The following is a 57,671-nucleotide window of genomic DNA, read 5'->3' as shown; positions in this document are numbered from 1 at the left end:
TCGAGAACTCGCTGCGTCGCCTACAGACCGACCACATCGACCTCTACCAGGTGCACAAGTTGGACCCAGACACGGACATCGAGGAAACGCTCTCCGCGCTCACCGACCTGATCCGCACCGGCAAGGTGCGGGCGATCGGATCGTCCAACACGCCGGCCATCGACATCGTCGATACCCAGTGGCTTTCCCAACGGCACGGGCTGGCACGCTTCCGCACCGAGCAGCTACCGTACTCGATCCTCAACCGCGGCATCGAGAACGACGTACTGCCGGCAGCGCAGCGCTACGGCCTCGGCACCCTGGTGTGGGGCCCGCTCGGGCAGGGGATGCTCACCGGCCGCGTCCGCAAAGGTCAGCAGAACGACCTGAGCCGCGCGCGCTACTTCCAACACCTCAGCGACGAGCGCCGCATCGACATCGTCGAACAACTCATCCCGCTCGCCGACGAGGCCGGCCTGCCGCTGACCCACCTCGCCATGGCCTTCACCATCGCGCACCCGGGCGTCACCAGCACACTGCTCGGCGCACGCACCATGGAACACCTCGATGACCTGCTCAGGGGCGTCGGCGTCGCGCTCACCGACGACATCCTCGACCGGATCGACGAGATCGTTCCGCCCGGCACCGACGTCACCCGCCTCGACCAGGCCTACGTGCCCCCGCCAGTCCTGGACCCGGCCCTACGTCGCCGACCGGCCGGCGAACGCAGCGCTGCCTGAAAAAGGGACACCACCGCTACCGCCGTGCAGGATCAGCACCGCCGTGCGGACCTTGGAGGCGTACGAGATCGGGCTGAGCCGGTCGTGGCGGTGTGGACCCGGTCCTTCCCAGCCGCTGCTACCGCCGAAGGCGGCCTCGAACGGCCCCTCTTCTCCAGTTGCGGCGAGCATTCCCCAGTCGCTGATTCCGGCTCCCATCACGGCGGCCTTGGCCGTGCCCTTTGCCGCCGCGCGGGTTCGGCAGAAACACGGCGTAGCCGGCGGTCGCCAGCCACTGGCCGGACGGGTCCCAGCCGAGCATGAGCCGGTCGGCGTGCCGGTCGTACGGGCCGCCGTGGGACCAGCGTCACCAGTGGAAAGGGCCCGTCCTTGTGGGACCGGCCGGGTCAGCCTCGTCAGCGGCCCGCTCGTGGGGCCGGCGTAGACGTTTCCGGGCTCGTAGGACGTGCTGACCACCGCCGCGACGGCGTCACCGTGCCGGTTTGTGGTCAACGACGCCGCGAGGCCGTCGACCCGGGACAGCTCGACCGGGAGGGCTGGGGCTGCTCTGTTCGGGTGCTGACACGTCAACCGGTTATAACCCTGGCGTCTGAGAGGCCCTGCGGCCACCCCGGCGGGCCGATGCTCGAGTGAGCGGCGCCCTGGATGGTGACCGTCGCACCCTCGTGAAGTTCTCGGCCGTCGGTCCGCCGAACCACTCAGGTCACTCGGAACACCGGCCACCCGATCTCGGTGCGCCACGCGGTCGGATCGCCTGCGTCCCGAGGTCCGACGAGGTAGACCTCCCGCACCGGCCCCGCCACCGACATCGCGTTGTTCACGACCCAGGTACCGAGCTCGCCGTAGGTGACCTCGATGCCATCGTGCTCGCCGACGTGGGTGGCCACTGCCAGTTCCGCGGCGGGCAGGGTCGCGGCGTGCACCCGCCCGGTACGAGGTGGAGCCGCCGTCGGCAGGTAGACCAACACGTGACCGCGGCCCAGCTCGAACAGGGAGTTGTCGTAGGTGCCACCCGGTGGACCGGTCACCGCGTCGCCAACGGCCACCTCCAACTCGGCCATTGCGCCGGCGAACCAGGCTTCGACCTCGCCCTCGTCGACCACGGCCGCCACCGCCGCGACCGTGCGGGCGGGCTCGGCACGGAGCTCCACCTTGATCGGCGCGGGGTCGGGCCGGAGCAGGCGGCGCAGCGACGCGACGGCGGCTCGGGTGCGGTCGAGTTCGGCCTCCAGGCGTTGGAGGTGGTCGGCGATCAGGGTCGCGCGGACACCGGGGTCCGGGGACCGCAGGATCCGCTGGACGTCGCCCAGGGGGACGTCGAGTTCGCGGAGCCGGTTGATGACCTGGGCGGTCGGGATCTGCTCGATGGCGTAGTAGCGGTAGCCGGAGGTCTCGTCCACGACGGCGGGTTCCAGTAGGTCGCTCTCGTGGTACCGACGCAGGGTCCGCACGCTCAGGTGGGTCAGGCGCGAGAACTCCCCGATCGTCAGCACCACCGCAGTATGAAGCCTCCCCCGGGGGGAGAGTCCAGCGCTTGACCCTCCTGCACCGCGAGGCCGCACGGTGGGCTCATGACACAGCACAACGGCCTCCGGTCCGACCCACTCCCAGCCATCGTCCGCGGCTTCCTCGCCGCTCACTTCGTCCGCGACGCCGACGCGGCATCGCCGTTCTTCGCCGAGGACGCGGTGGCCGTCGATCAGGGCGAGTCCTTCCGCGGCCGAGAGCAGATTCACGCGTTCCTGCGGGACGCCGGCTCCGAGTTCGAGTACACGACCGAGCAGATCGGTGCTGCTCGCATCGACGACAGCCACTGGGTGGTGACCCTGCGGCTCGAGGGAACCTTCCCAGGCGGCGTCGCCGAGCTCGACTACCGGTTCACGATCCGTCAGGACGCCGTCACCGAACTCGTCATCGCCAACCACGGATCCTGACAAGACCCGCACCGCGTTCATCTTCAGAGGAGAAAGAATGCCTACTTCAGATCGCGATCGTCTCGATGGACGTCGTGCGCTGGTCACGGGCGGATCGAAGGGCTCAGGCAAGGCCGTCGTCGAGAGACTGCGGGAGATGGGCGCCGACGTCCACGTGACGGCCCGGACGATGCCCGAGGGGTACGAGTACCCCGACCGGTTCATCGAGGCCGACACCTCGACGGTCGAGGGCGCGAAGGCGGTGGCCGACCGGATCGCCGAGACCGGCGGCGCACTGGACATCCTGGTGCACGTCGTCGGAGGTGCCTCGACGCCGTCCGGTGGGTTCGCCGTCATCACCGACGAGCAGTGGATGATCGAGCTGAACTTGAACCTCCTCGGAGCGGTGCGGCTCGATCGAGCTCTCCTCCCGGCGATGATCGAGTCCGGGTCGGCGGTCGTGCTGCACTTCACCTCGATCCAGCGTGAACTTCCTCAGTACGACGCGTCCCTGGCCTACGCGGCAGCGAAGGCCGCGTTGCGCACCTACAGCAAGGGGCTCGCCAACGAGCTCGCCCCGCGCGGCGTCCGCGTCAACGCGATCAGCCCCGGCGGGATCGAGACGGAGGCCTACGAGAGGTTCGTGGACCGAATCGCCGAGGGCAACGGGATCAGTCGAGAACAAGCCAAGCAGAGCATCTACGACTCCCTCGGAGGCGTACCCCTGGGACGGTTTGCCAACACCGAGGAGATCGCCGACCTGGTCGGGTTCCTGGTCTCGGACCGCGCCTCGGCCATCGTGGGCGCCGAGTACGTGATCGATGGCGGAACAGTCCCGACCGTCTGAGCCGGAGATCAGGGCCTCGAAGCCGGTCGGGCACCGTTGTCAGTCGAGGAACGTCGCCGAGCGCCCTTCGTCGACCCCGTACGAGCCTGCGGAGATCACGCCGAGGCTCGTGGGGTTGAGGGTCAGCGAGACGACGCCGCCGGGCAGTACGCGCGAGCTCTCTTCGACGGTTGCGAACGTCGCGGGCGTCGATCCGCCCGGGAACAGGCGCTTTCCCGTGCCGACGACGACCGGGTGCTGGAGTAGCCGGTAGACATCGACGAGTCCTGCCTGGTGCAGCGTCTGCACGAGTTTCCAGCTTCCGTGAACCTGGAGTTCCTTGCCGGGAAGCTCCTTGAGGCGGCGTACCTCGTCGACCGGGTCGCCGCGTAGGACCGTCGTCGGGTTCCAATCGGCTTCATCGTCGGTCAGGGTGGAGCTGACGACATACTTTGGCAGCGTGTTGAGCTTGGTGGCGATCAGGTTGTTCGGTTCGGTGACCTTCGGCCAGTACCCGCCGAGCAGGCCGAAGCTGGTGCGGCCGAAGAGGAACGCGTCGGCCTCACGGAACCAGCTCTCGACGACGTCGTTTGTGTGCTTCGAGGCGTGCGGAACGAGCCACCCGCCGCGGTCGAAGCCGCCGGAGCGGTCCTCGTCGGGATTTCCGGGTCCCTGCATGACGCCGTCGAGACTGACGAAGATGTTGACGCTGAGCAGCACGGTTTTCCTTCAGGTTCTGGTGGCGGACAGCCGGCCAGGGCTGGCTGGCAGACGGACGCTAGCTGCCGGGCCCAGGGTGGGTCTTGTACAGGAACGACATCGCGGCGAAGTGGCCCGCCTGAAGCTCGCGTGCGGTGCACCCGACGTAGCGACGCAGCGCGTGCGCGAGATGGGCTTGGTCGAAGTACCCCAACGTCTCGACGACTGTGCGCCAGTCAAGGCCGTCGTGCAGCATCGTGGCTGCGGCGTTCGCGCGGTCGATCTGCCGCACGGCGGTTTGCGACAGTCCGATGATCGCTCGGTAGCGACGCTGCAGGGTTCGCTCGGTCGGGCTGGCCTCGGGATGCTCGGCGGTCCGCTCCTCGTCCCCGAGATGCGATCGCACCAGCAGACCCGCGTCCTGCAGTCGCCGGACGAAGTGCTCGACGTTCTCGAACGTCGGCGCCTCCCAGCTCTCGCCGCCGATGACGATCCTGCCCGATTCCGTCACTGGGAACGGCACCCACCCATCGACGATCGAGGCTGCGGGATGCGGCCGAAGAACCGCGCCGAATGCGAACCGGATCCCGAGGAACTCGGTGCCCGGCGGGACCGGTGCCGTAGTCGCCCTCGTTTCCGGCCCGCGCAGGCTGGCGAGTAGGCGTCCCTGCGCCCGCGAGAGGATCAGATGCCAGCAGGTGCGTGCTGCGGACGTCATCGTCTCCTCCGCGTCAGAGCGGGTGCGCCACACGCGGTCGACGAGGCTCACGTCGATCTCGGTGTCGCGATGCTCGAACCGCAACGCCACGGCCTCCTCCGTCGTCGATCTGCCGAGGTTCCCTGATGAGGCTAGCGACGTCGACAGTCAGGACCGACAACTTCCAGAAGCGCAAGAAGTACGCCCGGACTTCCATGAGGGAGCCGGTCCCGAATCGTCGAGGAGGCGGGAAGCCGGTCGCGCCAATCGCCCGTTGCTGTAGGGAGTCACATGTCCATCGACTACCGACTGACCCTCGCTGGTCAGGTCTGTTTGCCCGACCTCGCCGCCCGCGCCTTTCCCGACCCAGCGGACGTGGCGAGGTTCGAGCCGTACCTGGCAACGCTCGGCGCGGAGATGTCGGAGCAGCGCGGCTTCGATGTCACGCTGCTCACCGGCCGAAACGGCTACCTGGACGCCGACGGCGACGACGGTCCGTGGGAGTGGGAGCCGGAGCACTACACGGACCTGAGCTTCCGGATGGACAAGTTCGGCCCGCCGGACCGGGGTGCCCGGAACATGGTGGTGGCCGTGGACAGGGTGCTCCGCTCCGGTGTCGAGGACGCCGCGTTGGTGCTCAACGGTGAGGTGCTGGTGCTGACCCGGTTCGGCGGGCAGCTGCGGAAACAGAACAGGGAACGCTGGTGGCGCTACTACCCTGGCGCGGAGTCGTTGATCCCCGGCTGAGCGGACGGCAGTCGTCGAAGACCACCACCTGCGCTCGGAGTGGACCTGCCCGCTCGGGCCAGGCAGGGCTTAGAGCTTTCCGCGTGGTCGGACGGTCCGGTGGCCCAGCCGGTTGGACACGGCGGCGGCGAAGCAGGGTCGAGCATGGGCCAGTTCCAGAACTCGAACACTGACTGCCCCGTGACCACGCGGAATCCGTTGGTAGCAGCCGGCTCCAGCCTGGGTTGGTGGGAGCCGTGGGCGGGAGCCACCGGGGCGGGCGGGTGCGGACAAGACCGGGCCGTCCCGGTTGTCGCACGGTGAGAGTTAGTTCACAGCGGCACGATGGGACATCCATTGTGGTCGCTGTGTGGTCGACCTAGGATCCGATCACGGATCGCGGCGGGTCAATCAGTCGTTGCCTTGGAACTGTATCCCCGCGAACGTCGAGGTGCCGGACATCGGGGGAAGGCTCGGCGAATGATGCGATACTCGCACTTGACTGCTCGAATGGGCCTGCGCAAGGACGGCCTTGCGGGCCGCATTCCGGGGAGCGCCGAGATGGCGGCCCGATGTAATCCGCCCGGCACGACTGATCGCGGACCACGGCATTGAACCGGTTACTCGGACTCGATCTGCATCTGCTCCGCCGGCTGTCTCACAGCAGAGCCGCCCGGGCCTTCCTGCTGGCGGTCTTCATCGACGCGGCGGGCCGGGGGATCTTCCTCACCGGGTCGGTCCTCTTCTACACGCAGGTGATCGGGCTGACCAGCACGCAGGTGGGTGCCGGGCTGTCGATCGCGGCGCTCTGCGGGCTGGTCTGCGTCGTACCCATCAGCCGGCTCGCTGATCGGGTCGGAGCGCCCCGGATGCTCATCGCGCTCCAGTTGTGGCGCGCGGCCGGCTTCTTGGCCTATCCACTGGTCGACGATTTCAGCGGATTCCTGATAGCGGCGTGTTTCATCGGCATGGCCGAGAACGCGGCCACCCCCCTACTGCAATCAATTGCTGGTTCGATCGCCGAGGACGATACGCCGGTCGGTACGATGGCGGCGGTTTCGGTGGTGCGCAACACGGCGTACTCCCTGGCTACGCTGGCAGCCACACTCTTCATCACCCTGGCCGACGCGTCGGCGTACATCGGGTTTGTATTGGTCAATGCGGTGGCTTTTTTGATCACCGCAGTTTTGCTGCTGCGGGTGCGCGGAGAGCTACCACGGGGTGTCGCGGTACGGCCGCGCGGCGCCAGTGTGGGGGCACTCCCCTGGCGGGACCTGCGTTTCGTGTCGCTGGCCCTGCTCAACGGCATCCTGTTCCTGCACGTTGCGATCCTGGGTGTGGCACTGCCGCTGTGGATCGTGACGCAGACGTCGGCACCCAAGCCGGTCGTCGGAGTCGTGTTGCTCATCAACACCGTCCTCGCCGTGGCGCTGCAGGTCCGATTCAGCCGTGGTGGTGACGATCTCGCTCATGCCGGTCGGCTCCAGCGCCGCGCGGGTGTGGCTCTCGCGGTGTTCTGCGTCCTGGCCGCGGTGTCGGCCGGGTTGGGTCCGGTGGCCACGACGGCTGTGCTCCTCCTCGCCGCGGTGGCGTTGACATTCGGGGAGCTGTGGCAGTCGGCCGGGGGATGGGGGGTGTCCTTCGGGCTGTCCCCGGTGGATCGACGCAATTTCTATCTGGGTCTCTACAACCTCGGGGCGGGTGGCTTCGCGGTCATCGGCCCAGGGCTGCTCACCGTGGCCGTCGTCGGTCCCGGGCCGGTCGGTTGGCTGGTCCTGGGAGCCGTTCTCCTCGTCACCGGGGTGGTCACCTCGTTGCTCACCCAGCGTTCGGCGCGTTCCCGGGAACCCGGTGACGCCGCGGTGCCCAGCCGGGCCGCAGAGGCCTGACCCGATCGTGGCGTAGCCCGCAAAGGAAGGAAGTGCCATGCCGCCTGTGCAGTTCGGCGTCGTCTCGTTGGGTGCCGCGTTGGGGGAACCTCAGGATGTCGCTGAGGTGGCACCGAGCTACGTGAAGGATCCCGAGCGGGTGATGGCGTGGGGTTATCGCACGTTCCATCGGGTCGTCGACGGAACCACGTCGGCGCATCTCGGCGCCCGAGCGGCCACCCGGGCGTTGGAGCGGGCGCGGATCGAGGTCGGCGAGATCGACCTGCTCGTGGTGGCCGCCAGCGATGTCCCGGACTACCTGCAGTGGGACGTCTCCTCGGCGGTGGCCCGCGAGCTGGGGATGATCGGGACGCCGACGCTGCTGCTCACCCAGGCCTGCGCCGCCACGGTGACGGCGTTCCAGCAGATCGCCGGGACCTTCGCCGTCCGTGACGACGTGCGGACCGTCCTCCTCGTCGCGATCAACCAGGTCAGCGAGGGACACGCCAACCGGATGAACACCAACACGTGTGTCTCCAGCGACGGGGCCGCCGCCGCCGTGTTGAGGCGGGACCACGCAACGTTGCGGTGGCTGGCGACCGACCAGTTCACCGATCCCGAGTGCGTCGACTTCTTCCGGGTGGAGTACGGCGGAGCCGCGGCACCGATCGCCCCCGATGGCCTCGGCAACCTCGAATTTGACCGGCTCGCCGCCGTCTACCGGCAGTTCCGCCGTGACCCCGACCACTTCACCCGGTTCACCCGCGAGCTGAACCAACGGGTCGCCCTGGTCGTGGACAACGCCTTTGCGCGCTCCGGTACCGACCGGGCCCGGCTGACCCGGCTGATCTACCTCAACGACAACCACAAGGCGATGGTCGACGTGGCAGAGGCGGTCGGGTTGCCGCTCGATCGGACCAACTTCGAGCTGGGGGCGTCGATCGGCCACTGCGGTGCCGCGGACCAGCTGATCTGCCTGGACACCTATGTCGAGCGCGGCGATCTGCGGAAGGGTGACGTGGTGGCACTGGCCGGTATCGGGTACGGCATGCACTGGTTCTGCACACTCCTGGAGGTCTGACCGCCTCCGCTCATCGCGGCTGGGAGGCCGCGACCAGGTGCATCTCCTTCTCCGACTCCAGGTACTCGGCCCGAATCTCGATGGAACGCAGCTGCCCGAGGCTGCTGACATGTGTGCCGCCACACGGCATCGTCGCCACGGGCGAGATCTCACAGCGCCAGACCCGCTCCGCGGTGAAACTGTCCGACGATCCGGTGAGATGAACCGGGGCGTCGGCGGCGACCCAGGAGGCCAGCAGATCATTGGCGCGAGCGAGGTACGTGTCGAGACCGGCGAGCATCCGGGCGTGGTCGAAACCCTTGCGTCGCAACGACTTGCCCAGGCGATACCGGTCCACGCTGCTGCCGAGGTCGTGCCGGCTGTCGATCAGCGCGGCGGCGTCGAAGTTGCGGCTTCCCCGTGAGTCCCGGGGCGCGTCCTTGCTCCACAGTTCGTCCGTGGCCTCGTTGAACGCGTACGCCACCAGGTGACACCCGGTGTGGGCGGCGCTCAACCATCGCCGCCGGTGATCGTCCACCGTCAGTTGGGCGGTCCGACCGACCCAGGACTCATCCGGCTGCTTGACGATGAGGTGAGCGACCGCGAACACGTGCTCGGTGTCGCCACGGCGTGCGGTCACCTCGGGTCCGATGGACACCGCGCCGTCGGCCGGCCGGAAGGTGACGATCTGGGTGTCGACGACCGGGATGACCTGATCGCCCACGGTCAGGTTGCCGTGATCACCCGGTTGGTCCGGCCAGGCGGCGTCGACCGGGTGGAACGGGGTCGCGTCGGTGACGACGGCCCAGCGCCCGGAGCCGGCCGGCAGGACGGCCTCGATCCGCGCCTCCGCGGCAGTCTCACCCCGGTGATAGGAGATACGGGTCTCGGTGATCTCGTGCAAAGCGTCTCCATCGAGCAACAGGTGTGCGCAGTGCCTTCGACAGTAGGGCGTTCAGCCGGCGTCGGTGTGGTCGGCGGCCGCACGCACGGCATCAGCCGCCCCATGTCAGCTGGTCGCCGCGCTCTTCAGATCGGCAGCACGGTCGGTGCTCTCCCACGTCAGGTCCGGCAGCTCACGGCCGAAGTGGCCGTACGCGGCGGTCTGCTGGTAGATCGGACGCAGCAGGTCCAGATCACGGATGATCGCGGCCGGCCGCAGGTCGAACAGCTCCTTGATCGCCTTCTCGATCCGCTCGACCGGCACGTTCTCGGTTCCGAACGTCTCGACGAACAAGCTCACCGGGTGGGCCTTGCCGATCGCGTAGGCCACCTGCACCTCACACCGCTCGGCCAGGCCGGCCGCCACCACGTTCTTGGCGACCCAGCGCGTCGCGTACGCCGCCGAGCGATCCACCTTCGACGGGTCCTTACCGGAGAACGCGCCACCACCGTGGCGGGCGTAACCCCCGTACGTGTCCACGATGATCTTGCGGCCGGTCAGGCCCGCGTCACCCATCGGACCACCGATCTCGAACCGGCCCGTCGGGTTGACCAGCAGCCGGTAACCCTCGAAGTCCAGGCCGAGCGTCTCCAGCTCGGGAGCGATGACGTGGTCGCGGACGTCCGGCGTCAGCAGTGACTCCAACGAGATGTCGGCGGCGTGCTGCGAGGACACCACGACCGTGTCCAGACGCACCGGACGCAGACCGTCGTACTCGACGGTGACCTGCGTCTTGCCGTCCGGACGCAGGTAGGGGATCGTGCCGTCCTTACGGGCGGCCGACAGCCGGCGGGCCAGGCGGTGTGCCAGCGCGATCGGCACCGGCATCAGCTCGGGCGTCTCCGAGCAGGCGAACCCGAACATCATGCCCTGGTCCCCGGCGCCCTGGCTGTCCAGCGAGTCGCCGGCCCCACCCTCGCGCGCCTCGATGGCGGCGTCGACACCCTGCGCGATGTCGGGCGACTGTGAGCCGATGGAGACGCTCACGCCGCAGGAGGCGCCGTCGAAGCCCTTCTTCGACGAGTCGTAACCGATCCGCAGGATCGTGTCGCGAACGATGCTGGGAATGTCGGCGTAGGCCTGCGTGGTGACCTCGCCCGCCACGTGCACCTGGCCCGTGGTGATCAGGGTCTCCACCGCGACGCGGCTCCGCGGGTCCTGGGCGAGCAGGGCGTCGAGAATCCCGTCGCTGATCTGGTCAGCGATCTTGTCCGGGTGGCCTTCGGTGACCGACTCGGAGGTGAAAAGGCGGCGTGCCACGACGTTTCCTTTCGATATCGGCGCGTTCCCGTATCAGGCGCGCCGGCGGGCGGGCGGAGGTTGTCAGTGGATCGGGCGCTGCGTGGCGGTGCCGGCGAGTGCTGCCTGCCACGCCTCCACCGGCGGCGGATTGTCCATGTGCTCGGGGACCCGGACGTGGATGACCGACGGACCACCTCCGGTGGCCGCCTCCTTGATCATCACGCTGAGTTGTTCCATGTCGAACGCTCGTGCCGCGGGCAGTCCCATGCCGTTGGCGAGCAGGACGGGGTCGATCCGCCCGGGGTCGACCGCGAAGTAGCGCCCGCCGGCGTAGAGATGCTGGATCATCTTGATCCAGCCGAGCGAGGTGTTGTCCAGGACCACGTAGGTGATCGGCAGCCCGAGCCGGCCGGCCGTCTCCCAGTCGCCGAGACCCATCGCCACGCTGCCCTCGGTGGTGAGGCAGAGGATCCGCTCGCCGGGGTGCGCCACGGCGACGCCGATCGCGGCCGAGATGGCGAAGCCCAGTGGTCCGTGACCGCGCGGAATGACGACTCGCCACCCGGCACCGGACGACTCCCAGAAGGAGGCGAGGAACGGCGTGGGGGTGCCGGCGTCCGCCACGACCCAGGTGGACCCGCCGAATTGGGCGTGCAGCGCACGAACCACGTCCCGCGGCTGAAGCCGCTGGTCACCGGGGTCCGGCAGTGGTGACGAGTTCGCCGTGACCCACAGTTGCCGGGCGGCGGCGAGAGCCCGGATCCGACCGTCGCGCGTCTGCTCGTCGGCGGCGGGTAGTGCCTGGCGGAGCTGGTCGAGAGCCGCCCCGGCGTCCGCGACCAGGGGCGTGCTTCCGGGATAGTTGCGTCCGGCCCGCTCCGGGGAGAGGTCGATGTGCGCGATCCGGGTGCCCGAGCGTGGCGGTGCGGTGAAACTGGCCGTGTCGGTGGCGTTCGCGCGGGTTCCCACGAAGAGGACGAAGTCGGAGTTGCGCAGGTAGTCGTTGGCGTACTCCCGGGCGCCGTTGGCACCGACGACGCCGAGGGCGAGCGGGTGGTCCTCGGGGAGAGTGCCCTTGCCGTGGATGGAGGTGCCGACCGGAATGGCCGCGTGCTCCGCGAGGTCGGTGAGGGCGCGCCAGGCACCGGACAGGTGTACGCCGCCGCCGACGACGATCGCGGGGCGTGCGGCCTGCGCGATCTGTTCGGCCACCGTGTTCACGGCCTCGGTCGGGGCAAGCGGGCGTGCGGCGGGAACCGTGCTGCTGCCGGTGCCGACGGGCAGGTCGGCGGTCTCTTCCAGAACGTTCTCCGGGATGATCAGCACGACCGGGCCGGGCCGGCCGCTCGTCGCGGCGGTGATCGCCTCCGCGACCGCGCCGGGCAGGTCGGCCGTCCGGTCCACCGTTCGCCGCCACTTCGTCACGCCGCTGAACAGAGCCATCTGGTCGATCTCGCTGATGGCGCTGGTGCCCCGGCTGCGATGCGGGTTGTCGGTGGCGATCGCCAGGATCGGGATGCCGGAGGCGAATGCCTCGCCCAGACCGCTGGCCAGATAGACGGCGCCCGCGCCGCTCGGCGCTTCGCAGACCCCGAGGCGGCGGAGGGTACGTGCGTAACCGTCGGCCATGTACGCCGCGTGGCGTTCGTCGCGGGCGAGCACGTGCCGGACGTCCTGCGGGCGCCTCGCGATGACGTCGTAGAAGTGGATGCTGGTGTCTCCGGGGAACCCGAAGATCGTGTCGACACCGTGCCGCACCAGCGCTTCGACCAGAAGTTCCGCGCCGGCGCGCGCCGCACCCTCAGCTGCGCTCATTGGTTTCTCCCTGGGAGTCGCTAGGCGAATGGGACGAAGAAGAAGGTCCGGCGGTACGAGAACAGGCCGGATCGGGAGACGGTGAAGAAGTCGGCAAAGCCGATTGTGGAGTGCTGTCCGCCCAGGGTGATCCGGTCGGCAGAGCCGTGCACTGCCACCTCCGACCCTTCGACGATCAAGGATGAAAGGTTGTGCCGGCGGCTGCGAATGGGTGGCTGAGAACGGTAGAACGCTTCGATGGCCGATCGCCCGACAATGGATTCTTGACCTGGCCGGTCGTATATGGAGTCCGCTTCGAAGAGAAGCATCATTCCCTCGATGTCATCGGCGTCGACCCGGTGGTAGTAGGTGCGCACCACGTCGTCGAGGTGAGTCCGATCCATCATGTGCGACACGTGTGTCTCCGGCAATGATTCGCGGCTCACCACCGAGCGGCTCCGGTCGTGGTGATCGCCGGTCAGGCGGGGTGAAGTGCAGGCTCGCTACTGGACGAAAGGCATGATCCGACATCATCCCCACATTATTCGCCTCGCTCTGTGTGGCCCTCATCACACAGGGTGCCCGTCAGGTGACGGCGGTGGCGCGGGCGAGGTTGGGCGGTGTCGCCACTGGCATCGATGCCAGTGATCACCAAAGGTGGTGCTTCCTGTGCTGGGACAACATGTCTATACGGCGGGCCAAGGGGCTGCAAGTTTGCGGGGATGTCGCGTACCGGACCTTCGGCACGGTAGCTCATCGCGAGTCCGGTGTGGGGGTGCGCACCGCATTCTCCAAAGCCGGTGATCGACATTTCGCCTGGGTTTCGAGCCGCGTTCCCACATCTTAGGAAGGCATGCTTGCACAGCCAGGGGTCCATGTGCTTGCATCGATATCTGTCGGACCGTGGTCCGAATTGGCGAGAGTGGCCTGGTGCTTCTGGTCGTCTCGTTACCTGGGGGAATTCCGACTAATCACTTGAATCACCAAGGCGATGCAGCGCGCCGCTGGGTGCCATTGGCTAACGCGATCGTCTCGCCACGTGATTTGGTGAATGACCGGCAAATAGCGGGGGAAAACTGTGAGCACAGAAAGTCGACAGAAGACGGAACTTCTGGATTTCTATCGTCCGCAGGGCGACGGAGAGCCGAACCTCTTCGAGATCTGGGAGAAGGGCGGGGCCCGTGGCGACTCGGTGACGCCGTCGACCTACTCCACCGAGTACCGCGGCTGGATGACGGACATCCTGGTGAACCGGTTGGAGACCAACAGGGCCACCGGCCTGCTCAGCCTCGGCTGCGGCAACGCCGTGGTGGAGGCGGACACGGCCAAGGCCGGCTACCGCGTGCTTGCGGTGGACGCGCTGGAGGAGGCGGTCGATCTCGCCCGGGCCAAGGGTCTGGAGGCGGTGCAGGCGGACCTGAACACCTGGACGCCCGAAGAGAAGTGGTCGGTCGTCTACATGGACGGCGTGCTCGGGCATCTGTACGACCCCGAGAACGGACTCCAGTCGATCCTGAAGCGCATCCTCACCTGGCTCGAACCGGGACCTGCCGGCGTGGCGTCGTTCGTGGCGTCCAACGACGACACCCGGAACGGCTCCTGGGCGCAGGCGGCCTCGAACGTCACGGGCTTCTACTGGCTGTCCGCCGGCTACCTCGGCGAGCAGGCGCTCGCTGCGGGCTTCGACCGAGTCGAGATCCAACACTTCCACTACCGGCGCCCGCAGTCGGGTCCCCGCCGGCGGTCCGTGGTCGTAGCACAGCTGCACGCGTGACCGGGAGCCTGCGATGAGCGTTCGTGAGCTGTGGTTACGCGAAGAGATCAACCCGGACGAGCACCGTACCGTTCTGACTCCCGATGACGCCCGGGTGCTGATCGCCGATGGCGTGCGGCTGACCGTCGAGGAGTCGGCGCACCGGATCTTCGACACCGGGGAGTACGCGGCGGCCGGTGCCCGGATCGTCACGGCCGGCACCTGGCCGGAGGCGTCGGCCGAGACCGTCGTCGTGGGGCTCAAGGCCCCCGCCGACGAGCCGGAACCGCTGCACCATCGACACATCTTCTTCGGACACGCCTACAAGGGTCAGCGCGACGGGGCGGCGCTGCTGCGCCGCTTCCGGGCCGGTGGCACTCTGCTGGACCTGGAATACCTGACCGACGACACGGGCCGCCGGGTCGCCGCGTTCGGCTACTGGGCCGGTTACGTCGGCGCGGCGTTGGCGCTCCTGCATTTCCGGGGCCGGCTCGTTCCGCCCCTGCGCGCGATGACCCGCCCGGAACTGGACGAGGCTCTTGCCGCGTCCGGCAACAGCCGGGTACGGGCACTGGTGATCGGCGCGCTGGGCCGGTGCGGTCGGGGCGCGCGAGACGCGCTGTCCGTTGGCGGAGTGGAGCCCACGGCGTGGGACCTTGCCGAGACCCGTGATCTCGACCGCCGAGCGATCCTCGACCACGACGTGCTGGTCAACACCGTGCTGTCGAACGAACTCGCGCCTCCGTTCGTACGCCCGGAGGATCTCGACGACCCGGCTCGCACGTTGTCCGTGATCAGCGATGTGACCTGCGACGTGACGTCCGAGTTCAACCTGCTGCCGATCTACCGGACCCCGACCGACTGGGCCCGGCCGGTGCACCACCTGCGTGCCGAGCCCGCGCTCGACCTGCTCGCCATCGACAACCTGCCCTCGTTGCTGCCGCGGGAGGCGAGTGTGGCCTTCTCCGCCGACCTGCTGCCGCACCTGCGCACCCTGCGGGACGACACGCCGGTCTGGCGACGGGCGTACGACCGGTTCACCACCGCGACATCTGAACTCGACCTGATGGGAAGCCCGTCGTGACATCCACCCTCATCCAGCCGACCGGACGGGTTCACTGGCTCGGCACCGGCCTGTCGACCGGGAGCGGGCTCGCCCTGGTCTGCGCCACCGCGACCGGGACCACGGTCTGGGGACGCACCCGCGAGAAGGCACAGGCCTGTCTCGAGCGGCTCGGGCTCGGCGGCCAGGCCGACGCGCGGGAACTCGGCTGGGACGCCCTCGCCGAGGGTGTCCGCCCAGGTGACCTCGTCGTCTCCATGCTGCCGGCCGCCGAGCACCCGGCCGTGCTCCGGCTCTGCCTGCGCCAGTCGGCGCACTTCGCCAGTTCCAGCTACGTCTCCGCGGAGGTCGCCGAGCTGGCCGCCGATGCGCGACGGGCCGGGCTCGTGGTGCTGACCGACGCGGGACTCGACCCCGGCATCGATCACCTGCTGGCCCACCGGCTCGTCCAGGCCGCGGAGAAGGCCCTCGGCGATACGCCGGCAACGGTGTCGTTCACGTCGTACTGCGGGAGCTTCCCGGCGGTGCCGAACGACTTCCGATACCGGTTCAGCTGGGCTCCGCGGGGTGTCCTGACCGCACTCGGCACTCCCGCCCGCTTCGTGGAGGGTGGCCGCGAGCGGACCGTCGACCGGCCGTACCGCGCCGCGGAAAAGATCACCCTCGGTGGCGAACCGTTCGAGGTCTACGCCAACCGGGACAGCATCCCGTACATCACCACGTATCAGTTCCCGAAGTTCTGGGAGGTGGACACCTTCGTTCGCGGCACCGTCCGGCTCGACGGATGGACCGACGCCTGGCAGCCGGTCTTCACTCAGCTGGAGAACGGCACCGCCGACGAGATCACCGCCCTGGCCGCGCGGCTGGCCGAGCAGTATCCGGCCACCAGCGAGGACCACGACCGCGTGGTCATGTTCGTACGGCTGGAGGCGGTGACCGGCGACGGAGCGCGCTGGACCGGTGAGTACACCATGGACGTCCAGGGGGATGCCACCGAGAACGCGACACCTCGCCTGGTCTCGGTGGCCCTCGCCGGCGGGCTCGCCGAGTTGCTGGCCGGCCGGCTGTCCGCCGGTCTGCACCAGGCGACCTCCGACCCCGATTCGATCGACAGATGGTTGGACTTCCTGTCCGCCAACGGAGTCGTCTGTCAGGAATATCTGCCATAGGTCGATGATCTAGTACATGGTTGGAATTCGGTCGCCTTATAACGTACCGAGGTAAGTACACTTCGGTCGGTCTGGCGCGGTTCACAGCCAGTTACGGGGAGGCCAGGATATGGCGCAACAGTCGGGGACCAGGCAATCGGCGACGATTCGGCGCGGCATTGTGCCGCTACTGATCTTCGCCGCATTGACCGCCGCGATGGACGTGTACGGCAGCAACCGGCTCCAGGTGGTCAGTCCGGAGAGCCTCACCGCGGTCTCGTTCACACTGACGGCGGTCTTCTTCCTCGTCCTGGAGATGGCGCGTAACGGCACCGCGTTCCTGACCATGCTGCGGGAGTCACGCCACGACGTCATCGCCATCAACATCACCACCGCGGTGACCTGGCTCGCCACCTTCTACGCCCTCCGCAACCTGGAGCCCGCGGTCGTGAACGTGGTCGGCCTGGCGCTCGGTCCGGTGTTCATCCTTCTGACCGGGGCGATCCTGCGCCGGGGGGCGTCCGTCATCGCCGCGGAGGTCGTGGTCGCGTTGGGGATCTGCGTCTTCCTCAGCGTCCTGGTGTGGGGCTCCTTCACCGGTGAGACCGCCGTCGGGGACATCGGCGAGAGCACCGCCGCCTGGGGACTCTTCTTCTCGGTGGTGTGCGCGATCGGATCGGCGGCCAACATCACCTACATGAAGCGGCTCAGCGATCGTGGCCGCAGTCCGCAGGAAGTGCTGGCGGTGCGGTTCTTCCTGATGATCGCGATCGGGTGGGCGATGACCGCGACGAGTTCGCTGGAAGAGGTGACCGCCGCGCTCGTGCCCGGCGCAGTGGTGGCCGTCATCGGCATCGGGCTTCCGATCTACGTACTGCAGATCGGGATCAGGCACACCGAGCCCATCACCACGGCACTGATCGTCTCGCTGTCACCGATCTTCGCCTACTTCATGCAATTCCTGGACGGGCGCTTGCAGCCCTCCTCGCTGACCATCGTGGGAATCGTGGGCATCGTGGCACTTGCGACCGCCGGGACCCTGGCCCGGGCACGCCACGACAGCCGACTGGAAGCCGCGACCATGCCGTCGGCCTACGACACCGTCGGAGACCGCCGATGAAGGAGTCCTCCATGAAATGCGCCATCGTCGACGCGTACGGCGCGGGCCGGCACCTGCCGGCCGCGTTGCTGCGGCACGGCATGGAATTCATCCACATCCGCTCGGACGCGCCCGACTGGCGGCTCAGCTACCGGCCGGAGGAATTCACTGTCGACCTGAAGCACGAGGGCGACCTCGACGCCACCGTCGCCCGGATGCGGGAGCACGGCGTCGGCATCGTCGTGGCCGGCGCCGAGTCCGGGGTGCTGCTGGCCGACCAGTTGTCGGCCGCCCTGGGCACACCGGGCAACGGTATGCGGAATCCCCTGGCGCGGCGCGACAAGTTCGCCATGCACGAGGCGATCCGGGACGCCGGCCTGGCCGCCGCCGACGGCTTCCGGTCCGAGTCGGTCGACGCGATTCTCGGCTGGGCGGATGAGCGTGGGCAATGGCCGGTGGTCCTCAAGCCGCCGTCCAGCGCGGGCGGGGACAACGTCTACGTCTGCCACTCCGCCGAGGAGATCAGGGACGCGTACGCTCGGATCACCGGCAACCTCGACCGGTACGGCCGGCAGAACCGCATCGTTCTGGTGCAACAGTTCCTGGCCGGCACCGAGTACTACGTCAACTCGGTCAGCCGGGCCGGCGTGCACCGGATCGTGGAGGTCTGGCGCTATCACAAGCGCTCCACGGGTGGCCGGACCATCTACGACTACGAGGACCTGCTGGCCTGGGACGACCCTGCCGCCCGGCAGATCGCCGACTACACCCTGGCGGTTCTGGACGCGCTCGAGATCCGTACCGGCGCAGGGCACACCGAGGTCATGCTGACCGCGTCCGGGCCGGTGCTGGTCGAGTGCGGAGCCCGCCTCGGTGGCGGGCAGATGCCGGAACTGCTGACTCGTTGCACAGGCACCAACCAGGTCGACAGCCTGGCCCTGGCAATCGCCGACCCCGAGGTGTTCACGCGTCAGGGGACCAGCGGTTATCAGCTCGACGCCTACCTGCGCTGCGTCAACCTGATCACCGAGCGCGACGGCGTCATGCCGGGTGCCGACGCCTGGGCGGCTGTCCGGGCGCTTCCGTCCTTCGACAGCCTGGTGCTCAACATCCCGGAGGGCACCCTCCTGTCGCCCACCACCGACATGGCCACCTGCCCGGGCACGCTGTACCTGTGTGCCCCGGACCGGCAGCAGGTCATCGCCGACTACGACCGGCTGCGCTCGCTGGAAGTCGCCGGCCTCTACGGCGACTGATCCACACGTCCCCGCCTCGCCTCGGCACAGCACGACGCCGGGGTGAGGTACGGGCGTGCCCGCCGGGCCGATCCGGCACCACCGTCCACTCGGGAAGGAGCGACAGAGTGCCCACCGGAACCGCCGACCGCGACACCGTTGCGGACACCGTGAAACGGCTCGTCATCGCACAGTCCCAGCTGACGATCAGCACCGGTCGGATCACCGAGGCAGAGCCGCTCGCCGGGCCGCTGCTGGACGTCACCTCGCTGGGCCTGCTCGCCGTACTGCTCAAGATCGAAGAAGAGTTCGGTGTCACGCTGCCCGACGACCTGTTCTCCGCCTCCCTGCCGCGCACCGTCGGCGACCTGGTCGACCTCGTGCAACGGACCGCCCGATGAGCGGCCCCGCCGCCGATCTCGGCGCGGCTCTCGATGCGCTGCCCGCCGACCTTTTCGACTGCGTACAGGTCAACCTCGCACTGTTGGCCGACGTGCGACACGGTCTCGGCACCCATCTGCGGCTCGGCGCCCGGCTCGCCTTCCGACCCCGACTCGACGACGGTTGGTGGACCGTCGAACCCGTCGTGGCCGACCAGGTGGAGCACTCGGCCGGGCTCCTCGGACTCGGAGTGGACGAGCGCTGGGACGCCTGCCCGGCGGACCGGGTGCCCGAGTTGATCGCCCGGCGCGAGCCCCTCTACGTCGTCGCCGACGCCTACCACCTGCCGTGGCTTCCCTACGCCGGGCAGGAGCACCTGCGACACAGCTTCCTCGTGCACGCCCACGACGACGGCATACGTGTCTGGGACGCCTACCGCAACGACACCCGTTGGGGGCCGGCGGTGCCGGGACACTGGGACCTGAGCGAGAAGGACCTGACCGCGGCACTCGGCGACACCGCCGACGTGATCAGCTTCGGCGCGGCGGCGCTGCCGGAACCGCGGCCGGCAGTCGAGTTCGACGACCCGACCGAATACCTGGCCGCGTACGCCGACGCCCCGGACCCGGCTGCCGCGTTCGCCCGCCTGACCCTGCAGACCTGGCTGCTCGCCCGGTCCCGGCTGCTGCACGCCGCCTACCGCGACATGGAGCTCCAGGAACATCTCGGGGCCTGGCAGGGGCTGGTTCAGCAGACCTACGTCGCGTGGCGGATGGTGCAGCGCGGCCGGCCCGCGCCGGAGGCCCCGCTGCGGCGACTCGGTGACCTGCTGCACCGGGACCAGGTGCTCTTCGCCGTACCGACGGCCGGCGGGCAGCCGTGGCGGCAGCACGTCGCCGAGGCTGCCGCGTCCGTCCTCGGCCTGCCCGTGCCCGCGGTGCTGGGTGGCACCCGGTTCGACGCCTCTCCCGACTACGGCTCGTTGCGGATCGTCGAGATCGTCGAGCTGGTGGAACGGGTGGTCGGTGTGGAACTGTCCGCCGACGACCTCGTACCGGAGAACCTGCAGGACCTCGACGGCCTGTGCCGGATCGTCGCCCGCGCCGGGACCGGCGCCTCATGACCCTGCTGCACGAACTCTTCGACAGGGCGGCCCGGCGTGCCCCCGACGACGTGGCCGTCACCGTAGGCGCGGACCGGGCCACCTTCGCCGAGGTGGTGACATCGGGTCGCCGGATCGCGGCCGGGCTGCTCCAGGCCGGTCTGCGCCGCGGTGACCGGCTGGTGATCGTGTCACCGCCGTCGGTGGTCCTGCCCGCCGTCCTGTACGCCGCGGCCCGCGTCGGTGTCGTCTTCGTCGTCCTGCACGAACAACTCCGCGGTGATCCGCTGCGGCATGTGCTCGAGGACTGCGAGCCGGCCCTGGTCCTCAGCGACGACGCGGAGGTCAGAGCCTCGGCGGTCGAGTCCGGGTCCGCGGCGGGCGACGTGAGCGGACTGGCCGCGGGGGCACCGCTGGACGGCTTGCCGCCGGGTGGTGAGCCGCTGACCGTGGACCCGGTGTGTCTGGTCTACACCTCCGGTTCCACGGCTCGGCCCAACGCGGTGGTCACCACCCACCAGCAGATGCTGTTCGCCGTCGCGGCCATCCAGGAGGCCGTCGGCTATCGCCGCGGCGACGTGGTGTTCTGCCCGTCACCCGTCTCCTTCGACTACGGGCTGTACCAGCTCTTCCTCGGTGCGCTCAGCGGCGCCCGGATACACCTGGCCGGTCTGACGGCGACCGGCCCCGGCCTGTCGGCGGCGCTCACCGCGACCGGCGCGACCGTGTTCGCGGCAGTCCCGTCGGCGGCCGAGATGCTGGCCCGGCTACTAGGCCGTGGTGGTGAGCCGCCCACGTTGCGGCTGCTCACCACCACCGGCGCGGCGATGCCCGCGGACCTGCTGCAGACGCTGCGGTCCCGGATGCCGCAGCTGCGGACCCAGGTGATGTACGGCCTGACCGAGTGCAAGCGGGTCGCCATCATGCCCCCCGACGGTGATCGGGAGCGGCCCGGGTCGAGCGGTCGACCGCTGGCCGGGACGGAGGTGTTCGCCATCGACGGCCAGGGACGTCGTCTGCCCGACGGTGCCGTCGGTGAGCTGGTGGTCCGCGGTCCGCATGTGATGTCCGGCTACTGGCGGCGCCCGGAGCTGACCGCCGACCGGTTCCGGGTGGAGGAGGGCCTCACCACCCAGCTGCGCACCGGCGACCAGGGTCGGGTGGACGCCGGGGGATGGGTCTACGTCGACGGTCGTACCGACGACATCTACAAGGAACGCGGATACCGGGTGAGCGCCACCGAGGTGGAGGCCGCGGCTCGCCGGATACCGCGGGTCACGTCCGTCGCGGTCCTGCCACCCCGCGACGGCGTGCGGTCGGTGCTGGTCGCCGTCACGGAGCTGGCCCCGGAGACGGTGCTGGACCGGCTGCGCGCCCATCTCGAGGTGTTCAAGATCCCGCAACGGTGCGTGGTCGTCGACGGTCTGCCGCTGACCAGCAACGGCAAGATCGACCGCAGGGCGCTGACCACCCTGGTGGGCGGCCATGCTTGATCCCGCTCTGGCCCGGCACGTCGCGGCCACGGCCGGCACCCCGGCTTACGTGTACGACCTGGCAGCCGCGCGGGACAACCTCGCCGCCCTGCGCATCGCCCTGCCCGAGCGGACTGACACGTACTACTCGGTGAAGGCCAACCGTCACCCGGAACTGCTGCGGGCGCTGCACCACGCCGGCAGCCGCGCCGAGGTCTGCTCCCCGGGCGAACTCACCGCCGCCCTGGCGGCCGGCTGGGACCCCGACACCATCCTGTACGCCGGACCCGGCAAACGCGACCTCGATCTGCGCACCGCGCTTGCCGCCGGAGTGCGGCACTTCTCGGTGGACTCGCCGCACGCCCTGGACCAGCTGAACCGGTGCGCGGAAGCGGCCGGTGTGCCGGTGTGGTGCCTGCTGCGGATCAACGCCGACGCGCCCGCGTCCCGGCCCGGCCTGACCATGACCGGGGTGTCGTCGCCGTTCGGTGCCGATGCCCGCTGGGTGGCGACCGCCCCGGAACGGTTCGGGCACCTGCCGCACGTGACCGTGACCGGACTACACCTCTACATGGGCACCAACCTGACCACCGTGGACGATCTGCTCGCCCAGTTCACCAGCAGCCTGCGAACCGCCGCCGACCTGCGCGAGGTGCTGCGCGCCCAGGGCGTACGCCTGGACGTGCTCGATCTCGGCGGCGGATTCGGTGCGCCGTTCGCCCGGGCCGGCGGTCGCCTCGACCTGTCCGGGCTACGTGAACCGCTCACCGCCCTGCTGGACGCGGAGGCACCGGACTGGCGGGACGGCCGGCCCCGGATCGCCTTCGAATCGGGCCGCTACCTCGTCGGTACCGCCGGCACGCTGCTCACCCGGGTCCTCGACGCGAAACCGTCGCACGGCAGCAACCTGGTCGTCCTCGAGTCCGGCATCAACCACCTCGGCGGCCTGTCGGGGCTGCGCCGCCTCCCACCGCTGGTGCCGTACCTGGTCCCGGTCGACACGGCGGCGCCTGCGGCGGACATCGTGCCGACCACGGTGTGCGGCCCGCTGTGCACCCCGCTGGACGTCTGGGCGCGGGCCGTCGAACTGCCCCGGCTCGAACCCGGCGACCTGCTGGCCGTACCCAACGTCGGCGCCTACGGCCTGGACGCGAGCCTGCTCGCCTTCCTGGGCCACCCGCTGCCGGCCGAGGTGGTTCTCGACTCCACCGCCCCGGACCCGGCCACCTGGCACGTGTCCCGGATGCGCCTGGTCCGTACCCCGATCTCCCTGGGAGAGCCGCTGTGAATCCGGAGTTCGTCGCGCTGCTGTCGCGTTTCCTCAAGTACGCCACCCCCGACCAGATCACCGACGACGCCGTACTTCACGATCTGGGCCTGGACTCGATGCAGTCGATCGAGCTGCTCTTCGCCATCGAGGACGACTTCGGTGTCAGCCTTCCCGACGAGGCGTTGACCGAGAGCACGTTCGCCACTGCCGGGAGCCTCTGGGCGGCCGTGCGTACCGCTCGCGGTGACGCCCCATGACGGCGGTGGCGGCCACGGCCGTCGACCTGGCCGGCCGGGTGGAACGGGTCACGGCGGTGGCCCGGGAGCACGCGCGGCGTACCGACGACGAGGCGGTCTTCCCCACCGAGGCGCTTGCCGAACTGCGCGCGTCCGGGCTGCTGGCGTTGATGGTGCCGGCCGCGTACGGCGGGCTGGGCGGCGGCCCGGCAGAACTGATCGACTGTGCCGAGTCGCTGGCCCGCGCCGATCTGTCGGTGGCGCTGATCTTCGCGATGCACTGCCAGCAGGTCGCCACCGTCGTCAGGTATGGCGGCGATGAGCTGCGGGCCACCCTTCTGCCGCGCATCGCCGCGGGCGAACGCTATCTGGCGTCGGTCACCACCGCCGCGGGCACCGGTGGCCACCTGTTGTCCGCGACCGCGCCGTTGCGGGACACCGGGGAGGGGCTGCTGATCGAGCGGTTCGCGCCGATCGTCACCGGCGGTGCCCACGCCGACGGCTTCCTCATCACCATGGGCAGCCCCGGCACGGACGCACCCGGACAGGTCTGCCTCGTCTACGCCGAGCGCGAGCAACTGCGGATCACCGAGTCGGGCCAGTGGCAACCGATGGGCATGCGGGCCAGCCACAGTGTGGCGCTACGGCTCACCGGCACCGTCCCCCGCCACCAGTTGATCGGCGCGGAGCACGGGTTCCGGGAGATCTCGCTGGCCCTCTTCTCGCCGCTGGCCCACCTCGGCTGGGCCGCCTGCTGGTTGGGTGCCGCCGCCGGGGCGCTGTCCCGGGTGGCGACCCTGCTGCGCAGCCCCGACGGCCGGGAACGATTCGACCACCGGTCCGAGCTGCTCCTGACCCGGCTGGCACGGGCCCGCCATCGGATCGACGCCGTCCACGCGCTGCTGCGGCATACCCAGCACATCGTCGAGGACGGCGGTGACCTGTCGGCCGCGCCGGTGCAGATGCTGCTCAACGGCCTGAAGGTGACCGCGGCGGAGTCGTGCCGGCAGGCCGTCGAGGAACTCGTCGACGCGGTCGGGTTGCGGCACGGCTACTTCAAGGACTCGGACACCTACCTCGAACGGGTCCTGCGGGATCTGCGGTCGGCGGCGCTCAACTACCACAACGACCGCCTCGACCTTGCCGATGGACGGCACGTGCTGCTCGATCGGAAAGTCACCCATGTCGGTGGATGAGCGGACGTCAGGGGCCGGGGACGCGGTGGCCCGAGCGCTCACCGGTGACCGCCCGGTGTGGTCGGCTCTGGGGGCGTCCGGCCTGATCGCGGCACTGTACGAGCCGGGCGGACGCGTCAATTCGGAACGGCTCGGCCGGCTGCTGGCCGCGGTGGACGCGTCCCAACCGATCGGCGTCACGCTGGGTGTCTGCGTGCAGGTCGCGGCGGCACTGCCGCTGCTGCGTACGGCCCTGCCGGACCATCCGCTGACGGCCGAGGTGACCGCCGGGCGGGCGGTGCTGGCGCTTGCCGCCACCGACAGCGGCCGAGGTTCGCAGCTCAGCTCGCTGGGCAGTGGCTACCGGGTCGACGGCGACCGGCTCACCCTGACCGGCGCGAAACGGTGGATCACCAACGCGCGTACCGCCGACGCGTTCCTCGTGCTGGCCCGGCACGAGGAGGGCCGGCACTTCACCAGCTTCAGCTTCGTGCTGGTCCCGGCCGACACTCCCGGTGTGACAGTGACCCCGACCCGTACCGAGTTGTTCGACGGGGCCGGGCTCGGCGACGTGGCGTTCACCGGCGTGCAGCTCCCCGCCACCGCCGTCATCGGCGGCCGTGGCCGAGGGATGGCCCTGTTCGCCCGGCACATCGCCACCGAGCGACTGGCCGGTGGCCTGTGGGCGGTCGCGCTGTGCCGGCGTGTGCTGGCCGACACCGTGGAACGCCTGCGCCGGCCCGACGACGGCGGCACCTCGCTCTGGCAGGACCCGGGCGTACGGCGGAACGTGGCCGGATGCCTGGCCCGGGTCCACGAACTCCGCGCGGTGTGCGTGACCGCCGGCCCGTGGGTTGCCGAGCGCCACGACTCCGCAGCCGCGGCCCGGGTCAAGATCGCCACCGCCGACACCGTCGACCACGTGCTCGGTGAATGCGCTCGCCTGCACGGCGCGGCCGGGTTCCTCGACGGCGGCGTCCAGCGGCTGCGCACGGAGGCGGCGGTGTTCGGCATCGGTGGTGGTGTCGGCGAGGTGGCCCGTGAGCTGCTCGCCGACCGCGTCGACGACCTCCTGCACGGTCTCGCCTGGTGACGGTGGTCGAGGTGGACACGGACGTGTGGACGGCGGGCGGGTCGTACCCTTCCGGACCGGACCTGCCCACCCTGGCCGGGTGGTCCACGACCGGCGTCAGCATCTCGCACGACCGGGGTACGACGGCGGCCGCGGTGGCGGTCGGCCGCCTGGCCGTGGCCCACGGGACGGGGAGCCGATGACGAACTGGGCGGAGCTGAGCTGCTACACCAGCAACCTGGCCGCCTACCTGGCACCCGGGCGGCCGCACCTGCGGTCCGAGCTGGCCGACGCGGTACGTCTCGCGGTCCTCCCCGCGACGACGGCCCTGTCGCATCACGGCCGTATCGACGGCGGCAGCCTGGGATATCTCGGGACGGGCCGATGGGCCGAGGCCACGGCCGGGATCGCCGCCGAGCTGGAGACCCGTGGCGCGGTCCTGGCGGTCGCGAACACCGAACAGCTGCCCTGGTCTCCCGAGTACCAGCGCCGCGCGACCCCGCACTGGGTGCTGCTGACCGGCCGCCCCGGGGGCCGCTGGCAGGTGGAGGACCACTTCGCTGCGACGACGCCGCATGGTGAGCATCGTCCGTACCACGGGCCGGTCACCGACGACGAGCTGCGGGTGCTGCTCACTCCGGTCACCACAGCGTCCGGTGAGGTCGCCAACCGCGATCGGCACGCCCTCGGCGAGCCCGTCGAGGTGCCACCGCCGTCGCAGTACCGCTGGCTGGCCCGTACCGCCGCGGTGCGTCCTCCCGTGGAGCCGGGATGGCTCACCGGCTCGGCCGCCGTGACGCACCTCGCCGCGGCGGTCGAGGGCCCGGCGAGGCTCGCCGCACTGGCCGACGACCTGTGGGCGGCGAGCCGGCACCAGGTGTTCCGCCACCGGGTCCGGTCGGCCGCCGGGCTGACCGACCCGGCGGTGGCCGCGGCCGCCGTGTCCGCCTGGGAGGACCTGCCGCGGGCTCTGCGGTTCGCCGTGGAGTCGGCCGGCCGTGGGCGGCCCCGGCCGGGTGTGGTCCGGGCCGCGTTCGACCGGATCAGCACCGAGGGGGTAACCGCGTGAACACCCTGTACGACTGGTTCGCCGAGTCCGCCGCCCGGCATCGGGACCGGATCGCGCTGGATCTCGGAGCCAATCAGCTCCGGTACGGGGATCTCGACGATCTCGCGGGCCGGGTCGCCGCCGCGGTGGTCCACCGGCTCGGACAGCCCCCGCGCCGGCTGGGGCTGCTCGCGGCACGCAGCGCCGGTGCGTACTCCGGGTATCTCGCCGCGTACCGGTTGGGCGCCACTGTCGTACCGCTCAGTCCGGCGTATCCGCCCGCGCGGACCGCGGCCATCGCCATGGCGGCCGAGCTGGACCTGGTCCTCGCCGACGCCGGCGGCAGCGCCGGTGCGGTGCCGGTGCTACCGGTCGACGATCGCGCCCTCGCCGCGCTCCCACCGGGCGACGGCAGGCCCGCAGACCACGGGGACGCGGCCCGTCCGGCGTACATCATGTTCACCTCCGGGTCGACCGGGACGCCGAAAGGCGTGCCGGTCACCCAGGCCAACGTGCTCGCCTTCCTGCGGGCCGTGACCGGACGCGCGGAGCTGACCAGCGACGCCCGGGTGTCGCAGATGTTCGATCTCACCTTCGACCCGTCGATCTTCGACCTCTTCGCCACCTGGGGCGCCGGAGCGACAGTGGTGGTGCCGCAGCCGGCGGACCTGATGGCGGCGGTCCGGTTCGTCCGGCAACGCGAGATCACCCACTGGAGTTCGGTGCCGTCGGCGGTCGCCATCGCGCGGCGGCTACGGCAGCTCGGCCCGGACCGGATGCCGACGTTGCGATGGAGCATGTTCTGCGGCGAGCCGCTGTCCGTCGACGCCGCAGCCGCCTGGCAGACGGCCGCGCCGAACAGCGTCATCGAGAACATGTACGGACCCACCGAACTCACCGTCACGTGCACCGGCTACCGCCTGCCGGCATCGCCCGCCGACTGGCCTGTCACCACGAACGGCACCGTGCCCATCGGGGAGCCCTACCCGGCGGCCGACTGGCTGCTGCTCGACGAAGACCTGCGCCCCACGGCCGAGGGAGAGCTGTGCGTCCGGGGTCCGCAGCGGTTCCCGGGCTATCTCGATCCGGCGGACGACAGCGACCGGTTCGTCACCGGCGCCGCCGGCCGTTACCGGCTCCGCCACGGCCCACCGTCCGGATCGGACTGGTACCGGACCGGGGACCGGGTCCGCCACGAGAACGGCCGGCTGATCCACCTCGGCCGGCTGGACCACCAGGTGAAGGTGTCCGGATACCGCGTCGAACTCGGCGAGATCGAGGCGGTCGCCCGGCGGCACCCGGAGGTCGCCGAGGCGGTCGCCCTGGCCCTCCCCGTGCCAGCGGGTGGTGTGGATCTGCACCTCGCCTACGAGGGGCCGGTGGCCGACGAGGAGAAGCTGCTGGCCCTGCTGCGGTCCACGCTTGCCCCGTTCATGGTGCCCCGCCGGGTCACGCGGTTCGAGGCCCTGCCGCTCACGGCCAACGGCAAGATCGACCGGATTCTGCTCGGCGAGGTCCTGCGATCAGGTGACCGGTAGGTAGCCGGCAAAGCCCCGCGCGGTGGTCAGCGACGCGCTGCGACCGAGGGCCGCACCGTGGACACACACGGCGCAACGCCCGCCTCCGATGAGTGATCACATCTATGCTTCGCTGCTCGCTGTGACGGCGAAATCACCTGTAAGGTCATCGAGTCCCGTCGCCTGACCGATTTGCCTTAGACCTGGGGAGGTTGAGTGATGGTCACGTCCCCTGTGACCCCCCTGACGGTGTCCGCCGAGCGAGGGCTGGCTCGCAAGACACTGCGGATGAGTTCGCTTGTCACATTCGGCGCGACCGCATCGTCCCCGATGGCCGTGCTCGTCGGCGGCATCGTGGCCACCTATGCGGCCACCGGAAACACCGGCGTGGCCAGCAGTTTCCTGCTCCTGACCGTCGTGATGCTTCTCTGGGCGCCGGGGTACATCGCCATCGCCAGGTACGTGCCACCCAGCGGGATCTTCTACACCGCCCTCGCTGCCGGGCTGTCCCGGCCCGTCGGCGTCGCCGGTGCGCCAGTCGTGCTGCTGGCCTACAACACCATCCAGATCTCGCTGTACGGCCTGCTCGGTTCGGTGGCAAGTGGACTGATCGGCGGCCCGTGGTGGGCGTGGGCTCTCCTCGCCTGGGCGATCGTCGCGACATTCGGTCTGCAACGCACCGGCATCAGCACCGCCATGTTCGGAACCATCCTGGTCGTCGAGGTCGCACTACTGCTCGTCTTCGTGCTGATGGGGCTGGCGCACCCGGCAGGTGGTCACCTGACGTTCGAGGCGCTGAACCCGACGCAACTGTTCGGCGGCGGGGTGGTGGCCGGCCTCGCGGTCCTGCCGCTGGGTATCGCCGCGTTCTTCGGCACCGAAACCCCTGCCGCGTACGGTGCCGAGGCCCGCTCACCGCGGGCGGTGTCGCGGAGCATCTTCTGCGGGATCCTCGGCCTGGGCCTGCTCTACGCCCTGTGCGCGTGGGCGATGGTGGCCACGGTGGGGGCGGACCAGGTCGCTGATCTGGCCCGCGACCCGTCGGTGCCGCTGCCGTTCGAGGTCTTCTCCACCTCCCGCGCTGGTACGGCCGGCGTGCTGCTCGTGGCGCTGGGCAACCTGTTGCTGATCAGCAGCGTCCTCGCGGCGATGATCAGTTTCCACAACAGCGTGGCGAGGTACGTGTTCACGCTGGGCAAGGACCGTCTGCTGCCGGCGCGGCTGGCGACGATCCGTGAGGGCGGCTCCGGTGCGCCGCAGGGCGGATCGGTCGCCCAGTCGATCACCGCTCTGATCGTCCTCCTGTTGTTCGTGATGAGCGGCGCCGAGGCGCTGACCATGTTCACCTGGCTGTCCAACATCGCTGCGGTGAGTCTGATGCTGTTGATGGCGGTGAGCTCACTCGCCACCGTCCGCTTCTTCGCCGGGGGCGGTGGGCGCAACGAGTCGCTGTGGGCGCGGATGATCGCACCGACGCTCGGCGGTATCTCGATCGCGGTGATCCTGCTGGTCACGCTGATCAACATCAGTGCCGCGCTGGGTACGCCACCCGGGTCACACCGGGCGTGGCTGGTGCCCGGGACGGTGGGCGCCTTCGTCCTCGTCGGCGTGCTGTGGGCGGTCAGCCTGCGGCTTCGCCGGCCGGAGCTGCTCGCCTCCGTCGGTGTGCGGGAGACGAACCCGACGCGTCAGGTTGACGAGGATCTGGGCCACCTCACGCTCTGAACGTCCTCGAAGGACACCGAAGGCGGGGCCGCGTGTGCGGCCCCGCCTTCGCTCTGTCGAGCTGGCTACGCTGCCCCGCCTCTGCCCTTCCCGATCCGTTGAGCGCCGTGGTGGACCAGGGTGGCCAACTGGGCTATGCCAGTCCAGATGGGCGCGTCGCCCGGGTGGCTCTGCAACGGCCGCCACGCCTCGTACGTCGGCGTCGTCGACTGGATCAACGGCTTCCTCCACGGGTCGGTGGGCCGATCGACGAGAATCCGCGTCTCCTCGGGGTCCATCAGCTGGATGTAGAACCGTCCCGGGATCCGATCCTCGCCCTCCACCTGCCGCATCGTCTGCTCCCAGGTGCCCAGCGGACCATCGAGCGAACTCACCGCGATGCCGATGAACGTCGAGTCGGCGTTGACCCGCTCGTCGACCCGGTTACACATCTGCGGCGGCTGACGCGGGTCCAACCCGCCGTGATCGAGGTAGTGCTGTGCTGTCTCGGTCAGGTCGTACAGCAACCTGGGCAGGTTTGACACGTCCTCGCCAGCCTTGTCCAGACGCGTCGCCGCTCCGACCTCGAAAACCGGTCGGTCCGGTGTGGAGCCCGGGAACGGCACCGCGTAGAGAAACGCGAAGCCGTACGGGCACAACGGGCTACGCCGGCGCTGGGCCCAGGCGTGGCGGCCGTGCATGGTGTTCATCAACCCGACTCGGCTCAGCGCGGAAGACCGCAGCGAGGCCCAGATCCGTCGTGTCTCGGGATCGCTGACCGGGGGCGCGGCGGGGGGCGACTCTCGCGCGGCCGGCGGCGGATCGGGTGGTGGCGGCTGCGCGGGAGACGTCGAATGCCACGATGCCGGCGGGTACCGCTCAGCCGCCGGGGACGGCACCGCACTCGTCGGCGCCACCCAGGCATGCCGGCTGTCCGGCACCGGCGCCTGCTGGTAGGGCGACGTCTGGTTGTCCGGTTGCTGGTCCCAGGGCGCCTCCGTCGTCCAACCGCCACTGGCGGACGCCCTCCAGCTCTCCGCAGTCCACTCAGGAGGGCCTGGCTGGGTCGCTCGCCTGTCATACACCACGATGTAGTCCTCCCCGGAAAACCGTCGCCATAGCCTCTCATTGCACACGCACCGCGATCAACCGCACACCACCAGTCCGTTCGATCGCTCGACAAAGGACTGGTTGCCCGCCGGGCGTAATCATGGTCCACTTTGTGTTTTTGGGTGCCTAACAACGGAGTGCTCGTGACCACCCCCTGCCATCAGCGATGCGGTCTGCTGGTCCGTGATGCCGTGAGTGCCGCGACGGCGGGTCCGCGATGAGCGCTCCCACCAGCGTCCCCGACAATCTGTCCCTCGCCGCCCAGATCGAGAACCTTCTCGCCAGCCTGTCGAAGGATCGCTCGATCGGCTTTCCGGCCGCACGGGACATCGACTACGGGCCAACGCTTCCGCTCTTCCAGATGTTGATCAACAACGTCGGCGACCCGGAGACCGCACCGGACACCGCCCACACGAAGGCGTACGAGCGGGAGGTCCTCAACTGGCATGCCGACCTGTTCCGCGCTCCAACCGGTGACCGGTGGGGCTACCTGACCGGCGACGGCACCGAGGCCAACCAGGCGGCGATCCTGCTGGCGCGAGACAGGTTCGCGGGCGCGGATCCCGTCCTCTACTACAGCCAGGCCACTCATTACTGGATCAACAAGACGGCAGGCATGTTCGGCCTGCCCGAGGTGGTCATCCGCACCGACAACACCGGCGAGATCGACTATGACGATCTGCGCGGCGAGCTCGCCCGACGCCGGGACCGCCCGGCGATCGTCGTGGCCAACGCTGGCACGACCGTCACGGAGGCGGTCGACGACCCGGTCCGGATTCGCACCATCCTCTCCGACCTGGCCATCCGCAAGAACCACCTGCACGTCGATGGCGCGCTCGCCGGCGTCCCGCTGGTCCTGCTGCCGGAGCGGCCGGTGGCCCTCGACCTCGACGGCGTGATCGACTCGGTCGCGATCTCGTGCCACAAGTTCTACGGCACCACGATCACCGGTGGACTGGTCCTGACCCGCCGCTCACTACAACGCGCGGCCCGGCGAATCGCCTACACCGCCACGACCGACACCACCATCGGCGGATCCCGCACCGGCCAACTCGCCGTGCAGATGTGGTACGTGATGCGGCTCTTCGGCGAGGACGGGCACCGTGAGCGCGCCGAACAGGCCCGTGAGACAGCCCGCTACGCCCACTCGCTCCTGGCCAGCATCGGCTGGCCCGCCTGGCGCAACGTCCACGCCTTCACCGTGTACTTCACCACCCCACCGCTGACAATCGCCCGTCGCCACGGGCTCTCCAATGCCGACGGTGGCATCAGCCACCTGATCTGCATGCCAGGTGTCACCCGCCAACAGATCGAGGCCCTCGTCGCCGACATCGCCACCGTCAAGGGCACCGACCAGCCCAGCCCCAGCCGGGGTGTCCGGCGGCTCGTGCCGGTCGCGCAACTTCCCCTCAGCGCCGAGCGGCCCTGATCGCTCTACCAGCCGGCTTCGGTGACGATGCCGGCACGCCGGGCACGCGCACGCCACCGCGCCAGGTTGGCTGGCAGGTGGAACGGCTCCGCAGCGGCAGGGTGAGCCAGGACAACCTCGGAGATCCTCCCGGCGAGACGGATCTGTGTGCTCATGGTGACGACATGGCCGAGGCTTGCGATCCTGGCCGGAATCTGGAGTTCGGCGTCGCCCAGAGCGCAGATCCGTCCCTGCGTGGTGAAGGCGTCAGACAGCCGCGCCCAGAAGGGGTCGAGAGACCGGCGCAGCTCACCGCTGCCGGAAACCGCAACGTTCCAGGGCGGATTCGTCACCATCGCGTCGAGGGATCCCGGTGTCCAGGCAGCTTTCCCCGCGTCGGCGACCGCGAACCGGACCCGCACCCCTGCGCGTTCCGCGTTCCGGCGTGCGTTACCGACCCGAGTGGCATCGATGTCGCTGGCGGACACGTCGGCGCCCGTTCCGAGCAGGGCGGCCTCGATGGCGATCGTGCCGTCTCCGCAGAACGGGTCGATCATCGTCTGGCCAGCAGCGAGGTCCGCCAGCATCGCCAGCATCGCGGCCACTGGAGGGTGCAGAGTCCCAGGTCCCGCCTCCTCCTTGTAGCCTCGCCGGTGCAGGGGGCGTTGCCCGAGCCGGAGCGCAGCGACAGCCGTCGGCCCGCGGAGGAACAGCCGGACGGTCAGGTCGGGATCCTTGGGGCGCACGCTCTCCGTGCGCGGCAGGTGGGTGCCTCCGAGCCGGTCCTGGAGCAGACGTCCGGTGCCGTTCTCCACGTCGAACCGGTTGTAGGTCCGTCGCCCTTCGAGGCTCGCGACGACATCGAACCTGAGCGCTTCGGGAAGTTCACGGAGCGCGGACACGGCCGGGATCGAGGACCTCCACTCCAGCCGCGCCAGTTGGGTCGCGAGTGGCGAAAGATCCGCCTTGGTGTGTCCGACACCGCCGACCTCACCCACCTGGACGAAGAGGTCGTCGACGGTCTTGAGGCGTGCGACGGCCGGCTCGGGCCGCTCGGTCTCGAAGCTCACCTCCCTGGCCGCCATGGTGATCATGGTGGCGCCGGCGATGTCCCGCTCGATCTCCGCGGCCGAGATCCACTCCAGCCCGCGAACCGTCCGAGCGATGTAGCGGAAGGTCACGAGCCGGATTCGTGGTCTGCGCGGGAAGGTGCACCGCTTCGGCCGACGACGGTCGGCGCGACTTCCGCGGGGTCCTCGCGGTGAGTCATGGTGGGTGTCACCGACGCGGTCAGCCTTCCTGGTCACATCGGTCGAGAGCCGGCAACGCAGACCCGCTCGCTGACATCGGTGCTGGTAGGGCTCTCATCATATAGCTCCTGCGAGGGCGTCCCCCGCCGGAGCAACACCGAGGCCGAGGAGTGCCGTGAGGCCCCGACCGCAGCACCTTCCTCGCGGGCTGCACCACAGCTCATCGGAACGCTCCGGACCTGTCTCCTGAACACGCCCGCACCCGCTGCGGCGTCCGCGCCCGGGGCGCCGACGGGGGAACCCCGAGGCGTGGACGGCATCGACAGGGTTTGGTGGGCGGACGATAGGCTGCGGGCGGCAGTCGAGTGACCTAAGGGGAACGGGTGACAGGCGGAACGGTTCGCGCGGTGATCGCGGTCTGCGGGCATCCGGCGTGAGCAACGGGATGCGTCCCGGGGACCCGGCCCGCCTCGGTGGGTACGACGTGCTCGACCGGCTCGGCGACGGGGGCATGGGCACTGTCTTCCTGGCCCGGTCTCCGCAGGGTCGGCAGGTGGCGGTCAAGGTCGTCCGGCCGGAGTTCTCGCATGACGAGGAGTTCCGTGGTCGGTTCCGAAGTGAGGTGAACCGCGCCCGCCAGGTTCCACCGTTCTGCACCGCCGAGGTCCTGGACGCCGACCCGGACCACAACCCGCCGTACCTGGTGGTGGAGTACGTCGAGGGCCCCAGTCTGGCCCAGGTGATCAGGGATCGAGGGCCGCTGGGGGCCGCGCAACTGCACAGCATCGCGGTCGGGGTGGCAACCGCGCTCACCGCCATCCATGGCGCCGGGGTGATCCACCGAGACCTGAAGCCGGCCAATGTCCTGGTCGCACCGGGTGGGATCAAGGTAATCGACTTCGGCATCGCCCGAGCTTTCGAGGCGACGAGCCAGCACACCCGGACCAACCAGATGGTCGGGACCGTCTCGTACATGGCCCCGGAGCGCTTCGACGCGTCGTCCGGCCACACGGTGGGTCCGGCCGCGGACATCTTCGCCTGGGGCGCCCTGGTCGCTCATGCCGCGACCGGCCGTAACCCGTTCGGGGGTGACTCCCCGACCGCCGTCGCGATGCGGATCCTCACCCAACCGCCGGACCTGACCGGCCTCGGCGGTGCGCTGCGGGAGTTGGTCGCCCGGGCGCTGGAGAAGGATCCCGCTGCCCGGCCCACCGCCCGGGAGTTGCTCGACGAACTGTTGACCGCCGCGAATCAGCGGGGTGCTGCCGAGACAGCCCAACGCCTGGCTGAGATGCCGACAGTGCGTGCGGCACAGGCGCACGGTGCTGCCGACCAGGGGCGGCGTTCGGAGCCGTCCGGCGGGCGTGCGGGCTCGGGCCGGCGTCGTTGGCTCATCGCTCTGGGGTCGGTCGTCGCGGTGATCGCGGTGCTGGTGCCCGCCTTTCTGTTCGGCCCGCGACTGCTGGACGACCAGGCCGGACCGGCCCCGGCCGGTTCGACGGCGGCGGGGAGTCAGGCGGCGAGCGGGGCATCGGCCGCCGCGTCCACGCCAGCGGCCAAGCCGACCGGTTCGCCGTCGGCCGCCGCGGACCCTACCCAGGCCATCCTGACCGGACAGCGGCGAATCCTGGTGCACGTGGTGGAGATCGACCGTGATCTGTCACTGCCGTCGGACGGCGAGGTCGTGGTCGGTAGCGGGACCGGCAAGGACGCGCTCTTCGTGCTCGAACCGGACGGCGTCGAATACATGATCAAGTCGTTGAACCCGGAGATCGCCCACCGACCGTGCCTCGGGGTCAAGAGAGATGGGGACGACGACAAGTTGTTGGTAGGGGCCGAGTGCCGGCCGACCAAGGCAACTCTGTTCTCGATAACTCCTGAGGGCAAGGACGACAAGGGGCGCACCTCCTACGTCATCGTCAACGAGGAGCACGGCGTGGTGCAGTGGGACGAGACCAGGAGCGAGATCTACGTCGAGTTCATGGGTGATGCCCCGGTCGACACCACCTTCAGCCTGGTCGACCGAGGCGCGGTCTGAGGCGGGCGCACCCCGACTGCGTCGCCGAGCCCCCACCCAGGGGCCATCGTTGCCTGACCCACGTCTCCTGAACCTGGGTGTGGTGCGCTGTGGCGGCGGTCCGGCCGGCTGCGGCGGTCCGGGTTGACGTTGCCCGAATAATGGGCAACCGTCGATGTTGGCGCCAACGCATCGGCTCCTCAAGGGCTCCGGCTGCGGCCCGTGCCGACGAGTTGGGGGCGGATGCCTGCACAGGCCCGGTGGGAGGCGATCCCGCCCTGCGGCACGACACGTCACCGCCTGATGTTCCCAGCACGTTACGTCTTGACGAACGGCATGTTATCGCTCACAGTCGATGGCTAAGGACGACGACATCTATGGCTTACCGGGGAAGCCTGCTTCGTCGACCCCCGAATCGGTCGTGCGTCAGGGCATGTAGGCGTGTTGTTAGCGCTAACTTCCCCGACGCATCGCCCGGACACACGTCGCGGTGCGCCCACCCTCGGGCAGGCCGTTCGGCTTTGGTCACTGAAGGAGGATCATGTCTGCCCTCGATAGGTCTCCATCGATCGCACCGCCGTCACGGCGGCGTTGGTGGTTGCCCCGCATTATCGCCGCTGGCGCGGCGGCGGTGCTGGTCGGCGGTGCTGCCGTCGCGGTGGTGTCGTCGCCCGCCGCCGCGGCGACTGTCGACACGAGCGCGTGGTACGTGTTGATCAACCGCAACAGCAACAAGGCCCTGGACGTGTACAACCTGGCCACGAACGACGGTGCCCGGATCACCCAGTGGACGCGCAACAACGGCAACCAGCAGCAGTGGCAGTTCGTCGACTCCGGCGGTGGCTACTACCGGGTGAAGTCGCGGCTGTCCGGCAAGGTGCTGGACGTCTCCGGCCGCTCGACCGCCAACGGCGGGCCGATCGTGCAGTGGTCTGACAACAACGGCACCAACCAGCAGTTCCGGTTGGCCGACTCGGACAGCGGCTACGTCCGGTTGATCAACCGCAACAGCAACAAGGTGATGGAGGTGCAGGGCGCCTCGACCGCCGACGGTGGCAACATCGTGCAGTACGACGACTGGAACGGCACGAACCAGCAGTGGCAGTTCGTCCGCGTCGACGGTGGGAGCAACCCCACCACGCCGCCGCCGTCGTCCCCGCCGCCGGGTGGCGTGTGTGACCTTCCCTCGACGTACCGCTGGTCGTCGAGTGGCGTGTTGGCGACTCCGAAGTCGGGTTGGGTGTCGCTCAAGGACTTCACCGTGGCCCCCTTCAACGGCCAGCAGTTGGTCTACGCCACCACGCACGACTTCGGCGACAGCTGGGGTTCGATGAACTTCAGCCTCTTCTCGAACTGGTCGCAGATGGCCTCGGCCACCCAGACCGGGATGAACTCGGGGACCGTCGCCCCGTCGTTGTTCTACTTCGCGCCGAAGAACATCTGGGTGCTCACTTACCAGTGGGGGGCCGGGGCGGCGTTCCACTACCGGACCTCGACCAACCCGACCAACCCGAACGGCTGGTCCGCGGCGCAGCCGATGTTCACCGGGAGCATCACCGGTTCCGGTACCGGGCCGATCGACCAGACGGTCATCGCCGACGACACGACCATGTACCTGTTCTTCGCCGGCGACAACGGCAAGATCTACCGGGCCAGCATGCCGATCGGGAACTTCCCCGGCAACTTCGGCAGCAGTTACACGACCATCATGAGTGACACACAGAACAACCTGTTCGAGGCTCCGCAGGTCTACAAGCTGAAGGGTCTGAACAAGTACCTCATGATCGTCGAGGCGATCGGCTCGACCGGCCGCTACTTCCGCTCGTTCACGGCGACCAGCCTCAACGGTACGTGGACGCCGCAGGCCGCGACGCAGAGCAACCCGTTCGCCGCCAAGGTCAACAGTGGTGCCACCTGGACCAACGACATCAGCCACGGTGAGCTGCTGCGCACCAACGCCGACCAGACGATGACAGTCGACGCCTGCAACCTGCAGTTGCTCTACCAGGGTCGTTCCCCCAGCTCCGACGGTGTCCCCTACGGCCTCCTGCCGTACCGGCCGGGTCTGCTGACCCTCCAGCGCTGAGTCGTGACGTAGGTCTGACTCGTTGCTGACGAAGGACCCGTGGCGGACAACTCCGCCACGGGTCCTTCCGCGAGATGGCGACGGGCAGGCGCGGGGTCTGGCTCGATCTGGGTGCCGCTGCTCCCCGCGCTGGGACGAACGACGTTCGCGGTCGATGCTGCGTCACCCGCGCTACTCGGTGGGACGGCGTGCGCCGCTCACGCAGGTGAGCACCTGCCCCTTACCGCGAGTGGCGCTCGCCGTGGTTGTCGCGAAGCCGTGGGCCTCCAGCAGCAACGTGGTCGAGGTGAGGTTCGCTGTGGCGTGTGCGGCCGTGGGCCGCTCGCCGAAGACGTAGAGCCGCCCATCGGGCTTCAGCAGGCTCCGCACTCGCTCGATCTGCGGTGTCGCGTCGCCCAGCCAGAACATGCTGACGTTCACTGCGAAGATCTTGTCGAAACGGAGTGGGTCAAGGTCGGCCGACTCGAACCCGACACAGCGAATGTCAGCTCGGCCGGCGTTGACATGGGCAACGTTCCGGTTGGTGGCAAGTCGCACCATCGTCGCAGCCCGATCGATGGCGACGATCCGACCGGTCGTGAGGCGGCTGGCGACCAGAGAGACGGCGGCTCCCCGACCGCATCCGATCTCCAGCACCGTGTCGTCGGGGGCGACAGTCATCGTCTCCACTGCCCAGCGCTGCCGGTGGTGCGTCGTCGTCCGCCCCGGCTCGTCCGGCAGGGGAATGCCGTTTCCGCTGGTGGAAGCCGAATGGCGGATGGGCAGAGTGCACTTCACGGCGTCGCCCGAGGTGCCTGCTCTGCTCACACATCTGATTTCACCCTGCCGGACGAGCCAGTGCACCGTGTCCTCGATCACCGACGGCGGTGCCGTTACCGCCGTGGCGCACCGAGGCCCGGCCCGGGGCGGCAGCTCAAGCGCCGCCACCCCGGGCCGGACGGTGTGTCAGGCGATCCGGTAGGCCCGCTGGATCGTCTCCGTGACCGTGTTGCCGGCGGTGTCGGTGGCCGTCAGCCGCAGCGAGACGAACCCGGCTCGCCGGGGGTGGCTGATGAGGGCCACGTTCCGGAGCACCGGCAACGCCACCCACGTCCTGCCGTCGTCGAACGACGCGGACACCCCGAGGGTCCGGTTGGCGGCCGCCGTCGAGCCCGCCTGCCGGTCCAGCGCCACCGGGACGGCCGCGATCCGGCCCGTCCGGGCCGTGTTGGTGTCGTCGAGCACGAGCGTCGGCCGGACCGTCGTCAGCGGCAACCGTTGCGGCGACGTGGTGTGCGCCGAGGTGAAGGTCCAGGCCACCGAGACCGACGTCGACAGGGTGTCCGGCGCGCCGCGGGTGGCCGTCGCCTCGAGCCGGTACGTCGCCTTGCCGGCGGGCACCGCGAACTCGGCCCACGGGCTGTCCGAGGTGCCGATCTCCTTGCCGTTCCGCAGCAGCCGGACCTGCACCGGCCGGTCGTCGCGGGTGGCGGGGCGACCCGTGGCATCCCCGAACAGGGGCAACGACGCGATCGAGATGGTGTCGCCGTCGCGGCCCGCGTACCCCAGGGGTGTCAGCGTCGGCGCCTGCGCCACGGTGGGGCCGAAGGGCGCCGCGTTCCAGGTCTGGGTGTACGACCTGCCCGCCGTGAAGGTCGACGTCTGCGTGGTGGCATTGTCACCCTCGACGAACGTGGACGTCCAGGTGATGCCGCCGTCGGTGTTGTAGTACTCGGTGCCGCGGAACGGCAGGTCGAGCGGCGTTCTCGAACCGATCGGACCCGAGCCGCCGGGCGCCGCCGCACGGTGCAACCGGACGGCCGTCGTCGCCGTGGACTGGCTCCGGTAGGTCGTCCGGACGGTGGCCAGGTTTCCCGGTGAGAGTTTCCTGGTGAGGCCCGTGAACATGTCGCCCGGGCGGACGTACGCGAGGTCGTACGTGTAGGGGCTGTTCCGGAAGGTCCCGTGACTGCCCGGACGGGCGAGCCCGACACCCAGCGTCGCGGTGAACTCGGGTGCCGCGACGGCGGGTCCGATCCGGCCGAAGAAGACGTCCCCGAACGACACCCCGCTGAGCTGCACTCCGGGATAGCGGAAGCCGTCGTCCCAGTTCGCACTGACGTTGATCGCGACGGGCGCGGCGTCCGGCTGGGGCACCGTCAGCGCGACCGGCTTGGCGGTGCGGGCGTCGACGGCCTCGGTGACCGGGCCGCGTACGTCCAGCACGGGCTGCACGAGCAGGGTCGACGCGTCGCCCTCGTGGATGGTGCTCCAGAGTGCGTACCGGCCCTTGGGCAGCCGCAGGGTGCCGCCGCCCGGCGCCCCGTCGAGGGTGCTGAACTCTCCGGTGGCCAGGTTCGCCGCCACTGTCGTGTAGTCGGTGGCCGGTCGACCGTCGCGTTCGGTGTGGGTGAGCCGTACGTCGTAGCTCTCGATCTCGCGGTTGAGCGCGAACGGCGTGCGTACCCGCAGGTCGCCGGCTCCGGTCGCGGTCAGCGCACCCTGGTAGACGCCGTCCGGGGCGTCCACCCGCGTGTCCACGGTGATCGTCGCCTCGGCGCGGCCACCGGCCGGCACCACAAGCGTGGTCGGGCTGACGGTGAGCATGCCGGCCGGGGCCGGGGCGATGCCCAGCGTCAGGGTGACCGGCGCGGTGCCCGTGTTGCGGTAGCCGACGACCTGGGTGACCGGGGTGTCGTCGGCGTGCGGCCAGCGCTGGACGGGGAAGTCGATGGCGGCGACCTCGGCGGCGACCGGTTGGGCGACCGCCCGGGCGATGTCGACCCGGCCGGCGCCCTGCTCGTAGATGGTGTCCTGGCCGGTCGGCTTGGCCGAGTCCATCAGGGCGGCCTTGAGCTGCGGGCCGGCCCAGTCCGGGTGCTGCCCGGCGAGGATCGCGGCGGTGCCGGCCACGTGCGGAGTGGCCATCGACGTGCCGGACATGGTGGCGTACTGGCCGCCGGGCGCGGCGGCCACGATGTCGACGCCCGGTGCGCTGATCTCGGGCTTGATGTGGTTGTCGCCGACGCGCGGACCCCGGCTGGAGAAGTACGCCCGCTGGTCGTCGGCGTCGACAGCGGCGACGGCGAGGGCGTCGTCGGCGGAGGCCGGCGAGGAGACCGACTTCGGTTTGCCCTCGTTGCCGGCCGCGACCACGAAGAGGGTGCCGTAGCGGTGGCTCAGCTCCTGGACCGCGGTCTCCAGCGGGTCGAGGCCGGGGGCGTCGTCGCCGCCCACGCTCAGGTTGACCACCCGCGCCTGCGGCGCGAGCCACTGCATGCCGGTGATGATGTCCGAGTCCTGGCATTCGGTGGTGGCGCAGACCTTGCCGACGAGCAGCTTCGCCCCCGGCGCCACCCCGCGGTACCTGCCGTCGGAGGCAGCGCCGCTGCCCACGATCGTCGACGCCACGTGGGTGCCGTGGCCGACCGCGTCGCTCGGGTCGTTGCCTCCGGTGAAGTCACGGACCTCGGTGAGGTGTCCCGCGAAGTCGGGGTGACCGGCGTCGATCCCGGTGTCCAGCACGCCCACGGTGACACCGGTGCCGTCGAACCCGGCCTGCCAGGCCGTCGGGGCACCGATCTGCGGCACGCTGCGATCGAGGGAGACCGTGCGCTTGCCGTCCAACCAGATGTGGGTGATCCCCGCGGCGAGGGTGCGCCCGGCGGCCGTCCCACGGGTGAGCGACCCCCAGAGCGTGACCCGGTCGGCCGGTTGCGCCCGCACGGCCAACGCGTGGGTGGCGGGCAGGTCGGCCCGGACCCGCGCGGCACCCCCGACGGTCGCGGCCCGCGCCTGCGCCGACGCGTTCTCCGGGTACGCGACAAGCAGCGGCAACTCGGCGGCGCGGTCGTCGTAGCCGAACCCGCCGAGCACGGTGAGGTCGAACAGCCGACGGTCGAGGCGTCCGTCCCGCAGCAGCGGCATCGCGTCCACCGGGATGACGAACTGGTGGCCGCCCTCGCGGCTGGTCACGAACCGCATGCCGGGCCGCCCCGGCCCGCGCTGGATCGTCGGGTGACCGCTCGCGTCCAGCGACACCTCGTCGCCGGTGATCAGCGTGAAGGTGCCGGGTCTGCCGTCGACCGCGCCCTCCGGCCGCACCCGCGCGCTCGCCGGGGTGGCCGTCAGGCCCGCCGCCACCAGCGCCATCGCGAGTACGCCGGCTGTCAGCGCGCGTCGTTGCCGTCGTCGCACATCGTCCTCTCCGCCACGGGCGTCTCCCGGGACGGCACGATGACGCCTGGGCAGGACGTTAGGTTGATCACTCTGCTGTGACGGTCACCACAATCCTGCCCCGCGCTGAGGTGTCCGATTCACCCGGAAGGGTTGCATGCGGCGGTGACCAGCGGACGCGGCAGGGGAGGGCACCGGTCGGATGCGTGACGCCGAGGAGTTCGACGCCCTCTACGCGGCCTGCGCGGGCCGGGTCGTGGGTCACGTGTACGCGCTGACCGGCAACCGGGCTGAGGCGGAGGACGCCGTCGCCGAGGCGTTCATGCGGGCCTGGCAGCGCTGGCGGACGGTACGGGAGGCGGACAGCCCGGAGGCGTGGGTCCGCCGCGTCGCGTCCCGGATCGCGGTGAGCAGTTGGCGCAAGACGTTCAACCGGGTACGCGCGCATCGCCGGGCCGCCGTCGACCAGGGCGTTCCCGGACTGAACGAGGACCACGTCGCCCTGTTGCAGGCGTTGCAGCGGTTGAGCGTCAACGAGCGCCGGGCCGTGGTGCTGCACCACCTGAACGATCTCAGCGTCGCCGAGGTGGCAGCCGAGATGCAGGCCCCCGTCGGGACCGTGAAGACGTACCTCGCCCGTGGTCGACGAGCGATGGCCGGGTTGCTGACCGATGCGCACCAGGAGGAGACGTCCCATGGCTGATCCACGCGACGACCTCACCGCGATCGTCGACGAGGTCCGGCGAGTCGCCACGCTTCCCCCCGCGCAGACGTTGCGGCAGCGCAGCGACAGGCGTCGGCGGCATCGGACGACGATCGTCGCCGCCGGTCTGGCCCTCCTGGCCGGCACCGTGGGCGTCGTCGTCTGGACGACCCCGAACCAGGTCGAGACGCCGGAGGTGGGTGTCGGCCCGGTGAGTCCCGTCCCGTCGTCGGCCCCGGTCGTTCCGTCCGAGACCGCGACGGCCAGTCGACAGGACATTCTGGGTGGCCGACGTCAGGTCCAGATCGTGCTGCCCGGCATGCGTGGGGCCGCGTTGGTGATCGACGAGGGTGGCGACCAGGTGCGGGCCCGCACCGATCGGGGCAGCGACGACCGGGCACTGTGGGTGCTGCGCCCCGACGGTGACGGGTTCCGGATCGTCCTGGCCGCCCCGCCCGACGCCGACCAGGTCTGCATGACTGTCGTGCACGACGCCGCGCCGGGCAGCGTACGCGGGCGGACCTGCGAGGTGGCCCTCTCGACGCAGCGCTTCCGGATCGAGCAGGTCGCCGACGGCAGCTACTCGATCTTTCAGGGGAAGCGCTACGTCCAGGTGGTCGACGGCACCAACGCCCTGGTCCCCGACCTGCCCGAGGGCCTCACCACCACGTACGAGTTCGAGGATCGTGGGCCGGTTCCGCGCTGAGCCCGCACCGTCACGGCCCGGGGCGGACCGCTGTCAGAGCCAGACCACGATCCCGGTCAGGTCGTTGAGGACCGCCGCCACACCCGCCCGGATGGCTGCCGCGCAGCGCTCGCCGGTGAACGACTTCGGGTCGTACGTCGAGGACATGCCGAGCCCCTCCCCGCGGAACGACGCGCCTTCCCAGTCGACGGACGTGACGTTGTGGGTGGGCTCGGCGAGCTCGGCGCCCACCACGAGGAACTTCTCGTCCAGGTGGTTCGGGGTGACCAGGGCGAGGGGGTCGATGAGGTCACCGCCGGCGCTGACGATGAGATCCGGTTTCATCTCCATGGCCTTGGCGATGCTGGGAACGGCATCGTGGGCGTTGCCGACGGTGATGGTCCGGAGATCCGCGTGCTCGTCGTCGGCCCACTCCCGCACGGCCGTCACGAGAGCCTTGGTCGGGTCGTCGGTGCCGGCGGTGAGTAGGACGACCCGATAGTCCTTCGGCGGGTGGACCCCGGCCCACGAACCGGGTCGCGGCGTGATCGTCGCCTCCGGAGCGGGGGTGGTGGAGGGGTCGACGAATCCAGGGCCGAGAGTCCCCACGGCGCTGGGTGCGGGGTGCGGCTGGGACCAGTCGTCGCCGGAGTCGCAGGCGGCGACCAGTGCGGCGGTCGCGGCCAGCATGGCGACGGCCCGAAGCGGGGGGCGCAAGGTGGTCGTCCTTTCGAGTGGTGGCGGCAACCTCGTATTCCTATCTCAATTCCCCGCACCGGTTATCCGCGGGCGGTCCTTCGCGGTAGTTGTTTTCCGGCGGTTCGTCGACGCGCGGGCTGGTGTTTACCCACGCCATGCAACGTGCACTGGCCAACCGAGGGAGTCGCATGTTGGGGCGCATCCGCCGTACCGTTATCTGCACCGCTGTCGGGATTGCCGCAGTGGTGCTTCCATTTTTGGGCACCGGAACCGCGTCGGCGCACGGCTTCTCGTCGACTGTGTACGCGAAAATAACGGCCGGAGACGAGGGTCACATCCGTACGGCGCTGGATCTCGAATACGACCTTCTCGTCGTGTCCGCCGCGGATTCGGGCGACGATGACCCACTCTTCACGGCGGGCACCGCCGCATTTGACGCGGGCGACAGCGGCGCCCAGGCCGCGGCATTGAAGAGCCACTCGTCGACGGTCCTCCGGTATGTCTCCGACCGGGTCTCGGTGACCGCTCGGGCCACGGCCTGTCAGCCGACGCAGGTGGGCGACGCGACGATCGGCGAGCGCGAGGGCGTGCCGTACGCGAATCTGCTGCTCGACTGGACCTGCCCCGAGCGGGTCGACCAGCACGAGGTGCGCAGCGCGCTGTTCCCGGACGACGAGGGCTACGTCAAGGGCACCAAGACGATCGTCACCTACGAGATCGACAGCCGTTCGGGCAGTGCGGCGCTGGACAGCGCCAACCCCAGCTTCTCGACGGCTCAGGCGTGGTACGAGCGGTTCGGTGAGTTCTTCCTGTTGGGCGCCGAACATCTGCTGTCCGGGATCGACCACATCCTGTTCCTGCTGGCGCTCATCGCCGGATCGCGGCGCCTGCGGGAGATCGTGCTCGCGGCCACCAGCTTCACCCTGGCGCACTCGGTGACGTTCATGCTCGCGGCCCTCGGCCTGGTCGAGGTGCCGGGGGCGGTCGTGGAGCCGGTCATCGCGTTGTCGATCGCCGTCGTCGCCGGCTGGCACCTGTGGGGGATCTGGCGACGCGGCAAGCACGCGACCGACCTGGAGACGGCGGGGCACGGTCACTTCAGCCTGGATCGGGCCGGCTGGATCCGTCTCGGGGTGGTCTTCTGCTTCGGCCTCGTGCACGGCCTGGGCTTCGCGGGCGCGTTGGGCATCGACGAGGCGTGGTCGTGGACCCTGCTGTGGTCGCTGTTGGTGTTCAACATCGGCATCGAGGTCGTTCAGTTGACGATTATCGCGGTGGTCTTCCCGCTCCTGCTCGTCCTGCGCCGCCGTGCGCCGAAAGCCGGCATCTGGGCGACCGGTGTTGTTTCCGCAGCCGTGTCCGTCATGGGGCTGATCTGGTTTGTCCAGCGCGTTTCCGGGTCCTGAGTAAGGCTAAGTAGTTCGCGAAGTGCAGGCTTTCGCAAGATCACGTTCATGATCGGTTCACCAGGCGGCGAAAGCGTGGATTTGCTTCCCCGCGTCGGGTGAAGTCACCATCCATTTCTCTATTTGAAAAGGGAACAATGTCGATGACATTGAGCACCTCGACACGGGCCCCCGGGCTCGTGCGGCGGCGCGTGGTCGCCGGGGTCGCAGCCGGCTTCCTGGGAATGGGCGCGGCCCTCGGTAGCGGCCTCACGGCCACCGCCAGCGCGGCCGAGTCCACCACGATCACCGGTGTGGTCCTCGGCGTCGGCGCCAACGAGACCCAGCGGATCGTGAGCTGGTACTCCTCCGCCGACACCGCCCAGAAGATCCAGCTCGCCCCGACCGCCGAGATCGTCAACGGCGAGTTTCCGGCAGGCGCCGTCAGCTTCGACGCCGTCGGCGCGGCGAACACCTCCACCACCGGTTTCAACCGGCACGCCACGATCGGCAACCTGCGCGAGAACACGGCGTACTCGTACCGGGTCGGCGCCGAGGGCAGCTGGTCGCCGGCGTACGCCTTCAAGACCCAGGACTTCGAGGGCGACTACGACTTCCTGTTCTTCGGTGACCCGCAGATCGGCTCCTCCGGTGACCGGCTGAAGGACCAGGCCGGCTGGGAGGAGACCCTGAAGGTCGCCACCGGGGCCAACCCGAACGCCGAGCTGCTGGTCTCCGCCGGTGACCACGTGGAGAGCGCCAACGACGAGGGACAGTGGACCTCGTTCCTGGCCCCCGAGCAGCTGCGTCAGTACCCGCTCGTGGCCACCATCGGTAACCACGACGTCGGCGGCAAGTCCTACGAGCAGCACCACTTCACCCCGAACACCGACCGCTCGGCGCAGTACTACAACGGCGACCAGGCGACCCGGTCCGGCGGCGACTACTGGTTCATCCACAAGGATGTGCTGTTCATCGACCTGAACAGCAACAGCTACGCCAACCCGGCGGACGGCTCCGCCGGCGGCGACGCGGCGCACGTCGCGTACGTCACCGACGTGATCAACAAGCACGGCTCCGAGGCCAAGTGGAAGGTGCTGGTCTACCACCACTCCATCTACTCGCCGGCCAGCCACGCGACCGACAGCGACAACAAGCAGCGGCGGGAAGACTTCACCACGGCCTTCTCCAACCTCGGCGTGGACATGGTGCTCCAGGGCCACGACCACAGCTACACCCGCAGCTACTCGATCAAGAACGGCCAGAAGGAGAACCCGGCCGAGCAGCCCGGCGCTGCCGACGTGTTCCCCGGTCCGGGCGGCGTCATCTACGTGACGGCGAACTCCGCATCCGGCTCGAAGTACTACGACATCAAGAAGCCGGACGACAGCGGCACCGGCATCCGGGGCAACGGCCCGGACCCGCTCGACCCGGGCAAGTACTGGTACAACTCGGTGCAGAACCAGGAGCACGTCCGCAGCTACGTCAAGGTGCAGGTGCGTGGCGACAAGCTGGTGCTGGCCAACGTCCGCAGCGGCACCTGCGCGGCGCCCAACGCGGCCGTCGAGAAGGGCCTCTCCTGCGTCAACACCCCGGACGGTCAGCCGGTCGGCTCGATCGTCGACAAGGTCACGGTGCACCCGTACCACGGTGACGGTCAGGCCATCCAGGTCAACGTGCCGAACGCGGCTCCGGGCGAGTTCGGCTGGACGATCGACGGCTACAACGGCCTGGTCGACCTGGGCACCGCCCAGGAGCGTGACGGCACCCACTTCGAGGCGGCCGGCAAGATCAACCCGATCCTCGTGTCGGACAGCCGCCGTTCGCTCGCCCCGTGGTCGATCTCGGCCAACGTCGGTGACTTCCAGGACGCCGACAAGAAGTTCTCCGGCTCCTACCTGGGCTGGAACCCGTACGTGCTCGACGGCGGCGCGGGCGCCGAGGCCGGTGCTCCGGTCCTGTCGTCCTTCGACGACCAGGGCAAGGGCCTCTCGGTCTCCAGCGCCCTCGCCGCGGCCGCGCAGGGTCACCCGCGGGGCGGCGCCCGCCTCGGTGCCGACCTGGATCTGAAGATCCCGGACAGCATCGCGAAGGGCAGCTACCGCACCACGCTCACGATCACCGCGCTGAGCAGCTGACCGAACTGTTCCACCGGGCGGGGTAGGCACCTTCGGGGGCCTACCCCGCCACCCATGTGCAGGCCTCCCAAGATCACCTCAAGGATCCGACATGTACCCGTCCGTAACGCGCTGGAAGAAGCTTGCTCGTACCACCGCGCTGTCCCTGCTCGCCGCCGTCGCGACCGTCGGCGTCGGTGCCGGCCCCGCCCTGGCGGCGGACGGCAACGTCGCCTGGACGGTCCGCACGGCCTCCAACGGCTACGGCGAGGCTCGGTCCAGTTACAGCTACAACGTCAACCCCGGCGGCGCCGTCGAGGACGCCATGGTCGTGGCGAACCGCGGCAAGGCCCCACTGACCCTGTCCGTGTACGCCGCCGACGGCTTCACGACCGACGCGGGCCAGCTCGACCTGCTCACCAGGGACGCCAAGTCCGTCGCGATCGGCGCCTGGGCGAAGCCGAAGGCCGGCAGTGTCGTGATCCAGCCCGGCAAGACCACGCAGGTCCCCTTCACGGTCAGCGTCCCGGACAACGCCACGCCCGGGGACTACGTGGGCGGGATCCTCACCACGCTCACCCAGGCCGACCAGGCCGAAGGCATCAACGTCGACAGGCGCCTCGGCATCCGGATCAAGCTGCGGGTCGGCGGCGAGCTGAAGCCGAACCTCGCGATCGAGGACCCGCACGTCACGTACGGCGGCTCGGCCAACCCGTTCCGCAAGGGCGACGCCACCGTCACCTACAAGATCCACAACATCGGCAACGCGGCACTCTCCGGGCAGCAGGCGGTATCGGTCTCGGGGCCGTTCGGCGTGCTGCGGGTACGGGCGAAGGACATCGCCGCGCCGCCGGAGCTGCTCCCGGGCGAGAGTTGGGACGTGACCGTACCCATCGCCGGGGTCGCCCCCGCCGTCTCGCTGGCCGCGACCGTGACCCTCACGCCGCTGCTCACCGACGCCTCGGGCTCCACCACCTCGCTCAAGCCGGTGACGGTCACGGCGCACGGCTGGGCGCTGCCGTGGATGTTCGTGCTGGCGCTCGTCGTCCTCGTCGCCGCGGTCGTCGGGGCGTACCTGTACCGGCGTCGCAACCGGACGCGGCGCACGGTTCGCGAGGACGCCCGCGTACGTGACGCCGTCGCGCAGGCGCTGCGCGGTCAGGAGCCGCAGACCTCCTGATCGTTCAGCTCCTCCCGATCTCTCTCCCGCGATCTTGCACTTGCTGCCCCGGCATAAGGGGGCGTTCCACGCGTATCGGCGACCGAAACCGCAAGGTCGCGTGGGGGCCTTTCGGGGGAATGGCACTCATCTCCGGCCCACGCCGGTCCCCGAGCCGGCATGCTGCGACGGTGACGCCGGCACAGAGGGGGAATCCACATGGTTGACGGGGATGTGCCAGAGCGGATGCAGGCCGCGGCCCTGGACGAGTTCGGCGGGCCGGAGGTGATCACGCTGCGGAAGCTGCCGATCCCGCAGATCGCCGACGACGAGATCCTGATCAAGGTCCGGAGCGCCGGCGTGGGCGTGTGGGACGTGTACGAGCGGCAGGGCATGCTGGTACCGGAGGGCTCGGCGCTCCCGATCGTGCCCGGCTCCGACGGCGCCGGCACCGTCCTCGCCGCCGGCAGCAAGGTGTCCAACGTCGGGGTCGGTGACCTGGTCTACGTCTCCGCCAGCACCCGCCCGAAGGGCGGCTTCTACGCCGAGTACGCGGCGGTCAAGGCGGAGTACGCGGCGAAGGTGCCCGACGGCGTACCGGCCGAGCACGCCGGGGCCATGCCCACCGACGCGCTGACCGCGCTGGCCGGGCTCGACACCGTCAGCCTGTCGTCCGGCGCCTGGTTGTTGATCTTCGGTGCGAGCGGCGGTCAGGGTCACCTGGCCGTGCAGTTGGCCAAGCGGCAGGGCCTGAACGTGATCGCCGTGGCGTCCGGGGCGGACGGCGTCGCGCTGGTGACCCGACTCGGCGCCGACGTGTCCCTCGACGGCCACGCCGACCTGACCGAGGTGCTCGCCCGGATCCGGGACGCGGCACCGGCCGGGGTGGACGCCATCCTGGCGATGGCCGGCGGCAAGACGCTGGACCGGCTCACCGAGGCACTTGTCGACGGTGGTGTGGTCGCCTTCGCCCACGGGGTGCAGCCGGAGCCGCAGGAACGGTCGGGCGTGGTGGTCCGGGCGTACGACGGCGAATCGAGCCCCCGACAGTTGCAGCGCCTCAACGAACTCATCGAGGCCGGCCCGTTCGTGGTGCACGTCGCGGAGAAGTTCCCGCTGGGCAAGGTGCGCGACGCGCACCAGCGCCTGGAAACCTCCTACGCCGGCAAGCTGCTCCTGACGGTGGCCTGAGACCTCAGCGCGCCGTGCGCTGTTGCGGCACGCGTACCGATGCCATGCCGGCCGCGGTCGCGGCCTGGATGCCCAGGTCGGTGTCCTCGAAGACCAGGCACGACCCCGGGGGTACGCCGAGGTGTTCCGCCGCGAGCAGGAACGCCTCCGGGTCCGGCTTGGCCCGGGTGTAGTCCTCGGCGCAGACCAGCACGTCGAACCGGTCCAGCAGGCCGAGCGCGTCGAGCGAGGCGGTGACCGAGGCACGGGTGCTGCCGGAGACCACGGCGAACGGGACCCGCCGGTGGGCGTCGTGGATGTGCTCCACCACCTCCGGCACGGCGGCGAGCTGCGGCAACAGCTCCTCGTAGTAGCTCTCCCGGCGCTCGACAACTGTCGCCACCGGCATGGCCAGCCCCTGCTGCTCGTTCAGGGCGACGATGATGTCGGCGGTCGGCCGCCCACCCCAGGCGTAGAAGAGGTCCTCCGGGAACTCGCAACCCCAGTCGTGCAGGGCCCGCTGCCACGCCAGGTAGTGCAGCGGCATCGAGTCGACGATCGTGCCGTCGCAGTCGAACAGGTACGCGGCGAACTCACCGGCGGGCAGCGGCAGACTCATCCGGGGAAGGGTACACAGCTCACTCGGTCGTGACGGCTTCCAGTTGGCTGAGCAGGTACGCGCGCTCCGGTTCGGTGCCGACAAGCGTCAATGCGCTGCGGTACGCGGCCGCCGCCTCGTCGTACCGACCGAGCCGGCGCAGCAGGGCGGCCCGCGCCGCCGGATAGGGGTGGTGGCCGCGCAGGCGCGGATCGTCGGCCAACTCGTCGAGCAGCGCGAGCCCCGCCTCCGGCCCGTCCTTCATGGCGACCGCGGCGGCCCGGTTCAGCGCGACGACAGGCGAGGGCATCAGGCCGAGCAGCACGTCGTAGAGCGCCACCACCTGCGGCCAGTCGGTACTGGCCACGTCGGCGGCCTCGTCGTGCAGCGCGGCGATGGCGGCCTGCACCCCGTACGGGCCGGGCGCCCGGCCGGTCAGCGCGACCACCACCAGGCCGCACCCCTCCTCGATCATCGGGCGGTCCCACCGTTCCCGATCCTGGTCGTCGAGGAGGACCAGGGCGCCGTCCGGCCCGGTTCGCGCGTCCCGTCGGGCGTGGACCAGCAGCATCAGGCCGAGCAGCCCGGCGACCTCCCGCTCGGCCGGCAGCAGCCGACGCAGGATCCGGCCCAGCCGGATGGCCTCCTCGGCCAGGTCGATCCGTTGCAGATCCGGGCCGGAGCTGGCCGCGTACCCCTCGGTGAAGACCGAGTAGACGGCCTGGAGCACCGTGGGCAGACGACCCGGCAGCTCGTCGGGGCCGGGCACCCGGAACGGGATGCGGGCGTCGCGGATCTTCCGTTTGGCCCGGACGAGTCGCTGGGCCATGGTGGCGGGCGGCACCAGGAAGGCCCGCGCGACCTCGGCGGTGGTGAGGCCGGCCAGGAACCGCAGCGTGAGTGCGCCGCGATCCTGCGCGGCCAGGGCCGGGTGCGCGCAGGTGAAGAAGAGCGCCAGCCGGTCGTCGGGCAGGTCCCGGTCCGCGTCGGCGGGCGGCGCGTGGTCGGCCCGCTCGGCCTCCGCCTGGAGTACGGCGAGCCGCGTCGCCAGCACCCGGTCGCGACGCAGCCGGTCCACCGCTCGACGCCGGGCCGTGGTGAGCAGCCAGGCGCCCGGCCGGCTCGGGACGCCGTCGATCGGCCAGTGCGTCAGCGCCGCCTCGATGGCCTCCGAGGTGACCTCCTCGGCCAGGTCGAGGTCGCCGAAGCGGCGCACCAGCGAGGCGAGCAGTCGGCCGCGTTCCTCCCGGAACACCGCCTCCACCGACGACCCGACTGCTGCCGGCTCACCCGGCACGGTCAGACCTGCACGTCGATCTCGGCGATCGGGCGGACCTGGACCGATCCGGTGCCGACGGCTCCGGGGCTGCGGGCCGCCCAGTCCAGCGCGGCGTCGAGGTCCGGCACGTCGATGATGTCGTACCCGCCGAGCAGCTCACGGGTCTCGGCGAACGGCCCGTCGGTGATCGTGCGGTCGCCGTCCGGGCCGACCTGCACGGTGGTGCAGGTGGTCAGGTCCTGCAGGGGGTGCCCGGAGACCCAGACCCCGGCGTCCTTCATCTCCCGGTCGTAGCGGATCCAGTCCTCGAAGCTGCACCCGTTGCCGACGACCTCTCCGTCGACCATGGGGCTCATGAACAGCAGCATGTACTTCACGTTCGGCTCCTCTCGGTGCGGCGCTTCGCCGTACAGCATGACGACGGTCGAGGCCCGCGGATATCGACACGGCGGGTCAGGTTTTTCGGGGCGGAACTTCACGTCGCGGCTCCCGTCGGTCCATTCGTCGCTCGAACCAGGTGACCCCGATCAGGAAGGCGGTCAGCAGGGTGAGCGCCGCAAGTGGCGGCAGGGATCGACTGATCGGCAGCAGAGTCAGTGGCAGCAGCGCGGCGACGACCTGCCCCGGGTACACCGCGCCAACGGTCAGTCGACGGAAGACCAACCTGCTGAGCAGGTAGAGGGCGGTGCCGCCGTAGAGCGCGGTCGCGGCCTCCCCACCCAGCCGGCCGGGATGCGCGGACCCCTCGGTGAGCTGGGCGATCACCTCCTCGATGCCGAGCGCGACGTAGATGGCGCCGATGATCAGCGGGGAGTGCCCGATGCCGTACGCGTCGCCGGCCACGCTGGCCCGTCGCCCACCGGGCACGTTGCTGACCGCCTCCCGGGCGGCGGCGGCCAGCCGGTCGAAGTAGAGCCACCACAGGCACACCGTGCTGGTGAGGCCGAGCAGCGCGGCCAGCACGGCCGCACCGACCGGTGCCATCGTCCGTGGCCCTTCGCCGGCGGAGATCAACGACTCGCCCAGCGCGATGATGAGCACCAGACCGAACCGCTCGGTGAAGTGGTCCACGCTGCCCAGTTGCCAGGGCCGGAAGGCGGACGCGATCCGCGCGCCGCCGATGTCCACCAGCAACGCGGCCGTCCAGAGCGCCGTCTGGGCCGCGCCGCCGAGCAGCGCGCCGACGATCAGCGGGAGCCACGCCAGGACCACCGGCACGCTGAAGAAGCGCAGCGTCGAGCGCAGTGCGGGGTTCGTCGCGCTCACCCAGAACAGAATCACGAGCTGCACCGCCCGGCCAATCACGTAGGCCAGGGCCAGGGTGAGCGGCGCGTCGAGCAACCCGGGGCTCTGTTTCCAGGCGTCGGGCAGCACCAGCGCGGCCACGAAGATGGCCGCCATCGCGACCAGGGTGGCCGCGCGGACCAGGCCGACATCCGGGCGGACCAGGTTCCCCACCCAGGTGTACGGACCCCAGGAGTAGAGCAGCAGGAGTAGGAGGAGTAGCCCCTGGGCCAGGGTGAGCGCGCTCGGCGACACCGCCATGAACGTGATGACCCGGGTGAGCGCGAAGACGAAGACCAGGTCGAAGAAGATCTCGAACATCGTGGTCCGGTGCGTCACCCCCGCCGGCACCGGACGAATGTCGAATATCCCCCTCATACTCGCATTCTGCGCCATCTGGGTCGCTGGCCCATCCGGTCTACCCGCCCGGCGTCGCTCCGAAGAGCAGGAAGAACCGCTCGGCGGCTCCGATGTCGCCGTGCACCTCGATGTCGCCCGCCGAGACCGCCGATCGCAGCGGCGTGCCGCCGAACATCAGGTCCCGCAGCGCGTGCACGGTGCCGGTGACCGTGACGTCGACCTGGCCCGACCGGCCACGAGCCACGCTGATCCCACTCGGTGCCACCTCCACCTCGAAGGCGTCGGTGCCCACCTGCAACCGGAGTCGAGTGGTCACGGGCGCGTCGGCCGGTGGCCGATAGAGGGCCTTGAGCAGCAGCATGAACGCGTCCGTGCTCATCTCGGCGTCCGGCTCCGCGGGCAGGCCGGCCCCCCACCGCGACAACTCGATCAACGTCGGCTCCAGTTGCTGACCGCGTTCCGTCAGCTCGTACGCGTGCACGCTGGCCGGCGGCCCGAGCTGCACCCGCCGGACGATGCCGGACTGCTCCAGCTCCCGCAGGCGCTGGCTGAGCACGTTCTGGCTGGCCCGCGGCAGGCCAGCCCGCAGATCGCCGAAACGCTTCGGGCCGAAGACCAGCTCTCGGACGATCAGCAGAGCCCAGCGCTCGCCGACGATGTCCATCGTGCGCGCCGCCCCGCAGGCGTCCTGGTAAGTCCGCTGAGTCACATCGCCATCGTAGTCGGCGTCCACCGAACAGTGCTAGCGTCGGACTATCTAGTCCTAACTTAGGAGTACGTGATGGATGCACTGCTCGCCAAGGTGATCGAGCGACACGGCGGCCTCGACCGCTGGAACACCGCGTCGACCCTCACCACCCGGCTCACCTACGGCGGCCCGTTCTGGGCATTCAAGGGCAGACCCGACTTCGACGGCACCGAACTGGTCGAGGCCGACCTGCACCGGGAGCTGATTCGCCACGTCCAGGAGGGCACCGGCCGGGTCACCGAGTACGACCGCGACACCGACCGGGTCACCGTCACCGCAGCCGACGGCAGCCTCATCGACGAACTGACGAACCCCCGGGCCAGCTTCGCCGGCTACACCCGGGAGAGCCAGTGGACGCTCGCCCAGGCCGCCTACTTCCGTGGCTACGCCACCTGGCACTACCTCGTCGAGCCGTTCCTGTTCACCTGGCCCGGCGTCGAGGCGCACGAGGTCGAGCCGTGGGCCGAGGGCGGCGAGTCGTGGCGCGGGCTGCGCGTCACGTACCCCGAGAGCCTGGACACCCACAACGACACCCAGCTGTACTACTTCGACGACAGCGGCCTGCTGCGGCGCATGGACTACCAGCCGGTGGTCAACGGCTCCTCCCCGACCGCGCACTACGTGAGCGGGGCGATCGAGGTCGACGGGCTGGTCGTGCCGACGCGACGCCGGATCCACATCCGCCAGGAGGACCGCACCCCGGACCTCTCCTGGACGCCGATCACCCTGGACCTGGCTGACGTCCGGATCCGCTGACACCCCGACGGTGTCGCAGTGGACCCGGCGCCTCGTCGCCGACCGGACGCCCCGGCCTCAGGTCGAGGCGTCCGTCCGGCGCCGGCTCCGCTCAGCCCGCCGCCGCACCTGCTGGTACGCGCCGGTCAGCCCCATCGCCCGGCGTACCTCGACCATGGTCTGGCGGACCTCCTCGCGGGTCCGCTCCGTGCCCTCGACGATCAGCCGGTCCACCAACCCCCGGTCCGCCTCGATCTCGGCCCGACGCTCCCGGATCGGCGCCAGGAACCCCTCCAGCGCGGCGATCAGCCGCTGCTTGACCTCCACGTCGCCGACCCGCCCGGCCCGGTAACGCCGGGCCAGGTCGGCCACCTCGTCGCGGTCCGGATTGAAAACCTCGTGGTACGCGAACACCGGGTTGCCCTCCACCGTGCCCGGCACGTCGGCGCGCACCCGGTTCGGATCGGTGTACATGCCGAGCACCTTGCGCCGCACCGTCGCCGCGTCGTCGGAGAGAGCGATGGTGTTCCCTCGACTCTTGCTCATCTTGGCCGCCCCATCGGTGCCCACCAGGCTCGGCGTGTCCGCCGCGATCAGCTCGGGCACCGGGAAGACCGGGCCGTACAGATGGTTGAACCGCCGGGCGATCTCCCGGGTGACCTCGACGTGCGCGGCGTTGTCCCGACCGACCGGGACCACCTCGCCCTTCACGCAGAGGATGTCCGCGGCCTGAAGCACCGGATAACCCAGCAGCCCGTACGGCATCTCCTCCTTGCCGGCGTCGCGGGCCATGTCCTTGAGGGACGGCACCCGTTCCAGCCGGGGAACCGTCACCAGGTTCTGGAGCAGGGTGTTGAGGTCGCCGACCTCGGGGATCGCCGACTGGAGGTAGAAGGTGGCCCGTTCCGGGTCGACGCCGGCGGCGAGGATGTCCGTCACCATCTCCCGGGCGTTGCCGGAGACCTGGTCGATGTCCTCGCGGCGGTTGCGAGTGGTGAGCATGTGCAGGTCGGCGATGATGAAGAAGCTCTCGTAGCGCTGGTGCAGCCGTACCCGGTTGGCGATGCTGCCGACGTAGTGGCCAAGGTGCAGGCGGCCGGTCGGCCGATCGCCGGTGAGCATTCGTGCGACGGACATGGTGGTGCCTCTCGTCCCGTTGGTGGGTGACGCGTGGGCGCGCGCCGAGCGGGGCGGGTCAGCCCCCTCGGTCGGCGGGATCGGCTCAGCGAGCCGTCCGCCATCGCGCGCCGGCGCGGAACCGCAGACCACCGGCACGGAGGACACTCAGGAGTTGCTCACGGCCATCGCCGGAGCTGGTCGGAACACCGGGCACCGCACCGAGGCGGAGGCCGTCGACCGTGTCGACCGCCTCCGCTGCGCAACTGCCCGTCCGAACCACGGCCTCACATTACCCGCGGAGCGGCACCGGGCGCTGGAAGCTGGCTACCGGCGTAGTAGGCGCCCACGCGTTCCCGGTACTCCGGGTCGGCCGGATCCGCATCGAACGGCGGTGCGTCCTTGATCTGCTGCTTGGTCCGGTCGACATGCACGACGCGTTCCTGGTGATCCACCCGCTCCACCGTGCCGGCGGGCAGCAGCACCTTCTGACCGAAGATCCAGGGGCCGGTGTCCACCACCAGGTACCCGGCATCCGCCTCGTTGCTCGCCTCGTCGATGGTGCCGATGCGTCCGTCACCCGCCTGCACGTGGTAGCCCACCAGGTCCACAGGCGTGCCGGGGCCGGGAGCGTCCGGACCGTCGTGGCCACCGTCCTGACCTTCCGGCGGGGTGACCGACGGGGTGGTCTCGTTGTATCCGCCAGCCAGGGCGGACGGGTCACGCCAGGCCCAGGGGTTGAAGATCGTGGGTTGCATGGGGCACCTCCGGGGGGATGGTCCTCAGCCGTCCTGTTTTGCAGTGCCCACCGCGCGGGCATCGAAACGGACCGACGAGCCTGGACCCGTCACGTCGTCGATCGCGGCCCGGTGCTGGGGCGGCCCGGTGCTGGGGCGGCCTGGTGACGGGCGGGTGTCCGCGAACGGCCAGGTGAACAGGTGCGCTGGCATACTCGGCAGCCATGGTGCTGTCGCGAGGGTGGGCTGTCTTCCTGGTCGGGGTCGGGGTCTGGACCTGGGTTATCTGGCCGAGGTTCGCGGTCGCCATCTGGCAGGACCCGCGGTCCTGGACATCCGGCACCGTTGGCGACGGCTCTGCCACCAGCTTCCTGTGGGTCCACGTACTGCTGATCGCGGCGTCCCTGGCCATCGGTACGACAGTCGGTGTCCTCGGCATCCGGGCCTGGCTCGCCGCCCGGCGCCGGCAAGCGTCCTGACCTGCCCCGCCTCTCGGTAGCAGCGGCTGTCGCAGAACCGATCGGGCCTCCGTCCGAGCTCGGCAATCGGTCGACGACGCGAGTGTGACGCGCGCCGCTACCCGCGGATTTGACGATCAAACCCGCAGACGCGTAACTTTCTCTCTGCCAGCGCGGAACGGGGCAAACGGGACGGAAGTCCTGAAGCCCCGAAACGAGCTGGCAACCGGGTCACGGAGGGGTTCACTCCTGCGAGACACGGTCCGGGCGGTGCTCGCCGGATCGGCCGCGAGGCGGATTTGGTGCAGCGAAGCCGACCGGGTAAGGTTCACGACCGGCAGGGAACCGGGCGAGACTGCGGGAAACCGCAGCGGCCGGCCTGCCAAATCCGACGACCTGACGCAGCGGCCTGCTGCTGCGTGAGTGCGCCGGTGCTAAGCCGTACGAAGCATGACAGACCGGGACACACGGTTTGACACGGCGAAGACGGTGAGGTAACGTAGTAAAAGTGCCCGGCGCGAGAGCGACGGGGACACGGTACGAAAAGCCCCGGTTGGGGTTCCACTGAGGTGGGGCTTCTGGTCGGTGTGTGGTTGTTCTTTGAGAACTCAACAGGGTGCTTGTAAAGCCAGTGCCAATTATGATTTATA

At 69.9% G+C, this 57,671-nt stretch carries 52 protein-coding genes and 1 pseudogene (1 of these 53 running past the window's edge); 33 read left to right on the top strand and 20 right to left on the bottom strand.

The genetic code is table 11. From position 1 onward, the window contains the following. Positions 1-719, top strand: partial view of an aldo/keto reductase gene (locus tag AB0A90_RS06315; protein WP_357242603.1) — the 3' portion only. It extends 304 nt beyond the left edge of the window; only the last 719 of its 1,023 coding nucleotides appear in the window; the start codon falls outside the window, past its left edge; its stop codon occupies positions 717-719. 21 nt (positions 720-740) lie between these two features. Here the strand turns inward: AB0A90_RS06315 and AB0A90_RS06310 are convergent. Together AB0A90_RS06310 and AB0A90_RS06305 are read right to left on the bottom strand one after the other, a co-directional pair. Next, positions 741-1,184 (bottom strand): annotated as a pseudogene (locus AB0A90_RS06310) (S9 family peptidase); the annotation flags it as partial. A 233-nt stretch (positions 1,185-1,417) separates the two neighbouring features. Beyond that, on the bottom strand, positions 1,418-2,212 hold the full coding sequence (locus AB0A90_RS06305) for a MerR family transcriptional regulator (RefSeq protein WP_357242600.1): 795 nt from the start codon (positions 2,210-2,212) through the stop codon (positions 1,418-1,420). 78 nt (positions 2,213-2,290) lie between these two features. Between AB0A90_RS06305 and AB0A90_RS06300 the strand changes: the two genes are divergently transcribed. Both AB0A90_RS06300 and AB0A90_RS06295 read left to right on the top strand, forming a co-directional pair. Further along, on the top strand, positions 2,291-2,653 hold the full coding sequence (locus AB0A90_RS06300) for a nuclear transport factor 2 family protein (protein WP_357242597.1): 363 nt from the start codon (positions 2,291-2,293) through the stop codon (positions 2,651-2,653). Positions 2,654-2,690: 37 nt separating this feature from the next. Continuing rightward, a complete protein-coding gene (locus AB0A90_RS06295) occupies positions 2,691-3,479 on the top strand; it encodes an SDR family oxidoreductase (RefSeq protein ID WP_357242594.1) in 789 nt (262 codons plus the stop codon). Positions 3,480-3,518: 39 nt separating this feature from the next. Here the strand turns inward: AB0A90_RS06295 and AB0A90_RS06290 are convergent, their stop codons facing one another. Then, a complete protein-coding gene (locus AB0A90_RS06290; RefSeq protein ID WP_357242591.1) occupies positions 3,519-4,178 on the bottom strand; it encodes a dihydrofolate reductase family protein in 660 nt (219 codons plus the stop codon). 58 nt (positions 4,179-4,236) lie between these two features. Continuing rightward, positions 4,237-4,965: a helix-turn-helix domain-containing protein gene (locus tag AB0A90_RS06285; RefSeq protein WP_357242588.1), complete on the bottom strand. Its 729-nt coding sequence runs from the start codon at positions 4,963-4,965 to the stop codon at positions 4,237-4,239. Between the two features lie 180 nt (positions 4,966-5,145). Here AB0A90_RS06285 and AB0A90_RS06280 point away from each other — a divergent pair, with 180 nt between their 5' ends. The 3 genes from AB0A90_RS06280 (at position 5,146) to AB0A90_RS06270 (ending at position 8,529) form a co-directional block, all read left to right on the top strand. Further along, positions 5,146-5,601 (top strand): SitI3 family protein, encoded by a 456-nt coding sequence (locus tag AB0A90_RS06280; RefSeq protein WP_357242585.1) that lies wholly within the window; start codon positions 5,146-5,148, stop codon positions 5,599-5,601. 590 nt (positions 5,602-6,191) lie between these two features. Next, entirely contained in the window at positions 6,192-7,469 is a 1,278-nt protein-coding gene (locus AB0A90_RS06275) for an MFS transporter (RefSeq protein ID WP_357242582.1), read from the top strand. A 37-nt stretch (positions 7,470-7,506) separates the two neighbouring features. After that, positions 7,507-8,529, top strand: a complete 1,023-nt coding sequence (locus AB0A90_RS06270) for a 3-oxoacyl-[acyl-carrier-protein] synthase III C-terminal domain-containing protein (RefSeq protein ID WP_357242579.1) — start codon at positions 7,507-7,509, stop codon at positions 8,527-8,529. A 10-nt stretch (positions 8,530-8,539) separates the two neighbouring features. On the opposite strand, the gene AB0A90_RS06265 is transcribed toward AB0A90_RS06270, so the two are convergent. From AB0A90_RS06265 to AB0A90_RS06250, 4 genes are all read right to left on the bottom strand, one after another. Then, complete coding sequence (locus tag AB0A90_RS06265; protein ID WP_357242576.1) at positions 8,540-9,412, bottom strand: hypothetical protein; 873 nt, start codon at positions 9,410-9,412, stop codon at positions 8,540-8,542. Between the two features lie 105 nt (positions 9,413-9,517). Beyond that, on the bottom strand, positions 9,518-10,711 hold the full coding sequence (metK, locus tag AB0A90_RS06260; protein ID WP_357242573.1) for a methionine adenosyltransferase: 1,194 nt from the start codon (positions 10,709-10,711) through the stop codon (positions 9,518-9,520). Positions 10,712-10,774: 63 nt separating this feature from the next. Further along, the gene (locus AB0A90_RS06255; protein ID WP_357242570.1) at positions 10,775-12,508 is read right to left on the bottom strand and encodes a thiamine pyrophosphate-binding protein; all 1,734 of its coding nucleotides are present in this window, start codon (positions 12,506-12,508) and stop codon (positions 10,775-10,777) included. Between the two features lie 20 nt (positions 12,509-12,528). Next, positions 12,529-12,894, bottom strand: a complete 366-nt coding sequence (locus AB0A90_RS06250; protein ID WP_357244024.1) for a nuclear transport factor 2 family protein — start codon at positions 12,892-12,894, stop codon at positions 12,529-12,531. A gap of 671 nt (positions 12,895-13,565) precedes the next feature. On the opposite strand from AB0A90_RS06250, the gene AB0A90_RS06245 reads away from it, so the two are divergent. The 16 genes from AB0A90_RS06245 to AB0A90_RS06170 all read left to right on the top strand — a co-directional run bounded on the left by AB0A90_RS06245 (position 13,566) and on the right by AB0A90_RS06170 (position 29,783). Beyond that, complete coding sequence (locus tag AB0A90_RS06245) at positions 13,566-14,261, top strand: methyltransferase domain-containing protein (protein WP_357242567.1); 696 nt, start codon at positions 13,566-13,568, stop codon at positions 14,259-14,261. Positions 14,262-14,274: 13 nt separating this feature from the next. Continuing rightward, entirely contained in the window at positions 14,275-15,324 is a 1,050-nt protein-coding gene (locus tag AB0A90_RS06240) for a saccharopine dehydrogenase (RefSeq protein ID WP_357242564.1), read from the top strand. Then, positions 15,321-16,472, top strand: coding sequence for a saccharopine dehydrogenase family protein (locus AB0A90_RS06235; protein WP_357242561.1), 1,152 nt, complete (start codon positions 15,321-15,323; stop codon positions 16,470-16,472). The genes AB0A90_RS06240 and AB0A90_RS06235 overlap by 4 nt, the downstream gene beginning before the upstream one ends. Positions 16,473-16,632: 160 nt before the next feature. Continuing rightward, positions 16,633-17,571 carry a DMT family transporter gene (locus AB0A90_RS06230; RefSeq protein WP_357242557.1) on the top strand — a complete coding sequence of 313 codons (939 nt, stop codon included), beginning with the start codon at positions 16,633-16,635 and terminating at the stop codon, positions 17,569-17,571. 11 nt (positions 17,572-17,582) lie between these two features. Continuing rightward, positions 17,583-18,806, top strand: a complete 1,224-nt coding sequence (locus tag AB0A90_RS06225) for an ATP-grasp domain-containing protein (RefSeq protein WP_357242554.1) — start codon at positions 17,583-17,585, stop codon at positions 18,804-18,806. A gap of 107 nt (positions 18,807-18,913) precedes the next feature. Then, positions 18,914-19,186, top strand: a complete 273-nt coding sequence (locus AB0A90_RS06220) for an acyl carrier protein (protein WP_357242551.1) — start codon at positions 18,914-18,916, stop codon at positions 19,184-19,186. Then, positions 19,183-20,289: an acyl carrier protein gene (locus AB0A90_RS06215; RefSeq protein ID WP_357242548.1), complete on the top strand. Its 1,107-nt coding sequence runs from the start codon at positions 19,183-19,185 to the stop codon at positions 20,287-20,289. Before AB0A90_RS06220 ends, AB0A90_RS06215 begins: the two co-directional genes overlap by 4 nt. Continuing rightward, positions 20,286-21,761 (top strand): AMP-binding protein, encoded by a 1,476-nt coding sequence (locus AB0A90_RS06210; protein WP_357242545.1) that lies wholly within the window; start codon positions 20,286-20,288, stop codon positions 21,759-21,761. The genes AB0A90_RS06215 and AB0A90_RS06210 overlap by 4 nt, the downstream gene beginning before the upstream one ends. Beyond that, positions 21,754-23,028, top strand: coding sequence for an alanine racemase (locus tag AB0A90_RS06205; RefSeq protein WP_357242542.1), 1,275 nt, complete (start codon positions 21,754-21,756; stop codon positions 23,026-23,028). Before AB0A90_RS06210 ends, AB0A90_RS06205 begins: the two co-directional genes overlap by 8 nt. Next, positions 23,025-23,267 (top strand): phosphopantetheine-binding protein, encoded by a 243-nt coding sequence (locus AB0A90_RS06200; protein ID WP_357242539.1) that lies wholly within the window; start codon positions 23,025-23,027, stop codon positions 23,265-23,267. Before AB0A90_RS06205 ends, AB0A90_RS06200 begins: the two co-directional genes overlap by 4 nt. Next, positions 23,264-24,442 (top strand): acyl-CoA dehydrogenase family protein, encoded by a 1,179-nt coding sequence (locus tag AB0A90_RS06195; protein WP_357242536.1) that lies wholly within the window; start codon positions 23,264-23,266, stop codon positions 24,440-24,442. The genes AB0A90_RS06200 and AB0A90_RS06195 overlap by 4 nt, the downstream gene beginning before the upstream one ends. After that, entirely contained in the window at positions 24,429-25,514 is a 1,086-nt protein-coding gene (locus AB0A90_RS06190; RefSeq protein WP_357242533.1) for an acyl-CoA dehydrogenase, read from the top strand. The genes AB0A90_RS06195 and AB0A90_RS06190 overlap by 14 nt, the downstream gene beginning before the upstream one ends. Continuing rightward, positions 25,511-25,696 (top strand): hypothetical protein, encoded by a 186-nt coding sequence (locus AB0A90_RS06185; protein WP_357242531.1) that lies wholly within the window; start codon positions 25,511-25,513, stop codon positions 25,694-25,696. The genes AB0A90_RS06190 and AB0A90_RS06185 overlap by 4 nt, the downstream gene beginning before the upstream one ends. Next, complete coding sequence (locus tag AB0A90_RS06180; protein WP_357242527.1) at positions 25,693-26,562, top strand: hypothetical protein; 870 nt, start codon at positions 25,693-25,695, stop codon at positions 26,560-26,562. Before AB0A90_RS06185 ends, AB0A90_RS06180 begins: the two co-directional genes overlap by 4 nt. Continuing rightward, the gene (locus AB0A90_RS06175; RefSeq protein WP_357242524.1) at positions 26,559-28,079 is read left to right on the top strand and encodes an amino acid adenylation domain-containing protein; all 1,521 of its coding nucleotides are present in this window, start codon (positions 26,559-26,561) and stop codon (positions 28,077-28,079) included. Before AB0A90_RS06180 ends, AB0A90_RS06175 begins: the two co-directional genes overlap by 4 nt. Positions 28,080-28,277: 198 nt before the next feature. Continuing rightward, positions 28,278-29,783 carry an APC family permease gene (locus AB0A90_RS06170; protein WP_357242521.1) on the top strand — a complete coding sequence of 502 codons (1,506 nt, stop codon included), beginning with the start codon at positions 28,278-28,280 and terminating at the stop codon, positions 29,781-29,783. 65 nt (positions 29,784-29,848) lie between these two features. Here the strand turns inward: AB0A90_RS06170 and AB0A90_RS06165 are convergent, their stop codons facing one another. Then, positions 29,849-30,472, bottom strand: a complete 624-nt coding sequence (locus tag AB0A90_RS06165; protein ID WP_357242518.1) for a hypothetical protein — start codon at positions 30,470-30,472, stop codon at positions 29,849-29,851. 617 nt (positions 30,473-31,089) lie between these two features. On the opposite strand from AB0A90_RS06165, the gene AB0A90_RS06160 reads away from it, so the two are divergent. Continuing rightward, a complete protein-coding gene (locus tag AB0A90_RS06160; protein WP_357242514.1) occupies positions 31,090-32,301 on the top strand; it encodes a histidine decarboxylase in 1,212 nt (403 codons plus the stop codon). Positions 32,302-32,306: 5 nt separating this feature from the next. Here the strand turns inward: AB0A90_RS06160 and AB0A90_RS06155 are convergent, their stop codons facing one another. Continuing rightward, positions 32,307-33,365 carry a methyltransferase domain-containing protein gene (locus AB0A90_RS06155; protein ID WP_357242511.1) on the bottom strand — a complete coding sequence of 353 codons (1,059 nt, stop codon included), beginning with the start codon at positions 33,363-33,365 and terminating at the stop codon, positions 32,307-32,309. A gap of 598 nt (positions 33,366-33,963) precedes the next feature. On the opposite strand from AB0A90_RS06155, the gene AB0A90_RS06150 reads away from it, so the two are divergent. Together AB0A90_RS06150 and AB0A90_RS06145 are read left to right on the top strand one after the other, a co-directional pair. After that, positions 33,964-35,568 carry a serine/threonine-protein kinase gene (locus AB0A90_RS06150; RefSeq protein WP_357242508.1) on the top strand — a complete coding sequence of 535 codons (1,605 nt, stop codon included), beginning with the start codon at positions 33,964-33,966 and terminating at the stop codon, positions 35,566-35,568. A gap of 520 nt (positions 35,569-36,088) precedes the next feature. Continuing rightward, on the top strand, positions 36,089-37,633 hold the full coding sequence (locus AB0A90_RS06145) for a non-reducing end alpha-L-arabinofuranosidase family hydrolase (RefSeq protein ID WP_357242505.1): 1,545 nt from the start codon (positions 36,089-36,091) through the stop codon (positions 37,631-37,633). A gap of 171 nt (positions 37,634-37,804) precedes the next feature. Here AB0A90_RS06145 and AB0A90_RS06140 read toward each other — a convergent pair whose 3' ends face one another. After that, a complete protein-coding gene (locus AB0A90_RS06140) occupies positions 37,805-38,440 on the bottom strand; it encodes a class I SAM-dependent methyltransferase (RefSeq protein WP_357242502.1) in 636 nt (211 codons plus the stop codon). A 138-nt stretch (positions 38,441-38,578) separates the two neighbouring features. Next, positions 38,579-41,809, bottom strand: coding sequence for a S8 family serine peptidase (locus AB0A90_RS06135; RefSeq protein ID WP_357242499.1), 3,231 nt, complete (start codon positions 41,807-41,809; stop codon positions 38,579-38,581). A 181-nt stretch (positions 41,810-41,990) separates the two neighbouring features. Between AB0A90_RS06135 and AB0A90_RS06130 the strand changes: the two genes are divergently transcribed. Beyond that, positions 41,991-42,491, top strand: a complete 501-nt coding sequence (locus AB0A90_RS06130; protein WP_357242496.1) for a sigma-70 family RNA polymerase sigma factor — start codon at positions 41,991-41,993, stop codon at positions 42,489-42,491. Continuing rightward, positions 42,484-43,197 carry a hypothetical protein gene (locus tag AB0A90_RS06125; RefSeq protein ID WP_357242493.1) on the top strand — a complete coding sequence of 238 codons (714 nt, stop codon included), beginning with the start codon at positions 42,484-42,486 and terminating at the stop codon, positions 43,195-43,197. The genes AB0A90_RS06130 and AB0A90_RS06125 overlap by 8 nt, the downstream gene beginning before the upstream one ends. A gap of 33 nt (positions 43,198-43,230) precedes the next feature. Here AB0A90_RS06125 and AB0A90_RS06120 read toward each other — a convergent pair whose 3' ends face one another. Next, a complete protein-coding gene (locus tag AB0A90_RS06120; protein ID WP_357242489.1) occupies positions 43,231-43,893 on the bottom strand; it encodes a hypothetical protein in 663 nt (220 codons plus the stop codon). A gap of 356 nt (positions 43,894-44,249) precedes the next feature. Here AB0A90_RS06120 and AB0A90_RS06115 point away from each other — a divergent pair, with 356 nt between their 5' ends. The 4 genes from AB0A90_RS06115 (at position 44,250) to AB0A90_RS06100 (ending at position 49,727) form a co-directional block, all read left to right on the top strand. Continuing rightward, positions 44,250-45,281 carry a HupE/UreJ family protein gene (locus tag AB0A90_RS06115; protein WP_357242486.1) on the top strand — a complete coding sequence of 344 codons (1,032 nt, stop codon included), beginning with the start codon at positions 44,250-44,252 and terminating at the stop codon, positions 45,279-45,281. Between the two features lie 143 nt (positions 45,282-45,424). Further along, entirely contained in the window at positions 45,425-47,398 is a 1,974-nt protein-coding gene (locus AB0A90_RS06110; RefSeq protein ID WP_357242483.1) for an FN3 domain-containing metallophosphoesterase family protein, read from the top strand. Between the two features lie 91 nt (positions 47,399-47,489). Beyond that, complete coding sequence (locus AB0A90_RS06105; RefSeq protein WP_357242480.1) at positions 47,490-48,557, top strand: DUF916 domain-containing protein; 1,068 nt, start codon at positions 47,490-47,492, stop codon at positions 48,555-48,557. Between the two features lie 198 nt (positions 48,558-48,755). Continuing rightward, on the top strand, positions 48,756-49,727 hold the full coding sequence (locus tag AB0A90_RS06100; protein ID WP_357242477.1) for an NADP-dependent oxidoreductase: 972 nt from the start codon (positions 48,756-48,758) through the stop codon (positions 49,725-49,727). Positions 49,728-49,731: 4 nt separating this feature from the next. On the opposite strand, the gene AB0A90_RS06095 is transcribed toward AB0A90_RS06100, so the two are convergent. From AB0A90_RS06095 to AB0A90_RS06075, 5 genes are all read right to left on the bottom strand, one after another. Next, positions 49,732-50,325 (bottom strand): HAD family phosphatase, encoded by a 594-nt coding sequence (locus AB0A90_RS06095; RefSeq protein ID WP_357242474.1) that lies wholly within the window; start codon positions 50,323-50,325, stop codon positions 49,732-49,734. A gap of 19 nt (positions 50,326-50,344) precedes the next feature. Continuing rightward, positions 50,345-51,601, bottom strand: a complete 1,257-nt coding sequence (locus AB0A90_RS06090) for a sigma-70 family RNA polymerase sigma factor (protein ID WP_357242472.1) — start codon at positions 51,599-51,601, stop codon at positions 50,345-50,347. 2 nt (positions 51,602-51,603) lie between these two features. Next, complete coding sequence (locus tag AB0A90_RS06085) at positions 51,604-51,951, bottom strand: YciI family protein (RefSeq protein ID WP_357244021.1); 348 nt, start codon at positions 51,949-51,951, stop codon at positions 51,604-51,606. 85 nt (positions 51,952-52,036) lie between these two features. Then, complete coding sequence (locus tag AB0A90_RS06080; RefSeq protein WP_357242469.1) at positions 52,037-53,245, bottom strand: low temperature requirement protein A; 1,209 nt, start codon at positions 53,243-53,245, stop codon at positions 52,037-52,039. Positions 53,246-53,285: 40 nt separating this feature from the next. Further along, positions 53,286-53,936 carry a winged helix-turn-helix transcriptional regulator gene (locus tag AB0A90_RS06075; protein WP_357242466.1) on the bottom strand — a complete coding sequence of 217 codons (651 nt, stop codon included), beginning with the start codon at positions 53,934-53,936 and terminating at the stop codon, positions 53,286-53,288. A gap of 72 nt (positions 53,937-54,008) precedes the next feature. On the opposite strand from AB0A90_RS06075, the gene AB0A90_RS06070 reads away from it, so the two are divergent. Then, complete coding sequence (locus tag AB0A90_RS06070) at positions 54,009-54,731, top strand: hypothetical protein (RefSeq protein WP_357242464.1); 723 nt, start codon at positions 54,009-54,011, stop codon at positions 54,729-54,731. 57 nt (positions 54,732-54,788) lie between these two features. Here AB0A90_RS06070 and trpS read toward each other — a convergent pair whose 3' ends face one another. Both trpS and AB0A90_RS06060 read right to left on the bottom strand, forming a co-directional pair. After that, positions 54,789-55,847, bottom strand: a complete 1,059-nt coding sequence (gene trpS / locus AB0A90_RS06065) for a tryptophan--tRNA ligase (protein ID WP_357242461.1) — start codon at positions 55,845-55,847, stop codon at positions 54,789-54,791. A gap of 266 nt (positions 55,848-56,113) precedes the next feature. Further along, positions 56,114-56,584, bottom strand: a complete 471-nt coding sequence (locus AB0A90_RS06060) for a PRC-barrel domain-containing protein (RefSeq protein ID WP_357242458.1) — start codon at positions 56,582-56,584, stop codon at positions 56,114-56,116. 203 nt (positions 56,585-56,787) lie between these two features. On the opposite strand from AB0A90_RS06060, the gene AB0A90_RS06055 reads away from it, so the two are divergent. Beyond that, positions 56,788-57,042: a hypothetical protein gene (locus tag AB0A90_RS06055; RefSeq protein ID WP_357242455.1), complete on the top strand. Its 255-nt coding sequence runs from the start codon at positions 56,788-56,790 to the stop codon at positions 57,040-57,042. Positions 57,043-57,671: the final 629 nt, after the last annotated feature.

Origin of the sequence: Micromonospora sp. NPDC049204, assembly GCF_040647935.1 — a bacterium.
Classification (GTDB): Bacteria; Actinomycetota; Actinomycetes; order Mycobacteriales; family Micromonosporaceae; genus Micromonospora.
This window is presented reverse-complemented; position numbering and strand designations above follow the sequence as displayed.

Bases quoted from the DNA above. Each gene is read 5' to 3' on its own strand.
- AB0A90_RS06100 (WP_357242477.1), top strand. From the start codon at position 48,756: ATGGTTGACGGGGATGTGCCAGAGCGGATGCAGGCCGCGGCCCTGGAC.
- AB0A90_RS06295 (WP_357242594.1), top strand. From the start codon at position 2,691: ATGCCTACTTCAGATCGCGATCGTCTCGATGGACGTCGTGCGCTGGTC.
- AB0A90_RS06085 (WP_357244021.1), bottom strand. From the start codon at position 51,951: ATGCTGCTGTTCATGAGCCCCATGGTCGACGGAGAGGTCGTCGGCAAC.
- AB0A90_RS06195 (WP_357242536.1), top strand. From the start codon at position 23,264: ATGACGGCGGTGGCGGCCACGGCCGTCGACCTGGCCGGCCGGGTGGAA.
- AB0A90_RS06210 (WP_357242545.1), top strand. From the start codon at position 20,286: ATGACCCTGCTGCACGAACTCTTCGACAGGGCGGCCCGGCGTGCCCCC.
- AB0A90_RS06255 (WP_357242570.1), bottom strand. From the start codon at position 12,508: ATGAGCGCAGCTGAGGGTGCGGCGCGCGCCGGCGCGGAACTTCTGGTC.
- AB0A90_RS06060 (WP_357242458.1), bottom strand. From the start codon at position 56,584: ATGCAACCCACGATCTTCAACCCCTGGGCCTGGCGTGACCCGTCCGCC.
- AB0A90_RS06055 (WP_357242455.1), top strand. From the start codon at position 56,788: ATGGTGCTGTCGCGAGGGTGGGCTGTCTTCCTGGTCGGGGTCGGGGTC.
- AB0A90_RS06180 (WP_357242527.1), top strand. From the start codon at position 25,693: ATGACGAACTGGGCGGAGCTGAGCTGCTACACCAGCAACCTGGCCGCC.
- AB0A90_RS06170 (WP_357242521.1), top strand. From the start codon at position 28,278: ATGGTCACGTCCCCTGTGACCCCCCTGACGGTGTCCGCCGAGCGAGGG.
- AB0A90_RS06105 (WP_357242480.1), top strand. From the start codon at position 47,490: ATGTACCCGTCCGTAACGCGCTGGAAGAAGCTTGCTCGTACCACCGCG.
- AB0A90_RS06080 (WP_357242469.1), bottom strand. From the start codon at position 53,245: ATGAGGGGGATATTCGACATTCGTCCGGTGCCGGCGGGGGTGACGCAC.
- AB0A90_RS06270 (WP_357242579.1), top strand. From the start codon at position 7,507: ATGCCGCCTGTGCAGTTCGGCGTCGTCTCGTTGGGTGCCGCGTTGGGG.
- AB0A90_RS06240 (WP_357242564.1), top strand. From the start codon at position 14,275: ATGAGCGTTCGTGAGCTGTGGTTACGCGAAGAGATCAACCCGGACGAG.
- AB0A90_RS06110 (WP_357242483.1), top strand. From the start codon at position 45,425: ATGACATTGAGCACCTCGACACGGGCCCCCGGGCTCGTGCGGCGGCGC.
- AB0A90_RS06145 (WP_357242505.1), top strand. From the start codon at position 36,089: ATGTCTGCCCTCGATAGGTCTCCATCGATCGCACCGCCGTCACGGCGG.
- AB0A90_RS06160 (WP_357242514.1), top strand. From the start codon at position 31,090: ATGAGCGCTCCCACCAGCGTCCCCGACAATCTGTCCCTCGCCGCCCAG.
- AB0A90_RS06190 (WP_357242533.1), top strand. From the start codon at position 24,429: ATGTCGGTGGATGAGCGGACGTCAGGGGCCGGGGACGCGGTGGCCCGA.
- AB0A90_RS06130 (WP_357242496.1), top strand. From the start codon at position 41,991: ATGCGTGACGCCGAGGAGTTCGACGCCCTCTACGCGGCCTGCGCGGGC.
- AB0A90_RS06205 (WP_357242542.1), top strand. From the start codon at position 21,754: ATGCTTGATCCCGCTCTGGCCCGGCACGTCGCGGCCACGGCCGGCACC.
- AB0A90_RS06095 (WP_357242474.1), bottom strand. From the start codon at position 50,325: ATGAGTCTGCCGCTGCCCGCCGGTGAGTTCGCCGCGTACCTGTTCGAC.
- AB0A90_RS06155 (WP_357242511.1), bottom strand. From the start codon at position 33,365: ATGGCGGCCAGGGAGGTGAGCTTCGAGACCGAGCGGCCCGAGCCGGCC.
- AB0A90_RS06300 (WP_357242597.1), top strand. From the start codon at position 2,291: ATGACACAGCACAACGGCCTCCGGTCCGACCCACTCCCAGCCATCGTC.
- AB0A90_RS06070 (WP_357242464.1), top strand. From the start codon at position 54,009: ATGGATGCACTGCTCGCCAAGGTGATCGAGCGACACGGCGGCCTCGAC.
- AB0A90_RS06225 (WP_357242554.1), top strand. From the start codon at position 17,583: ATGAAATGCGCCATCGTCGACGCGTACGGCGCGGGCCGGCACCTGCCG.
- AB0A90_RS06125 (WP_357242493.1), top strand. From the start codon at position 42,484: ATGGCTGATCCACGCGACGACCTCACCGCGATCGTCGACGAGGTCCGG.
- trpS (WP_357242461.1), bottom strand. From the start codon at position 55,847: ATGTCCGTCGCACGAATGCTCACCGGCGATCGGCCGACCGGCCGCCTG.
- AB0A90_RS06165 (WP_357242518.1), bottom strand. From the start codon at position 30,472: ATGAACACCATGCACGGCCGCCACGCCTGGGCCCAGCGCCGGCGTAGC.
- AB0A90_RS06280 (WP_357242585.1), top strand. From the start codon at position 5,146: ATGTCCATCGACTACCGACTGACCCTCGCTGGTCAGGTCTGTTTGCCC.
- AB0A90_RS06215 (WP_357242548.1), top strand. From the start codon at position 19,183: ATGAGCGGCCCCGCCGCCGATCTCGGCGCGGCTCTCGATGCGCTGCCC.
- AB0A90_RS06250 (WP_357244024.1), bottom strand. From the start codon at position 12,894: ATGATGGATCGGACTCACCTCGACGACGTGGTGCGCACCTACTACCAC.